The organism is Micromonospora sp. H61 (assembly GCF_018070325.1).
Taxonomy (GTDB): domain Bacteria; phylum Actinomycetota; class Actinomycetes; order Mycobacteriales; family Micromonosporaceae; genus Micromonospora; species Micromonospora salmantinae.
On the sequence record NZ_JAGPXY010000048.1, the window covers coordinates 1 to 48,857 of the forward strand.

Consider the following 48,857-nt stretch of genomic DNA (forward strand, 5'->3'; position numbering starts at 1 on the left):
AGGGGAAACGCCCGGTTACATTCCGAACCCGGAAGCTAAGCCCTCCAGCGCCGATGGTACTGCACTCGTGAGGGTGTGGGAGAGTAGGACGCCGCCGGACAATCTTCCAGATTAGGCCACCCCCACCCGGGGGTGGCCTAATCTGCGTCTGCCCCCCTTTTTTTGGGTGGTCTTTCCCTGATAGGGGGCATCCGATGACTTTGAGACGCCGGGAACGGGGTTCAGGGCGCCGAACCCGGTCTGCGGTCTGGGCGGGTCAGTTTCGGGTCTGCATGCCGTCGCGCAGGTTGCGCAGCAGGCCGCCGGCGTCGCTGACCGCCCGGCCCGGGAACATCGCCATGACCACGCTGCCGTGGTCGGCCCAGCCGCACACCGCGAAGTCCCCGCCCTCGCCGCTGGTGCTGCCACACTTCAGCACCCCGCCGAGATCGCCCGCGGGCAGCTCCCGCAGACCGTTCACCGCACCGGTCTCGTCCGACATCAGGCGGAAGAGGCTGTCCAGGTCCCGTTCCGGCTGCCAGAGCAGAGTGGTGCCCCCGAAGATGAGCACGGAGCGCTTGTCGTCGGCCGGATCGCGGTAGACAGTGCCGAAACTGCGGTCCAGTTCGATGTTCGCCGCCAGACCGCTACGCAGATAGTCGGCAGTGCTCTTCGCCCGCTCGCTGTCGTCGCGGGTCAGACCCGCCACCCGATCGGGTGAGGCCAGTTGGGTGTCCTTCTGCTGCGCCACCCGCCACCCACCGACACCGAGCACGCCGGCACCGGCGAGACCGACCACCAGTGCGACGGTCCAACCGATCTTGCGGCGGCGTGACCAGCCGCTGGGCCGCTCGTCGGGGTCGCCTCCGGAGTCCCGGGTGCTCAGCTGGATCGGCTCTTCGGTCAGCTCGACCGGCTCGCGGCCGCCGTCGCGCGACCGCTCGGTGAGATGTGCGTCGGACATAGCCGACACCGTACGCGAACGGCAGGTGGCGCACGTCAGGTCTGCGGAAGCCCTCCGTAGACTTGTCCGGTGACCGAGAGACTGGATGCCCGACGCCCCGACGCCCCGACCCTTGCCGGCCAGTACCAGCCCGGTGAGGTAGAGCAGCGACGGTACGAGCAGTGGGTAGCCGGCGGGCACTTCCGGGCCTCCGCCGACAGCGACAAGCCCCCCTTCACCATCGTCATCCCGCCGCCGAACGTCACCGGCTCACTGCACATGGGCCACGCGTTCGAGCACACGCTGATGGACGCGTTGACCCGGCGTAAGCGGATGCAGGGCTTCGAGGCGCTGTGGCTGCCGGGCATGGACCACGCCGGCATCGCCACCCAGAACCTGGTCGAGCGTCAGCTCGCCGCAGAGGGTCTGTCCCGGCACGATCTCGGCCGGGAGAAGTTCGTCGAGCGGGTCTGGCAGTGGAAGGCCGAGTCCGGTGGCGCCATCCTCGGCCAAATGCGCCGCCTCGGCGACTCCGTCGACTGGGACCGCGAGCGCTTCACCATGGACGCGGGGCTGACCCGCGCCGTCCAGACGATCTTCAAGAAGCTCTTCGACGACGGCCTGATCTACCGGGCCAACCGGATCATCAACTGGTGTCCGCGCTGCCTCACGGCGCTCTCCGACATCGAGGTCGAGCACACCGACGACGACGGCGAGCTGATCTCGATCCGCTACAGCGACGAGGTCGTGGTGGCCACCACCCGGGCCGAGACGATGCTCGGCGACACCGCCGTGGCCGTGCACCCCGACGACGAGCGCTACCAGCACCTGATCGGCACCGAGGTCGAGCTGCCATTGACCGGCCGCCGGATCCCGATCGTCGCCGACGCGCACGTCGACCCGTCCTTCGGCACCGGCATGGTCAAGGTGACGCCGGCCCACGACCCGAACGACTTCGAGATCGGCCAGCGGCACGACCTGCCCGCGCTGACCGTGATGGACGAGCGCGGTGTGATCACCGTGCCCGGCCCGTTCGAGGGGTTGGACCGGTTCGAGGCGCGACCCGCGATCGTGGCGGCGTTGCGGGAGCAGGGCCTGATCGTCGCCGAGAAGCGCCCGTACGTGCACGCGGTCGGGCACTGCTCGCGGTGCAAGACGACCGTCGAGCCGCGGCTGTCGCTGCAGTGGTTCGTCAACACCGCCCCGCTGGCCCAGGCCGCGGGTGACGCGGTGCGCGACGGCCGGGTGCGCATCGAGCCGGCCGAGCTGGCCAAGCGTTACTTCGCCTGGGTCGACAACATGCACGACTGGTGCATCTCCCGGCAACTGTGGTGGGGGCACCGCATCCCGGTCTGGTACGGCCCGGCGGGGGAGATCGTCTGCGTCGGCCCCGACGAGGCGCCGCCGACCGGCGAGGGCTGGCACCAGGACGAGGACGTCCTGGACACCTGGTTCTCCAGCGGCCTGTGGCCGTTCTCCACACTGGGCTGGCCCGAGCAGACCCCGGACCTGGCGAAGTTCTACCCGACCAGCGTGCTGGTCACCGGGTACGACATCCTGTTCTTCTGGGTCGCCCGGATGATGATGTTCGGCCTCTACGCGATGGACGGCCGGCCGCCCTTCGACGTGGTCGCGCTGCACGGCATGGTCCGCGACCAGTTCGGCAAGAAGATGTCGAAGTCGTTCGGCAACGTGGTCGACCCGCTGGACTGGATCGACCGGTACGGCGCCGACGCCACCCGGTTCACCCTGGCGCGGGGCGCGAACCCCGGCCAGGACGTCCCGGTCAGCGAGGAGTGGTGCCAGGGCTCCCGCAACTTCTGCAACAAGCTCTGGAACGCCACCCGGTTCGCCCTGATGAACGGCGCGCACACCAGTGGCGACCTGCCCCCCACCGAGCAGCTCTCCACCGTCGACCGGTGGATCCTGTCCCGGTTGGCGCACGTCACCGCCGAGGTCGACGAGCAGTTCGAGGCGTACGAGTTCGCCAAGGTGTGCGACCTGCTGTACCACTTCGCCTGGGACGACGTCTGTGACTGGTACGTCGAGCTGAGCAAGCCGGTGCTCGCCGAGGGCGGTGAGCGCGCGGAGGCCAGCCGTCGGGTGCTCGGGCACGTGCTCGACCAGCTACTGAGGCTGTTGCACCCGGTCATCCCGTTCGTCACCGAGGAGCTGTGGCTCGCGCTGACCGGCGGCGAGACGGTGCAGGCCGCCGCCTGGCCGGTGGCCGACCGGTCGCTGGTCGACGACGCCGCCGAGGCCGAGCTGGTCGGCGTGCAGCGGGTGGTCACCGAGATCCGTCGGTTCCGTTCCGACCAGGGGCTGCGCCCCACGCAGCGGGTGGCTGCCCGCCTGGACGGGCTGTCCGGCGCGGGTATCGCTGCCCACGAGCCGCTGATCCGTTCGCTGGTCCGGTTGGATCCGGCCGGTGACGACTTCCAGGCCAGCGCCACGTTGGCCATGCCCGGCGCGGTCGGTGTCGCGTTGGACACCCGGGGGTCGATCGACGTGGGTGCCGAGCGGGCCCGGCTGACGAAGGACCGCGCGGCAGCCGAGAAGGAGGTCGCGCAGGCCCGGGCGAAGCTCGACAACCCTGCCTTCATCGGCAAGGCCCCCGAGCCGGTGGTCGCGAAGATCCGCGACCGGCTCGCCACCGCCGAGGCCGACCTGGTCCGGATCAACGCTGCTCTGGAGACACTGCCCTCGTGACCGACCGTACCGAATTCGCCGCCGTCGAGGCCGAGCTGAACGCCCGTGGCTTCACCCGCATGGTCTTCGAGCTGGACCGGATCGAGTCGCTGCTCGACCTGCTCGGCAGCCCGCAGCGGGCGTACCCGGCGATCCACCTGACCGGCACCAACGGCAAGACCTCCACCGCCCGGATGATCGATTCGCTGTTGCGGGCGCACGGGCTGCACACCGGGCGGTACACCAGCCCGCACCTGGAGACCGTCCGGGAGCGGATCAGTCTGGACGGGGAGCCGGTCAGCGAGGAACGGTTCGCGTCGGTGTACCGGGAGATCAAACCGCTGGCCGAGCTGGTCGACGCGCGGTCGGACGAGCCCCTGACGTACTTCGACATGACCACCGCGCTGGCGTTCGCCACCTTCGCCGACGCGCCGGTCGACATCGCTGTGGTCGAGGTGGGCCTCGGCGGTGCCGAGGACGCCACGAACGTCCTCCAGGCCGGGGTCTGTGTGATCACCCCGATCGGGCTGGACCACACCGAGTGGCTCGGTGACACGCTTCAGGACATCGCGCTGGCCAAGGCCGGCATCATCCACCCGGGAGCCACAGTGATCTCGGCGGCCCAGGAGGAGGAGGCCGCTGGCCCCCTCCTCGAACGCTGCGCCGAGGTCGGGGCCACCATCGCCCGGGAGGGCGGCGAGTTCGGCGTGCTGGGTCGGGCGGTCGCGGTCGGCGGTCAGGTGCTCACCCTGCAGGGGCTGGGTGGCGTGTACGACGACGTGTTCATTCCGCTGCACGGTGCCCACCAGGCGCAGAACGCGGCAATGGCGCTCGCCGCCGTGGAGGCGTTCCTGGGCGCGGGGGCTCGACGTCAGCTGGACATCGAGGCAGTCCGGGAGGGCTTCGCCTCGACCAGCTCCCCGGGTCGGCTGGAGCGGGTCCGCAACGCCCCGACCATCCTGCTGGACGGTGCGCACAACCCGCACGGCATGAAGGCCACAGTCACCGCGCTCCAGGAGGAGTTCGCGTTCAGCAAGCTGGTGGCCGTGATCGGCGTACTGGCCGACAAGGACGCGGAAGCGCTGCTGGAGCTGCTGGAACCGGTGGTCGACCAGGTGGTGGTCACCCGCAACAGCTCGCCACGGGCGATGCCGACGGAGGAACTCGCCGCGCTGGCCGGCGAGATCTTCGGCGACGAGCGGGTGGCCTCGGCCGAGGAGATGCCGGACGCGATCGAGCTGGCGGTGGCGATGGCCGAGGAGGACGTCCCCGGTGAGTTGAGCGGGGTCGGGGTGCTGGTCACGGGGTCCGTGGTGACTGTCGCCGACGCGCGCCGGCTGTTGAAGCGATGACCAGCCCGGAGCGGGACCCGCACCCCACCGAGGACCCGACCGGCCCGCCGGTCGAGCAGCCGGTGGGGGAGGAGCCCACGGCCGGGCAGCCGCGACGCTCCGGGTTGCGCAACCCGGAGCGGGCGGTACGCGGTCTCGGTGCTGGCACGCTCAGCCTGGAGGCGCTGGTGCTGTTGCTGGCGATCCAGCCGATCCGGGTGGTCGGCGGTGACCTCGGCGGCGCCGCGATCGGTGCGGTGGTGGCACTGGCGGTGGCCGCCGTGGTGCTCGCCGGCATGATGCGTCGCCAGTGGGCCTGGAACGCCGGCACCGTGCTCCAGGGCCTGCTGTTGCTGGGCGGTCTGCTGCACTGGTCGCTGCTCGGGCTGGGCATCATCTTCGCCCTGGTCTGGGCGTACGCGTTGCACGTTCGCCGCGTCATTCTCGGCTGACGCCGGACCCGGTCGCGCCGTCCGAAGGCGGGCCGGGTCAGGCGTCGGCGCGTTCGCGCCACTGGGTGAGGGCGACGCCGTGGCCATCCGGGTCGCGGAAGGCCGCCGCCCACCCCTCCAGCTTGGTGCCCCGGTTGACCACCCGGGGCGCGTACGTGAAGCGGACGCCCGACTCGCGCAACCGCTCGTACGCCGCCTCGATGTCGCTCACCTCAAGGTTGACGTGCACGAGTCGGCGGCTGATGGGTGCCGCCCCGGTCACCTCGCGCAGGACGATCCGGGTCGACCCGGAGGCCAGGACGGCGTTGTGGGCACCCTGGTCGACCTCGCTGAAGCCGAGCACGTCGCGGTAGAAATTGAGCGACCGGGGCAGGTCGGTGACCAGCAGGGTGAGGCCCACCCCGCTGATCGGCGCGGCCGGGTCCGCGGCCGAGTCGGCGTCGAACCCGAAGACCGCCTGGTCCAGTTCCTCGTCGATCGCGGTCGTGCGTGCGGCCCCGGTCGGGGAGGGATCGTCCAGCGGAAGGTCGAGTGGGTCCAGCGGGTCGGCCGCTCCCGGGCCGGACCGCTGCACGGGCGGTGGGTCGAAGCGCTGCGCGGGCGGCGGGTCGAAGCGCTGTGCGCTGGGCTGCTCGACGGGGTCCTCGGCGGGTGGGGCGGTCGTGCCGCTCTGCTCCGAAGCGTCGAACCGGTCGGCGGCGGGCTCGTCGAAGCGCTCCTCGGCGGGCGGGCGCGGTGCCGGGGTGGTTGCCCGTCGAGGCAGCCCACCGGCCTGCGGCTCGACGACGACGCCCTCCAACACCACCGGACCACCGGGGCTCTGGTGCATCACCACGGGTTCGCGCTCCTCGGGCACGACGCCCGGGTCGTCGCGCCTGAGATCGTCGCGCCGGAGGTCGGCGCGCGAAGGGTCGGTGCGCAGCGGGTCACCGAGCGGGTCGCGGAACGGGTCACCGACCGGATCCCGGAACGGGTCACCGACCGGGTCACCGACCGGGTCACGGAAGTCGTCGCGGAAGTCCTCGTCGGGTGCGCGGTCGGCCCACGGCGGCGCGTCCTGCTGGATCAACAGCTCGTCCATCGCCTCCGCGTCGGCGAACTCCGGTGGGAGATCGGCGACGGCAGCGGCGGTCTCGGCATGGGTAGACACCTCGTCCCAGAGGACCTTGACGTGCCGCTGGTCGTCCAACGCGACCCGGATCGGCAGGGTCTGGCCCAGCGACGGCCACTTGGAGACCGGCACTCTCGGCTCGATGATCTTCTTGGACCGCGGCGGCAGACCAGGGGCGTCAATCACCAGTTGCAGTTCGCAGCGGCCGAACGCGTACTGGGTGGGTGGTTCGGAGGCGCTGTGCACGTGCCCGACGCCGACGACCCACGTGCGACCGCCGCCGCGTACGGTCGCCAGCGCGATCGCCAGCACCAGCAGGGCGACCCCGAGGGCCACGATGGCCCAACTCGTCATGCCGAGCCCGAACAGGACGACGAACGTGGCCACGGTGCCCAGCACCGCGCCGATCAGCTTGCGTACCGGCGCGATGGGTCGGTTCCCGCCATTCGCCACAGTGGACCTCCCGGGGTCAGGACCAGGCTAGGCCGGATCGGCCACCGGGGGAAAGACCGGCCGCCGCGCCGGCGCCGGGACCGGGTCGCTAGGCTGACCGTACCGATCCGCAGCGTTCAGCGCGTACAGGAGGAACCCAGCGTGTCCAGCAACAGCCCGGATGAGCGCAGCCTCGTTCTGATCAAGCCCGACGCGGTCCGCCGCGGCCTGGTCGGCGAGGTCCTCTCCCGCTTCGAGCGCAAGGGGCTGCGGATCGACGCGATGGCGCACCGGACGATGGATGCCGCGCTCGCCGACGAGCACTACGCCGAGCACGTCGACAAGGCGTTCTACCCGCCGCTGAAGGACTTCATGACCGGCGGCCCGCTGGTCGCCCTGGTGCTCTCCGGCGACCAGGTCATCGACGTGGTCCGCGGGCTGGTCGGCGCCACTGACGGACGCAAGGCCGCCGCCGGCACCATCCGGGGTGACCTCTCGCTGTCCAACCGGGAGAACCTGGTGCACGCCTCCGACTCGACGGACAGCGCCAAGCGCGAGATCGCGCTCTGGTTCCCCGAGCTGGGCTGACGCCCACCGGCCCGGTGCCGACCGACGACGCCCGGGTTCAGCCGACCGCCGGCACCTTCGCCGGGTTGCCGACCACGTAGATCCCGGTGATCCGTCCGTCGGCCGCCGCGATGGTCAGCGTGTACCGACTGCCGTCCGCGCGGGTGATCAACATCGCCGGTTCCCCGTTGAGCTCGACCGGATCCATCGCCACTCGGTGACGCGGGCCGTACACCCCGGCGTAGAACCGGGCGATCCGGTCGGCGCCGGTGACCGGGTTGAGGGCGGCCCGCGCCCGGCCGCCGCCGTCGTTCCACGCGGTGGCGTCGGCGGCCACCAGGTCGGTGAGCCTCGCCAGGTCACCGTCGCGGGCGGCGGCGAGAAACGCGTCCAGCAGCCGCTCCCGCTCTGGGCGGCTCGCCGTGAACCGACGCTGCTCCTGCCGTACCCGCGCGGTCGCCCGGTGGTACAGCTGCCGACAGTCGGCGACGGACCGGTCCAGGATCTCGGCGATCTCCGCGTACGGCAGATCGAAGGCCGTGTGCAGGACGTACACCGCCCGCTCCGGCGGGGTGAGCCGCTCCAGGACGTGCAGCAACGCGGTGGAGAGCGAGTCGCGTAGCTCCACCCGGTCCAACGGCCCGAACGGCGAGGGCGCGGTCGGCACCGGCTCGGGCAGCCACGTCCCGACGTACGTCTCGCGGGCCGCCTGCCGGGCGCGCAGCCGGTCCAGGGCCAGCCGGGTGACCACCCGGGACAAGTACCGGCGCGGCTCCTCGACGCGGGCCCGGTCCACACCCAGCCAGCGCAGGTACGCCTCCTGGAGCACGTCCTCCGCGTCGTGCCGGCTGCCGAGCAGGCGGTACGCGAGCCCAAGCAGCATCGGCCGGTGCGCCTCGAGCGCACCGGCCGCGTCCGCTGCCGCCTCGGTGGTCACGCCTGGGCCGGAGGCTCCAGCCGCATCGTCACCCCGATCCGATTCCACACGTTGATTGTGGCAATCGCGATGACGAGGTCGGCCAGTTCCTTCTCCGACCAGACCTTCGCGGCGTCATCCCACACCTCGTCCGGCACCCCGTGCTCGCCGAGCCGGGTGACCGCGTCGGTGAGGGCCAGCGCGGCCCGCTCCCGCTCGTCGAAGAAGGGCGCCTCCCGCCAGGTGGCGACCGCGAACAGCCGCCGGCTCGACTCGCCGTCGGCGAGCGCGTCCCGGCTGTGCATGTCCACGCAGTACGCGCACCCGTTGATCATCGACGCCCGCAGCTTCACCAGCTCCAGCACTGTGCGATCGACGTTCGTCTGGACGTACTTCTCCAACCCCATGACGGCCTTGTACGCCTGCGGTACGACCTCGGTCGGGTTCATCCGTTGCACGACTACCTCCTGATCGGTTCGACGCCGATACGACGGTTGGGCAGGGGTGGGTCGTGACAACCGGGGCTGTGACCCCGCTCATGCCGGCGAGGTGGTCGGGGTGGGCGGCTCGACGGCGTGGCGGTGGGCGCGTCGAGTATCGTTGGACCTCGTAAGGCGATGACCCGGCCATCACCGGTGAGCCTCCGGAAGAACAGCCGGGCAACCGGCCCAGTAGAACCGGACGGGTGCGGCCCGTCACAGCCGGCAATGAGCGGGCGGTCGATCCTGACCGCCAAGCGGGGTGGTACCGCGGGCCACGGGAGCGCCGTTCCAGGCGTACCCCGGAAGGTTCGTCCTCGCAGTCCCACGTTGAGTGACTGCACGAGGAGAGCGACCCCCGATGGCCTATCCGTTGCACGACCCGACCGCCGCCGGTGTGCCGGCGAGCCCGGACCTGCCCGCGGTCGAGCGCCGGGTGCTGGAGCACTGGACGGCCGACAAGACCTTCGAGGCCAGCATCGAGGCCCGCCCCGCCGGCACGGACGGCAAGAACGAGTACGTCTTCTACGACGGTCCGCCGTTCGCCAACGGCCTGCCGCACTACGGTCACCTCTTCACCGGCTACGTCAAGGACGTGGTGCCGCGCTACCAGACCATGCGCGGCCGGCACGTCGAGCGGCGCTTCGGCTGGGACTGCCACGGTCTGCCCGCCGAGGTGGTGGCCGAGAAGCAACTCGGCATCACCAGCAAGGCGGAGATCATCGACCTGGGCGTGGACCGGTTCAACGAGGCCTGCCGTACCTCGGTGCTGGAGTTCACCCAGGACTGGGAGCGGTACATCAACCGGCAGGCCCGCTGGGTCGACTTCACCAACGACTACAAGACCCTCGACCTGGACTACATGGAAAGCGTCATGTGGGCCTTCAAGACCCTGCACGACAAGGGTCTGATCTACGAGGGCTTCCGGGTGCTGGCGTACTGCTGGCGCTGTGAGACGCCGCTGTCGAACACCGAGACCCGGATGGACGACGTCTACCGGGACCGGCACGACCCCACCCTGTCGGTGTGGTTCGAGCTGACCGCCGACGAGTCCGCGCCGGAGCTGGTGCGCGGGCCGGTCAAGCTGGGCGTCTGGACCACCACGCCGTGGACCCTGCCGTCGAACCTGGCGCTCGCCGTCGGACCCGACATCGAGTACGCGGTGCTCGAACGCGACGGCGACCGCTACCTGGTGGGGGCGGCGCGGCTGGCCGCGTACGCCAAGGAGCTGGAGTCCTACGAGCAGGTCGGCACGGTGTACGGCCGGGACCTGGTCGGGCGCCGCTACACGCCGCTGTTCGACTTCCTCGTCGAGCAGGCCGGGGAGAACGCCTACCAGGTGCTCGGCGCGGAGTTCGTCACCACCGAGGACGGCACCGGGATCGTGCACCTGGCCCCGGCCTTCGGTGAGGACGACCAGAACGTCTGCAACGCCGCCGGCATCCCCACCATCGTCACCGTGGACGACCACACCCGGTTCACCGCGCTGGTCCCGCCGTACCAGGGTGAGCAGGTCTTCGACGTCAACAAGCCGGTGATCCGGGAGCTGAAGGACCGGGGGGTGGTGCTCAAGCAGGACACCTACACCCACTCGTACCCGCACTGCTGGCGTTGCGACACCCCGCTGGTCTACAAGGCGGTGTCGTCGTGGTTCGTCGCGGTGACACAGTTCCGGGACCGGATGGTCGAGCTGAACCAGGAGATCAACTGGACGCCCGGCCACATCAAGGACGGCTCGTTCGGCAAGTGGCTGGCCAACGCCCGGGACTGGTCGATCAGCCGGAACCGGTTCTGGGGCTCGCCGATCCCGGCGTGGAAGTCCGACGACCCGAGCTACCCGCGCCTGGACGTCTACGGTTCGCTGGCCGACATCGAGCGGGACTTCGGCGTACGCCTGACCGACCTGCACCGGCCGGCGGTGGACGACCTGGTCCGCCCCAACCCGGACGACCCGACCGGTCAGTCGATGATGCGCCGGGTGCCGGAGGTGCTGGACTGCTGGTTCGAGTCCGGGTCGATGCCGTTCGCCCAGGTGCACTACCCGTTCGAGAACGCCGACTGGTTCGAGCACCACTACCCGGGTGACTTCATCGTCGAGTACATCGGGCAGACCCGCGGCTGGTTCTACACCATGCACGTGCTGGCCACCGCGCTGTTCGACCGGCCGGCGTTCCGCAACTGCCTGAGCCACGGCATCCTGCTCGGCTCGGACGGGCGCAAGATGTCCAAGAGCCTGCGCAACTACCCGGACGTCTACCACGTCTTCGACGCGTACGGCTCGGACGCGATGCGCTGGATGCTGATGTCCTCGCCGGTGCTGCGCGGTGGGGACATGGCGGTCACCGAGGCGGGCATCCGCGACGCCGTCCGGCAGGTGCTGCTGCCGCTGTGGAACGTGTGGTATTTCTTCACGCTCTACGCCAACGCCGACGGGTACCAGGCACGGCGGCGCACCGACTCCACCCACCTGCTCGACCGGTACGTGCTGGCGAAGACGAACGAGCTGGTGTCCACTGTCGGCGCGCAGATGGACGCGTACGACATCTCCGGTGCCTGCGCCACCGTCCGGTCCTACCTGGACGCGCTGACCAACTGGTACGTGCGCCGGTCCCGGGACCAGTTCTGGTCCGGTGACGCCAACGCCTTCGACACCCTGTCGACGGTGCTGGAGACCCTCTGCCGGGTGGTGGCGCCGCTCGCGCCGCTGACCGCCGAGGAGATCTGGCGTGGCCTGACCGGGGAGCGTTCGGTGCACCTGACCGACTGGCCGGAGGCGAGCGAGTTCCCGGCCGACCACGACCTGGTCGCCGCGATGGACAACGTGCGGGCGGTCGCCTCGGCGGCGCTTTCGCTGCGCAAGGCCAAGGGGCTGCGGGTGCGACTGCCGCTGTCGAAGCTGACGGTGGCCTCGCCGGCCGCGGAGCAGCTGCGGCCGTTCGCCGACCTGGTCGCCGACGAGGTCAACGTGAAGACAGTGGAGTTCAGCGCGGAGCTGTCCGCGTACTGCGAGCAGGTGTTGACGGTGGTGCCCCGGGCGCTCGGCCCGCGGGTCGGCAAGCAGGTGCAGCAGGTGATCAAGGCGGTCAAGGCGGGCGAGTGGGAGCTGGTCGACGGCGCCCCGGTGGCCGCCGGCGTCACCCTCGCCGAGGGTGAGTACGAGTTGCGCCTGGTCGCCGCCGACGCCGAGCACTCCGCGCCGTTGCCCGGCGGCGAGGGCGTGGTGGTGCTGGACACCGACGTCACCCCGGAGTTGGCAGCCGAAGGGCTGGCCCGCGACGTGGTGCGGGTGGTGCAGCAGGCCCGTCGGGACGCCGACCTGGACGTCTCGGACCGGATCGTGGTGTCGGTGTCGGCGTCCGACGAGGTACGCGCGGCGGTGTCCGCGTACGTCGACTTCGTCGCCGCGGAGGTGCTGGCCGACTCGGTGGACTTCGCCGAGGGCCTGGAGGGCTTCGCCGGCGAGGTCGGCGATGGTGAGCGGGTAACTGTGGTCGTCCGCCGGGTATAACGGACCATCGCCAGGGTGCGGGCGCCTCACCACCTCCGTCCGGGAGGTGTGGAGGCGTCCGCTACCGTGACACCGCCTGTTCGCACCTGATCTGCCGGAGGACCAGTGCCCCTGCTCTACACCATCGGCAAGCTCACCGTGGCGCCCACGCTGCGGTTGGCGTTCCGCCCGACCGTGGAGGGGCTGGAACACGTGCCGGAGATCGGTGGCGCTGTCTTCGCCGGCAACCACCTCTCGGTGGCCGACGAGTTGTTCCTCGGCACGGTAGTGCCCCGGCACCTGGCGTTCTGGGCCAAGTCGGAATATTTCAAGGGCGCCGGCGTGAAGGGTGCGATCTCCAAGTTCGTCCTCACCGGCCTGGGTGCGATCCCGGTCGAGCGGGCCGGTGGCCGGGCGGCGCTGTCCGCGTTCGACGCGGCGATCCCGGCGCTCAAGGGCGGTGACCTGGTGGTGGTCTACCCGGAGGGCACCCGCTCGCCGGACGGCAAGCTCTACCGGGGGCGGACCGGCGCGGCCCGGCTGGCCATCTCGGCCGGCGTGCCGATCATCCCGGTCGGCATGATCGGCACGGACAAGGCGCAGCCGATCGGTGCCCGGGTGCCCCGGCCGGGCACTGCCAAGATCATGGTTCGATTCGGCAAGCCGCTGGACTTCAGCGGCCGACCGGACGACCGCACCTCGCTGCGGCAGATGACCGACGAGCTGATGAGTGAGATCCAGAAGCTCACCGGCCAGGAGTACGTGCCCCGCTACGCCCCGCCGCGCGCCCATCCGGACCCGACCCGCGACGCCTGACCCCGCCGGGCGCACCCTGCCCCGGCCCTTGGCCTCCTGGCCCTTGGCCTCCCGGCCGCGAGGCACCCGGTCTCGAAGGCGGTATACCTCTGAGTCATAAATATGACTCAGAGGTATACCGCCTTCCGCCTTGTGGCCTCGGTGCGCCGTGACGCTACGTCACGACTGCCGCCGCCCGTGCGCGGGCCGGGCGGCCGGGGTGCGGACCACCGCACCCCGGCCGGCCGGGGTGCGGCTCAGCCCCGCTCGGGCTGGACGATCTGGGCGCGCAGGGTGCCCAGCAGGTCGGCGCTGTCGGCGACGGAGAGTCGGGTGAACACGCCGGTGGCGATGCTGCCGTGGTCGACCGACGTGCAGACCACCACGGCACTGCCGTCGGCGCTACCCACCGCGCACCGTTCGTGCCTGCCCCGCACACCGGTGTCCACGCTCTCCGGGGCATCCAACGCGTACTGCTTGGTGAGCCGGCTGATCTCGGCCTCCGCGTCCGACTCCGGGCTCAGCCGGAAGCCGGTGCCGCCGAAGACCGTCACCCGCTTGCCGCTCGTCGTGGCGTAGACGCCGGCGAACGTGTCCTCGGCCAGCCAGTGCTCCTTGCGTACCTCGTTCTCCAACTTCTTGGCGGTCTCCGTGCTGCGGCTGTCCTGTCGCAGGCTGAGGTCGTCCACCTGGACGGGCAGGGCCGCGCGCGCCGGGTACTGGGCCGAGATCGGGAACCCGTAGTAGGCGGGGCAGCCACAACAGCAGGCCAGGGTGAGCAGCAGCAGCCACGGCCAGCGGCGTCGTCGGCGGACCGGCACCGGCACGTACCCCTTGGGGGCCTGCCAACCGGGCGGCGGCGATGGCGGTGGCGCGGTGGATCGCCGACCCCGGCGCTGCTCCGGCACCTTCGGCGGCGCGGGTGGCGCGGGTGGCGACATCGGTCGGGCCGGCACCAGGGGTCCGATGGCCCGGGGTGCGCTCGGGGCGGCCGGCGGCGGCACCGGATACGGCTCGGCCGGGGGAGCGGGCGGCCCGGACCACTGCCGGGTGTCCCGCGATGGGGCCGGAGGAGCGGGCGGCCCGGACCACTGTCTGGTGTCGGGCGGCGTCGGATACGACATCGTGGGCGGCAGCGGGGGCAGTTCGGCGGAGGGCAGGTCCCAGCCGCCGGTGTCCACGCCGGCCCACGGGTCGACCGGGGTCTGGTGCTCCGGCGGCCCGACGGCCACCGGCGGGGGCGGGGTCGGCTCGGCCGACTCGCCCCAGGCGGGTCGGCGGGGCAGCGGCGGTGGCACCGGGGCCGAACCGCTCCACCTGGGCGCCGGGACCTCCGCGGTCGCGGCAGGCTCCGGCTGACCCGAGGGTTCCGGCTGGTCCGAGGGTTCCGGCCGGTCCGGGTGGTCCGGGGGTTCCGGCTGGTCCGAGGGTTCCGGCCGGTCCGGGTGGTCCGGGGGTTCCGGGTGGTCCGGGGGTTCTGGCTGGTCCGAGGGTTCCGGCTGGTCCGGGGGTACGGGTGGGGAGGTCGGCTCGTCGGCGACCGCCCGGTCCCGCTCCGGCTCCGCGCCCGGGGTGCTCCCCTCGGCCGGCCGTGCTCCCGGCTGGGGCTCCGGCATCGCGGCAATCTCCTCTCGCGCCGAACCGAGGTTAATACCGCGCCGCCACCACCGGCGATCGGGCGTGCGCGCGACCGCCGCCGGAGGAACGCGTACCCTTGGGCATCATGAGTGCCCCGTCCACGACGCCGCGCGCGGCCGCGACCAACTCCATATGGTCCCAGCTCGAGCCGCTGCTGCCCCAGATCTCCAAGCCCATCCAGTACGTCGGGGGCGAGTTGGGTGCGGTGACGAAGGACTGGGACGCGGCGACCGTGCGTTGGGCGCTGATGTATCCCGACGCCTACGAGGTGGGCCTGCCCAACCAGGGCGTGCAGATCCTCTACGAGGTGCTCAACGAGCTGCCCGACACCCTCGCCGAGCGGACGTACGCGGTCTGGCCGGACCTGGAGACGCTGATGCGCACGCACGGCGTGCCGCAGTTCACCGTCGACGCGCACCGGGCGGTGCGCGGGTTCGACGTGTTCGGCATCTCCTTCTCCACCGAGCTGGGTTACACCAACATGCTCACCGCGATCGACCTGGCCGGCATCCCGATGCTGGCCGCCGACCGCACCGACGCCGACCCGGTGATCGTGGCCGGCGGGCACGCCGCGTTCAACCCGGAGCCGATCGCCGACTTCATCGACGCCGCGGTGCTCGGCGACGGCGAGGAGGCGGTCCTGGAGATCACCGCGATCGTCCGGGAGTGGAAGGCCGAGGGCTCCCCGGGCGGCCGCGACGAGCTGCTGCTGCGGCTGGCCCGCACCGAGAGCGTCTACGTGCCGCGCTTCTACGACGTCGACTACCTGCCGGACGGTCGGATCCAGCGGGTCGTGCCGAACCGCGCGGACGTGCCGTTCCGGGTGCACAAGCGCACGACGATGGACCTGGACGCCTGGCCGTACCCGAAGAAGCCCCTCGTTCCGCTGGCCGAGACGGTGCACGAGCGGTACGCGGTGGAGATCTTCCGGGGGTGCACCCGGGGGTGCCGGTTCTGCCAGGCCGGCATGATCACCCGGCCGGTGCGGGAGCGGTCGATCACCACCGTCGCGCAGATGGTCCGCGAGGGCCTTGAGTTCTCCGGCTTCAACGAGGTCGGCCTGCTGTCGCTCTCCTCGGCGGACCACTCCGAGATCGGCGACATGTGCTCGGGCCTCGCCGAGCAGTACGCGGGCACCAACGTCTCGCTGTCGCTGCCCTCGACCCGGGTGGACGCCTTCAACATCGACCTCGCGCAGGAGCTGTCCCGCAACGGGCGGCGCACCGGCCTGACCTTCGCCCCGGAGGGCGGGTCGGAGCGGATCCGCAAGGTCATCAACAAGATGGTGTCGAAGGAAGACCTGATCCGTACGGTCGTCACCGCGTACACCAACGGGTGGCGGCAGGTGAAGCTCTACTTCATGTGCGGCCTGCCCACCGAGACCGACGAGGACGTCCTCGAGATCGCCGAGATGGCCCACGAGGTGATCAGGGCCGGCCGGGCCGCGACCGGCTCCAAGGACATCCGCTGCACGGTCTCCATCGGCGGGTTCGTGCCGAAGCCGCACACCCCGTTCCAGTGGGCCGCTATGGACCGTCCGGAGGTCATCGACCACCGGCTCAAGATCCTCAAGCAGGCCATCAACGCGGACCGCTCGCTGGGCCGGGCCATCGGCTACCGCTACCACGACGGCGAGCCGTCGCTCATCGAAGGGCTGCTCTCCAGGGGTGACCGCCGGGTCGGCTCGGTCATCCGCAAGGTCTGGGAGAACGGCGGCCGGTTCGACGGGTGGAGCGAGCACTTCTCGTACCAGCGCTGGGTGGACGCGGCGGCCGAGACGCTGCCCGCGTACGGGGTGGACCTCGACTGGTACACCACCCGTCAGCGCGACGAGCTGGAGGTCCTGCCCTGGGACCACCTCGACTCGGGCCTGGACAAGGACTGGCTCTGGCAGGACTGGCAGGACTCGTTCAGCGAGTTCGAACAGGACGACTGCCGGTGGACGCCCTGCTTCGACTGCGGCGTCTGCCCATCGATGGACACCGAGATCCAGATCGGCCCCACCGGCAAGAAACTGCTGCCGCTCACCCCGCTGGGCGGCAACGGCATGAAGGTCCCGTCGGGCCACTCGCACTCGCACCCCTGACCGTGCTGCCTTCGGGCAGCGCCGGCTGGCGGTGACCCACCACCCTCCACATCCGACATGTCGCCCAACGGGTCCGCGTCTCGCGGGCCCGTTGGCGTTGTTCGGGCTCGGCCCGCACGGCGGCCCGCACCGGATCTTCCGCGAGATCGGTCGCCATCTTTACCACGTGCTGGTGGCTGGGGCTGCCTCGACTAGGTCCGACTCGATACGCTGCGTCTGACATGGACCGACCCGGCGGGTCGGGGACGGGGGAGGAATCGCATGGGCAGCATCCCGCCGCCGAGCATCGGCGATCTGCAAGTCAGCGTCGAGGACCTGGACGCCGCCGCCACGTACGTCGAGCGGCTCAGGCAGTACATCGACGACACCATCAAGTACGAGATGGAACGCATCAAGGAGCGGATGAAGGGCGACAGCAACAACGCCCAGACCGTCCCGAACGGCACTCCCTTCGGCGCGTACGAGGACGCCCGCATGCAGTGGCGGGCCCTGGAGGTGTCCACGGCGAACATGGAAGCGCACCTCACGACGCTCTCCCAGAAGCTCGCCGCGCTCAAGGAGGGCACCGAGGAGATCGCCAAGGCGTTCCGCGACACCGAGGCGCGCAACGGCGCCAACGGCAAGGAGATCGAGCGGCTGCTGGAGTCGGCGGCGCCGCCGCCCACTGCCAGCGGCGCACCCACCTACCCGTACACGGCCTGAGGGGGACGTCATGGCTGGAGGAACCTGGGAGCGGTGCGTTCGCGAGGTGACGCTCTCCGCGGACCCGGAAACGGTCGGATCGGTCGGAGCGGGCTGGAGCAACCTCTCCAGCGGCCTGCAACAACTGCGGGACGCGCTCGTCGGTCGATCGTTCGTCGGTCCGATCGCGACGGGCCAGGAGCGCCCGCACGTCGGCGGGCTGCCCGGGATGCTCGCCGGTTGGAAGGGCAGCGGTGGTGACGCGTACCGCGAGCACCTGGGCAAGATCGGTAAGCAGATCGAGGATCTGATCACCGACGCGACGAACGTCAGTGGCGCGTTGACGCGGATCGAGGGCGACATCCGCAAGTCGGTCTCCACGATCCCGATCCCGCTGATGGACGACTTCGGCTTCAACGAGTGGAGCCTGCCCAACGGCACCGAGCTCGACGATGCCCGCGACGGCGAGAGCTCGTCGGGGTTCCTCGCCGCGCTGCGCAAGGACTACCAGAACAACCCCGGCTCGTACGCCGACGGCGCGTTCCGTGACAAGGCCGACGACCTGGAAGCGACGATGAAGGTCGACGGCCAGGCCGGTGACCAGAAGCGGGGCGGCTGGTGGGACACCGGAGCCCACCTCGACAACTGGTACCGCGACAATCAGAACGCGGCGAACACCGCGATGGCGCCGCTGCCCCAGGCCGTCTACACGGAGCGCCCCAAGCTCACCATCAACAGCCCGGATAGATCGGGCGTAGAGGACGATATCCGTCGGGACCCCCGGGTCCCGCCCTCGGGGCGGCCCGACATCAGTGGTGGCGAATTCGGCGGGAAGCCCGACATCGGCGGTGGCGGCCCCACGATCGGCAGCAGGCCGCCGGGCATCGGTGACACGGGCGGTCCGACGTCCGCCGTCGACCCGTTCTCCCCGACCAGGCCCGGTGGCCTCGGCGATGGCTCGCCCACCGGCGGCACGGGTCAGCTCACACCCCCGTCGACGGGCTCCAGCTTGCCGGGCTACGCGGACGGCGACGCCGGCTACAGCAGCGGTCTGGCGGGCGCCACCCCGGGCGGGGTCGGCGGCCTGGGCGGCGGCATCGGCGGCGGCGGCATCGGCGGCGGCGGGGTCGGCGGCGGCGGGGTCGGCAGCGCCGGTCTCGGTGGCGCCGGCGGTGGTTTCGGCGGCGGTCCCCGCGTCCGCTCGGCCGGCGGGATCGCCGGCGGGGCCGGGATCGGCGTGGGTGGCATCCCCGGCATGGTGGGTGGCGGCAACGGAAAGCTGCCGCCGATGACGAGCGCGGCGAACGCGTTGCGCACCGCCCAGGCCGCCGGTGGCGCCGGGATGGCGGGCGGCGCGCGTGGGGCCGGCGTCGGCGGTGCCGGAATGATGGGCGGCGGCATGATGGGCGGCGCGGGTGGTGCCGGGCAGGGTGGCGGCACCGGCTCCGAGCACTCGTCGTGGTTGACTGAGGATGACGATCCGTGGGGCCCTGGTGACGGGGCGTCCCCGGGTGTCCTTCGATGAGGATGGACGGATGAGGGTGAACCTCGGAGGCCTCCGGCCGGTAGTCGCCTGTCTCCTGGCGGGGTTCCTGGTGGTGGGGGTCGCTCAACCGGCGGCCGCCGCGCCCCGTCGGGCCGAGCAGTGGTATCTGGACGAGCTCCGGATCGACCAGGCGCACAAGATCTCGACCGGGCGGGGCGTGGTCGTGGCCGTGGTCGACACTGGCGTCGAGGCCAGCCACCCGGACCTGCGAGGTCAGGTGCTTCCCGGTGGACGCAGCTACGGCGCCTCCGGAGACGGCCGGGCCGACGAGGTCGGGCACGGCACGCACATGGCCGGCATCATCGCGGCGAAACCCAGCCGCGACGGGGTGGACGGCATCGCCCCCGGCGCGAAGATCCTGCCCATCAAGATGCGCAAGGAGGACGGCGTCTACACCGACGCCGGGATTGCCCGGGGCATCCGGATGGCCGTCGACGGCGGGGCCAAAGTGATCAACATATCCATTGGTGGCCCCGGCTTCGCCAATCCCGTGCAGAAGAGCGCAATCCAGTACGCGTTGGACCGTGACGTCGTCCTGGTCGCCTCCGCGGGTAACACCGCCCAGGGCCGCACCACAGTGGGCAAGCCCGCCAACACCCCCGGTGTGATCGCGGTGACCGGGACGACCAAGGGCGGCGCGTTCTGGTCCGGCTCCGTCCAGGGGCCGGAGGCGGTGGTCGCCGCTCCCGGCGACAGCGTGTACAACGTCACCAACGAGGGGGGCTACGGCTGGGGTGACGGCACCTCCGACTCCAGTGCGATCGTCTCCGCTCTGGCCGCGTTGATCCGAGCCAAGTACCCGGACCTCAGTGCTCCGAGCGTGATCAACCGGATCATCCGGACCGCGCGGGACGCGGGCCCGTCCGGGCGAGATCCGCAGTACGGCTTCGGGGTGATCGACCCGATGAAGGCGCTGACCGCGAACGTGCCACCGGTCACCGTCAACCCGCTGCTCGACCCGGCCGCGGCGGCGACCGACCCGGGCCCGGCCCGTGCCGGGGGCCCGGACGAGGAGTTCGACGTCACCCAGCACGGCGATCGCGGTGGCCCCACCGACCAGCAGGTCATGGTGGTCGGCATCGGCATCGCCGTGGTGCTGGTGTTGCTGCTGGGTCTCGTGGTCTACCTCAACTGGAACCGCCGCCGGTACCGGCGGGAGGCGGCCCGGGCCGCCGACATCCCGGACGAGCTGCTCGACCGGGCGGCCCAGGGCGCGTACCCGCCGCCTGACGCGGGTTACGCGCCACCGCCGGGCTACCCGCCTCCACCCGGGTATGCCCCGCCTTCCGGCTACGCCCCGCCCTCGGGCTACACCCCTCCCTCCGGTTACGGCCCGCCGCCGGGCGGGTCACCGCCCGCGCCGCCGAGGGAGCGGTAACCGGTCCGCCTCGCGGTGGCCGGCCGGTGACCTCCGCGTCACCGGCCGGCCATCGGCTTTCGTGCCGGGTGGTCGCGACCCTGGCGACCGGTTTGTGACCGTCTGTCTGGTGATTCGGCCGCCCCGGCTGCGTACCGCCACGAGCCCTGCGCCAGGATGGGCGGACACGCAGGTACACCCGAGGAGCCCACGATCGCCAAGAAGCCTCAACCCGAGGGCGGCCAGGCACCGGTCGTCCAGCGCGTCCGCATCCGGTACGCCAAGCGCGGACCGCTGCGATTCACCTCGCACCGGGACTTCGCCCGGGCGTTCGAGCGCGCGCTACGCCGGGCCGCCGTGCCGGTCGCCTTCTCCCAGGGGTTTCACCCGCACCCGAAGATCTCCTACGCCAGCGCCGCGCCGACCGGGGTGGCGAGCGAGGCGGAATACCTGGAAATCGCCCTTCAGGCGGCCGTCGACCCGGAGGCGTTGCGCGCCGCGTTGGACGCCGCGCTCTCGCCGGGGCTGGATGTTCTGGACGCCGTGATCGCCGAAGGGGGCAACCTGCCGGACCGGATCGAGGCGTCGCACTGGCACATCGAGTTGCCTGAGGTCGACACGGCGGTGCTGCGCGCCGCGGTGGACGCCTTCGTCGCGGCCGAGGAAGTGCTGGTCGAGCGGATGACGAAGCAGGGTCGACGCACTTTCGACGCCCGAGCCGCGGTGATATCGATCGATGTCCAGCTGCCTACGCCGACGCCTTCCGGGGCGCCGGCCGTACCGTGTGCGATACTCGAACTGGTCGTGCGGCAGGTCACCCCGTCCGTACGGCCCGATGACGTCCTTTCCGGCCTCCGCGTGGTGGCCGACCTGGAGCCGCCGGTTTCGCCGAGGGTGACACGGCTGGCTCAGGGCACGTTGACCGCGCAGGGTGCGATCGTGGATCCGTTGGATGCGGACCGCGACGGGGCAGCCATCGTTGGGCACTGACCGACGGTCGGTGTTCTGGCAGGCAGACTTCGGCGGTCGCGCACCACGCGCGCCCGGCGGAAACACTTTTGCGGCGACCCTGCGTGGCAGCGCTCACCCGCGCCCGGGCTAGCCAGAACTGGAGAACGTCCATGCTCGAGAACGAGCCCGAGGGCGGCGAACGGACCGGTTCACAGCCGGCCGGTGACACCGCCGACCAGAGCACCACGGCCGACGGCGCCGCCGTCGAGACCTCCACCACCGCTGTCGGGTCGGCCTCGATGGAACCGGCCGGCGCGGAGAGCGCTCCCGCTGAGGCCGCCGAACCGGCCGCGCCGGTGCGGCGCACCCGGGCGACCCGTCGTCGGGCCGCCCCGCTCAACCAGCCGGAGCAGACCGACGCCCCGATCGAGGCGCCCAGCGGTGGCGCCGGCAACGTCGAGTCGCCGCAGGCGGAGGTCTTCGCCCCGGTCTCCGGCGACCTGGACGTCGCACCGAAGACCCCCCGGCGCCGCCGCAAGGCCACCCCCGTCGAGACGACCGCCGAGGAGCCGCTGGTCGCCGCCTCTGCGGAGGCGGCCTCGGCCGAGGTGGTGCCGCCGGTCAAGGTGACCCGTACCCGGCGGAAGAAGGCCACGCCGGCGGCCGTCGAGGAGCCGCCCGCCACCGAGCAGCCGCTCGCGGTCGAGGAGCCGGTCGTCGAGGAGCCGGACGTCGCCGAGGAGCCGGCGGAGTCCGACCTGCGCGAGGCCGAGGCCGAGTTGAACGACTCCCCGGCCCTCCCGAGCACGTCCGCCGCCGAGCTGGCCTGGAGCAGTGGTGCGCAGAACCGCTCCGGCGAGGTGCCACCGGGTGTGGCCGTCTCCGGTGTGACGGATGAGCCGAACGAGCCGGCCGAGATCGAGCCGGAGCAGCCGCGTACCCGTCGCCGGCGCGCCGCCCTCTCCGCGCCCACAGTGCTGTTCATGGCACCCCAGCCGGACGCCGTGCCGGTGACCCGACCGGTGGAGCCCGCCGCGACGACCGAGGAGCCGGCCGTCGAGGAGGCCGCCGAGCCGTCCCGCCGCCGTCGGCGCGGTCGCCGCGAGGTCGAGCCGGTGGAGCCGATCGAGGCCATCGAGGCCGAAGAGGAGCCGACCGAGGAGGCCGACGAGGCCGCCGAGGCGGATGAGGACGACGAGGACAGCGCCGCCGCGCGCCGCCGCCGCCGGCGTGGTCGCCGGGGCCGGGGCCGGGGCAAGGGCGGGGCCGACGACGCCGAGGACGAGGAGTCCGACGAGGCGGCGCAGGCCGACGAGGAAGAGACCGCCGAGGCAGAGGCCGAGGCCGACGAGGACGAGGAGTCCGAGGGCGGGGACGGTCTGACCCGTCGTCGTCGTCGTCGCCGCCGTCGTGGCGCCGGCGACACCGAGGGCGCGGCGGACGACGGCGTGCCGACCGTGGTGAAGATCCGCGAGCCGCGCCGGACCGTCGACGAGGTGCAGGGTGTGTCCGGCTCGACCCGGCTGGAGGCCAAGCGCCAGCGCCGCCGGGACGGTCGGGAGCAGCGCCGTACCCGCCCGCCGATCCTCAGCGAGTCGGAGTTCCTGGCGCGCCGGGAGGCCGTCGACCGGGTGATGGCGGTCCGCCAGCGCGGTGACCGCACCCAGATCGCCGTCCTGGAGGACGGCGTGCTGGTCGAGCACTACGTCACCCGCAACTCCTCCGGGACGATGGCCGGCAACGTGTACCTCGGCAAGGTGCAGAACGTGCTGCCGAGCATGGAGGCCGCGTTCGTCGACGTCGGTCGGGGCCGCAACGCCGTGCTGTACGCCGGTGAGGTCAACTGGGACACCTCCGGGCTGGAGGGGCGGGCCCGCTCGATCGAGCAGGCGCTGCGCTCCGGGGACTCGGTGCTGGTCCAGGTCACCAAGGACCCGATCGGGCACAAGGGCGCACGGCTGACCAGCCACATCGCGCTCTCGGGCCGGCACCTGGTCTACGTCCCCAACGGCAACGCCTCCGGGATCAGCCGCAAGCTGCCGGACAACGAGCGCAAGCGGCTGCGGGACGTGCTCAAGAAGCTGGTCCCGGACGGCGCGGGCGTGATCGTCCGGACGGCCGCCGAGGGCGCCACCGAGGACGAGCTGGCCCGTGACGTCAAGCGGCTCCAGGCGCAGTGGGAGGACATCCAGGCCAAGGCCGCCGAGGGTGGCGCCCCGGCACTGCTCTACGGGGAGCCCGACCTGGTCATCCGGGTGGTCCGGGACCTGTTCAACGAGGACTTCCGCGAGCTGGTGATCGAGGGCGAGCAGTCGTACGACATCGTCGAGTCGTACCTGTCGCACGTCTCTCCGGACCTGGTCGACCGGGTGCGCCGGCACGTCGGCACGAGCGACGTGTTCGCCGAGTACCGGATCGACGAGCAGATCATCAAGGGTCTGGACCGCAAGGTCTTCCTGCCCTCCGGCGGCTCCCTGGTGATCGACCGCACCGAGGCGATGACTGTCGTCGACGTCAACACCGGCAAGTACACCGGCTCCGGGGGCAACCTGGAGGAGACGGTCACCCGCAACAACCTGGAGGCGGCGGAGGAGATCGTCCGTCAGCTCCGGTTGCGGGACATCGGCGGCATCGTGGTGATCGACTTCATCGACATGGTGCTGGAGTCGAACCGTGAGTTGGTGCTGCGCCGGCTCACCGAGTGCCTGGGCCGGGACCGCACCAAGCACCAGGTCACCGAGATCACGTCGCTCGGCCTGGTGCAGATGACCCGTAAGCGGATCGGCGCGGGCCTGCTGGAGGCGTTCAGCGAGACCTGCGAGTGCTGCAAGGGCCGGGGCGTCATCATCCACACCGAGCCGGTGCCGGAGAAGCCGCGTCCCGCCGGTGCGGGGGAGAAGGTCAAGGCGGTCGCCTCGGCGGTGGCTCCCGCTCCGGCTGCCGAGCAGGGTGCCACCTCGTCCCGCCGCCGGGCGCGCAAGAACGCCCCGGCCGCGGCCGAGCGGACCGCGGTCGAGGTCGTCGACACCGACACCACGGCCGAGCCGGGCACCGACTACCAGGACACCATGGGCTACGACCTGTCCCGCTACGAGTCGGACACCGCCGCCGCACCGGCGATCTCCGACGCTCAGCAGGGTGAGTCGGCTCGGCTGGCCGCGGCTGACGACCCGGACGCGCTCGCTGACGGTGAGGGCGACGAGGAGACCACCGAGGGCGGTGGCGGCCGTCGCCGGTCGCGCCGCGGTGGAGCCCGTCGGCGGACCCGCCCCTGAGCGCCTGACCGGCCACGTGTTTGACGAGGTCCCTCTCCCGGCAAAGTGACGGGGGAGGGACCTCGTCGTTGTGGCCACCCGGTCCTCGATCGGCCGTCCCAGGTCAGGAGAAGAAGATGCGCCGTCTGCTCGCGGTCACCGCGCTGCTCACCATGCTCTCCGGCGCGGCCGGCTGCTCCACCGGTGGGACCGCCGACGGCGCTGGCCCGGCGGCCGCTGGCACCCCTCCCGGCCCGACCGGCATGCCGGCCAGCGGTGGTGTGGCGGGCGGCAACGCCACCCAGGTCTGCGCCGCCGCGCAGGAGGCCAGCACCACTGCCGTCCGGACGTACGTCGCGGAGCTGGGTCGGATGCTCGCCGCGGTGGGCGCCGGGGACAGCCGTACGGCCGAGGCTGCCCGGGGACGGGCCGAGGCGGCGCTGGCGGGCTGGCGGACCGTACTGCGGGAGCAGTCGGAGCGGACCGACGATCCGCAGCTCAAGACGTTGCTCACCGACCTCGGCACCGAGGTTTCCGCGCTCGGTGCCGACGTCGAGGCGATCGACGAGACCGAACTCGACCGGCTCCAGCAGCGCCTCGACCAGCTCTGCGCGCGCTGACCAGGGCGGGCCGGTTTGGGGTACGGGCCAGCGATGGCGTACTCTTGCCTGCGGCCCACCTTTGGTGTGCCGAGTTCCCGTGTGCCCGCGCCGCCGTGCACTGCTACCCGGCGAGCCGCTGCGGGAACGACCGCCAGCAGCCTCAACGACAGGGAGTCCGCCTCCGATGTACGCGATCGTCAAGACCGGCGGCAAGCAGTACAAGGTCGCCGAGGGCGACGTGATCGAGGTCGAGAAGCTCACCGGTGCCCCCGGTGACGCGGTGAAGCTCACCGCGGTGCTCCTCGTCGACGGTGACGACCTGGTGACCGACGCGGCGAAGCTTGCCGAGGTCGCGGTGTCCGGCGAAATCGCCGCGCACACCAAGGGCCCGAAGATCCGGATCCACAAGTTCAAGAACAAGACTGGCTACCACAAGCGCCAGGGTCACCGCCAGCCGTTGACCCAGGTCAAGGTGACCGGCATCTCCAGCGGGAAGTAGGTCGTCCTCCAATGGCTCACAAAAAGGGTGCGTCCAGCTCGCGTAACGGTCGTGACTCCGCGGCCCAGCGACTCGGCGTGAAGCGCTTCGGTGGTCAGGTCGTCAGCGCCGGTGAGATCATCATCCGGCAGCGTGGCACCAAGTTCCACCCCGGTGACCTGGTCGGCCGTGGCGGCGACGACACGCTGTTCGCGCTGTCCGCCGGTGCGGTCCTGTTCGGCACCAAGCGCGGTCGCAAGACCGTCAGCATCGTTCCGCAGCAGTAGTTCTCGGGCTAAGCGGGCCGCGGACCTCCGGGTCCCGGCCCGCTTAGCCTTTTTAAGCGAAGTGCGAGGTCGAGCCTCGCTGGAAGGATTGACGCCGTGGCAACGTTCGTTGACCGGGTCGTTCTGCATCTGCAGGCCGGCGATGGCGGGCACGGTTGTGCCTCGATCCACCGCGAGAAGTTCAAGCCCTTCGGTGGGCCGGACGGCGGCAACGGTGGGCACGGGGGCAGCGTGTCCCTGGTGGTCGACCCGCAGGTGACCACGCTGCTCGACTTCCACTTCCACCCGCACGTCAAGGCCGACAACGGCAAGGGCGGCGCCGGCTCGAACCGGGACGGGGCCAACGGCCACAACCTGGTGCTGAAGGTGCCCAACGGCACCGTGGTGCAGACCTCCGACGGCACCGTGCTGGCCGACATGGTCGGTGCCGGCACCACGTTCGAGGTCGCCCGCGGCGGGCGCGGCGGGCGGGGCAACGCCTCGCTGGCCAACGCCAAGCGCAAGGCGCCCGGCTTCGCCGAGCTGGGGGAGCCCGGCGACCAACTGGACATCGTGCTGGAGCTGAAGAGCGTCGCCGATGTGGGCCTGGTGGGCTTCCCGTCCGCCGGCAAGTCGTCGCTGATCTCGGTGATCTCCGCCGCGAAGCCGAAGATCGCCGACTACCCGTTCACGACCCTGGTGCCCAACCTCGGCGTGGTCCGGATGGACAACCACACCTTCACCGTCGCGGACGTGCCGGGCCTGATCCCCGGCGCGGCCACCGGCAAGGGTCTGGGCCTGGAGTTTCTGCGGCACATCGAGCGCTGCGCCGTGCTGGTGCACGTCATCGACTCGGCGACCCTGGAGCCCGGCCGTGACCCGGTGGCCGACATCGACGCCATCGAGGCGGAGCTGAGCCAGTACGGCGGCCTCACCGACCGGCCACGGCTGGTCGCCATCAACAAGATCGACGTGCCGGACGGCCGCGACCTCGCCGAGATCGTGCGCCCCGACCTGGAGGAACGCGGTTACCAGGTGTTCGAGGTCTCCGCAGCCACCCGGGAGGGGCTCAAGGAGCTGACCTACGCGATGGCCGATCTGGTCGACGCAGAGCGTAAGGCCGCTCCGCCCGCCGAGCCGACCCGTATCGTCATCCGCCCGATCGCTGTGGACGACGACGGATTCACCATCACGGCCGAGGCGGACGGCTCATTCACAGTGCGTGGTGTCCGGCCGGAGCGCTGGGTCAAGCAGACCAACTTCGACAACGACGAGGCGGTCGGCTACCTGGCTGACCGACTGGCCCGGCTCGGGGTGGAGGACAAGCTGGCCAAGGCCGGCGCGCAGCCCGGCGATCTGGTCCGGATCGGCGTGCGCGAGTTCGACTGGCAGCCGACCCTCTTCGCCGGTGTGGACTTCGTACCCGGCAACCGGGGCACCGACGTCCGCCTGGAGGAGAAGTCGAACCGGGCCTCCGCCGCGGACCGGCTCGCCGCCCGGAAGGCTCGCCGGGTCCGCTCGGCCGACGATTTGGGCGCGGACGCGTCCGACGACGACATCGACGACGAGGACGACGCCGAGTAGTTCGTTGCGCTCCGTGGTGGGGTTGATTTCCGGAAACCTCCCCGAAATCCACGCCTCCTAGCGTGGGGTGATGCTGATCGAGTCCCGGCCTGCCACCGATCCGGAGATCGCCGCCATGGTCATCGCGCAGCAGCGTGAGCTGCGCGAGGCCGACGGCGGGTTGGACGGGCAGGTCTTCGTCCCCCATGACGACGTCCGCTACCTGGCGGTGGTGGTGAACGGTCGGGCGGTCGCCTGCGGCGGGCTCCAGGCGCTCGATGCCGAGACCGGCGAGGTCAAGCGGATGTACGTGCGGCCCGCGTACCGGGGGCGGGGGATCGGTCGTCAGCTGCTCGCCGCGCTGGAGGAGTGCGCGTTCCGGCAGGGGCACTCGGTGGTCTGCCTGGAGACGGGCAGCTACCTGCCGGCCGCCATCGCCTTGTACACCGCGTGTGGCTACCAGCAGATCCCGGTCTACGGCGAGTACGTGGGCAACTCGTACAGCGTCTGTTTCGCCAAGCGGTTGCCGGTCGCGGCCTGACGGCCGCGTCGCCGCTGCCGCGTCGCCGGTTCAGGCGCCGGTGCTGGCGTGTTCGACGGTCACCGGCTTCGACTCCGGCGAGGCGTGCTGGCGCAGCACGATGCTCAGCAGGATCAGCGCGCCGACCGCCAGAAACTCGCTCTGCCAGTTCTGCATGGACTGGAACCAGAAGTCGCTGGTGCCGAGGAAGTCCCACACCCCGATCGGTGGTGCCCCGCTCTGGAGCGCCTGCTCCTGGTTGTACGCGGCGGTGCCACCGAGCAGGTGACCGACGAACGAACCGGCGAAGATCAGCAGCAGCGCGAGGGAGAGGCTGTTCCGGTAGATCACCAGCGGCAGGCCCCCGACGCGTACCGGCCAGGGTGACTGCGGGGTCGCCCGGCGCTCGTCGTCCTCCGGTCGGTCGGTCTGGTCCATCGGCTTCGACTCGGCCGAGCCCCGCTGCACCAGGTACGCGGTGAGCAGCACGTACCCGCCCATCTGGAGGAACTCGGACTCCCAGTTCTCAAAGACCGCCTCGGCGAAGTGCCCAGTGGTCAGGTACGACGGCCAGCTCAACGGCGCGGCCCCGAACTCGGTCAGCTCCTCGTTGTGGGTCTGCCAGCCGAAGACGCTCTGCAACACCAGGAAGACCAGGAACGCCCCCAGCATGGCGACGGCCAGGGCGTTGTCACGCAGCCAACGAGGCATGATCGCACCTCCTTCGCCGGTCGACTTACCCCTGCGGGCGTGACCTCGAAACCACAAAGGTCCAGTTCAGTGCCGTTCGGCGGGGCTGTCCAGGCGTCCGCCGGTGCCGGCCTGGTTCGACAGGAGCAGCCCGAGCGCGAGCATCCCGAAGCCGAGAGCGAGGTGCAGCCAGTTGTCGGCGTCGTTGACCGGCAGGATGTTCGCCCCGCCCTCCGGGTTGACCGCCTCGATCGCCAGGCCGTACAGCCAGAGAGCGAGGTAGATCGCGCCACCGGCGGCCAGGAAGACGCGGGCACCTGCGACGCTGCGGGCCAAGACCAGGCCGGCCAGCCCGAAGAGCAGGTGCACCACGTTGTGCAGGATCGACACCTGGAACAGCCCGAGCAGGTGGGCGTCCGAGTGGTGCCCGGCGAACCGCAGCTCGCCGTAGTCGGTGGTGATGCCGGGGATGAAGCCGAGGACGCCGATCAGCAGGAAGACCCCGGCCACGACCAGCGCGGCCAGCTGGACCCGGGGTCGAGGGCCGGCCGCTCGGCCGCCTCGTGCGTCTCGTGCCATCGCTGCCCCCTCCGTGGATCTGCCAACCTTCGCGAACCTCACTGTCCGCAGCGGCGACGTGACGCAGCCCGACGATCCTCCATTTTGAAGACCAACCGGTGGGCCGCGCAGATAAATGCACGAAGAGGTATGGAAGCCGAAACGCAGGGTAGGTGAATGGTCAGCGGCGGCGGCAACGCGCCGCATCCCCCCAGCACAACCGCTACGACTTTCTGAGCGGAAGGGAAATCATGACTTACGATCTTTCACCTACGTCTTCCACGTACGGGCAGCAGTCGACCAACGGCGGTGGCGTCCGCGACCAGGCGCGCCAGGTCGGGTCGGAGGCCGCGCAGGCTGGTGGCGCGGTCGCCCAGACCGCCAAGGAGCAGGGCACCGAGGTCGGCCGTGAGGCGGCCCGGCAGGCCCGCAACCTGTACGGCGAGGCCCGCAGCCAACTCGCCAGCCAGACCGGTGAGCAGCAGCGCCGAGCCGCCGGTGGGCTGCGTTCGCTGGCCGACGAGATGCGCTCGATGGCCGAGCAGGGTGGCCAGGCCGGCCCGGTGACCGAGCTGGCCCGCCAGGCCGCCGACCGGGTGCAGGGCGCCGCCGGTTGGCTTGAGCAGCGCGAGCCCGGCGACCTGATCACCGAGGTACGTGACTACGCGCGGCGTAACCCGGGCACCTTCCTGGTCGGCGCAGCGGTGCTCGGTGTGCTGGCCGGTCGGCTGACCCGTGGCATCTCGGCCGCCGGCGACGACTCCGGCAACGGCTCCTCGACCTTCCGGGGCGCCGGGGCGTACGACCCGGAGCAGACCGCAGTGATCCCGACGCAGCCGCCGGCGCCCCGCGCGGTGCCGGACGCCGTTCCGCCGGGCGGTTACCTCGACCCGACCCCCGGTACGCACACCCCGCCGACGTCCGGTGGCTACACCGACCAGACGCCCGGTACCTACGCCGACCCGGCGCCCGGCGGCTCCGCCGAGCCGGGTCGAGGCGACTACCCGGAGCACTCCGGCACCGGCCAGCCGCTGCCGCCGGTGACCCAGATCGATCCGCTGCCGGGCGTGCCGTCCAGCGGCAGCCCTCGCCCGTGAGCCGCCGAGTCATCCGAAGGGAGGCGACGGCATGAGCATGCCGACGCAGGGGTCCGGGCTGGACTCCGGTTACCACCCTGACGCGGGTGCCCCGCACACCGCGTCGGAGGTGAAGGGCAGCTCGCTGGGTGACCTGATGCGTCAGGTCACCGCCGACCTGTCGACGCTGATGCGCCAGGAGGTCGAGCTGGCCAAGGCCGAGATCCGGCAGGAGGGCAAGAAGGCCGGCAAGGCCGCGGGCCTCTTCGGTGGTGCCGGCTTCGGCGGCTACATGGTGGCCCTCTTCGTGTCCATCGCCATCTGGCAGTTCCTGGACAACGTCATGGACTCCGGCCTGGCCGCGCTGATCGTGGCCGTGATCTGGGCCGTGGTCGCCGCGGTCCTCTACTCGATGGCCAAGAAGAACGCCCAGCACGTACGCGGGCTCAAACAGACCAACGACAGCGTGCAGCGGATCCCCGACGCGCTCAAGCCGCACCCGGAGGGAGTCACCCGATGAGCACCGATCCCGATCAGATCCGCCGGGAGATCGAAGCCACCCGTAACAGCCTCAGCTCCGATGTGGATGCGCTGGCGTACAAGGTCAGCCCCAGCCGCATCGTCGACGACCGCAAGCAGCGGGCCCGTTCCGCTCTGCAGAATGTGAGGGACAAGGTCATGGGAACCGCGTCTGACCTCGGCCACGGCACCGGCCAGGCCGCCCACTCGGTGGGCGACCGCGCCTCGTCGGCGGCCTCCAGCGTCGGCGACGCCGCGCAGTCGGCGGCGACCACTGTCAGCGACGCCGCGCACAGCGCCCCGCGGGTGATCCGGCAGAAGTCCCAGGGCAACCCTCTCGCCGCCGGCCTGATCGCGTTCGGGGTCGGCTGGCTGGCCTCGTCGCTGATCCCGGCCTCCCGGCGCGAGCAGCAGGCCGCCACCCAGGTGAAGGCCAAGGTCAGCGAGCACAGTGGGGCCGTGAAGGAGAAGCTGGGCGAGGTGGCCGGCGAGCTGCGCGAGCCGGCCCAGCAGGCCGCCGAGTCGGTGAAGTCCACCGCTCAGGACGCCGTGCACGCGGTCAGGGACGACACGAAGTCCGCCGCCCACCAGGTCAAGGACCACGCCACCCCCTGACCCACCCTCAACCCAGCACGACAGCTCGCGGTCACCCTCCGGTGCCCGCGAGCTGTCGCGTCGAAGCCAGCGCCGATCTTGCGGTTTCGGCTGGTGTTCTGTGGGTCTAACGGCGGTTTTGTCCCGACCGAAAGTGCAAGATCGCGGGGAGACGTGGGTTGCGCGGGGCGGGGTTGGCGGCTCGGCGGATTCGGGTGTCGCCGTAGCGGACTCCGCCCAGCAGGAGGCGTTGGCCGACCGCCAGCCAGCCGCACAGACCGCGTTCCAGCAGCCAGAGTGGGGCCGCCAGCGCCGTGGCCGGCGGGAACACCCGGGTGCCGCCGGCGCGGCGGCGACCCGTCTCGGCCAGGGCGACGACACCGGCCGCCGCGCCGAGCAGCAGCCTGGGGCGGCGCGACGCGACCGCCGCCGCCAGCGCCGGCAGCACCGCGAGCGCGGTCAGCAGGCGAGCCGGCTGCGCCAGATCGTCGTACGCCTGACGGACCCGTTGACCACGGAAATGCGCGGCGTCCGGAGGCAGTCGGCGGACGTACAGCCAGGCCGGGGCGGCCTCGGTGCCGCCGTACCCGCGCACAGTGCGGATCAGCTCCAGGTTCTCGAAGAGCACGTCCGGGTCGTACCCGCCCATGGCCAGGAAGGTGCTGCGCCGCACGGCAAGGGTGCCCGGGTAGTCCGTCCCGAGCGCCCGGTTGAGCAGCGTGCGGCCGGTGTCCCACCAGGCGTGCCAGGGCAGCGGGTCGAAGTAGTTCTGCGGTCGTACCAGGTCCGCCCGGCCCAGCAGCCGATGCACCGCGGCCAGCGCGGACTCGTCGTACCGGACGTCGTCGTCGGCGATCACCACGTGCTCGTGGCCGGCCGCGCGGACGCCGGTGTGTACGCCCAGCACCTTGCCGTTGAGCCCACGCTCGCTCGGATCCGGTGGAAGGTGCCGGGCCAGGCCCCGCCACGCCTCGGCGTGCCGGGCGAAGAGGGGCGGAGGTGAGCCGTCGACCACGAGCACCTCGACCCGGTCACCGAGCCAGCGCAGGTAGTCGGTCAGCTCGGCCAGGCCGGTGTCGCTGTCCCAGCGCAGCGGCAGCACGTACGTCATCGGTAGGCGGACCGGCGACGTGCCGGCGCCCTCGTGCGCGACCGCCGACCGGCGGGTGGCGGGCCGGGCGTCTCCAGTAGGGCTGAACGAGGACATGGCAACTCCGTGGCGGCCAGGGTCGCGGTCGGTGTTGAGCAGCATCTGCCCGCATTTCCGTCGATCAAACAATGGGTCGTTTCGACTGCCGGAGCCCGGGTAGCGCTGCGCTCAAGAGCTGTCCATGCCCGGTTGTGCGGGTGGAGGAGAGAGACGTGATGACCAACAACGGAACCAGGTGGGCGCTGCTCGGCGTCACCGCGGCGACGGCCGTCGGCGTGGGGCGTGCGGTGGCCCGCCGTCGGCACCGGCATCAGCCGGAGCGGCAGGACGGTTGGTACGTGGTGCGTCGTGGGGTGACAGTGGACCGGTCCCGGGACGAGGTGATCGGCTTCTGGACCGACCGCGAACGGCTGGACCGCGCGCTGGCCGGGTGGGCCACGTTGCAGCAGCTCGACGAGCGGCGTTGGCGGTGCGTGGCCCGCGACCGGGCCGGCGGTGAGACGCAGTGGCAGGCCGAGATCACCGTCGAGGGGACGGGCACCCTGCGGTGGCGGGTCGAGGACGGGCCGACACCGCAGCTGGGTCGGATCGAGCTGACCGAAGCACCTCAGGGCCGGGGCACCGAGATCCGCGCCGAGCTGCGCTACCGCTCCGGTCCGGTGCGTCGGTTGGCCGGCCTGGTCAGCGGCGACGAGCCGGACCTGGCGCTGCGGGACGCGCTGCGTCGGGTGAAGGCGCTGATCGAGTGTGGCCAGGTGGTCGACACCCGGGACGACCCGTCCGGCCGGAGCCCCGCCCAGGAGAAGGCGACCGACCAGGTACGGGAGACGTTGATGACGGGAGGACGGGCATGAGGGCGCTCTGCTGGGAAGGCGTCGGCAAGCTGGCCGTCCGGGACGTGCCGGAGCCCCAGATCCGCGCCGAGGGGGACATCGTCGTCCGGGTCCGGGCCAGCAGCGTCTGCGGCTCCGACCTGCACCTGATCAACGGGTACCTGCCGGCGATGCGGGAGGGGGACATCCTCGGCCACGAGTTCATGGGCGAGGTGGTGGAGACCGGGCCCGGCGTACGGCGGCACCGGGTCGGCGACCGGGTGGTGGTGGGGTCGGTGGTCGCCTGCGGTGGCTGTTGGTACTGCCGGACCGAGCAGTACTCGCTCTGCGACAACTCCAATCCGCAGCCGGTGTTCACCGAGAAGCTGTGGGGGCACTCACCGGCCGGCATCCTGGGCTACTCGCACGCCGCCGGCGGCTACTCGGGATCACACGCCGAGTACATCCGGGTGCCGTTCGGCGACATCGGCGCCTTCGCCGTACCCGACGGGGTACCGGACGACTCGGTGGTGTTCGCCTCCGACGCGATGCCCACCGGGTGGATGGCGGCGGACTTCTGCGGGTTCACCGGCGGCGAGGTGGTGGCCGTCTGGGGTGCTGGTGGAGTCGGTCAGATGGCGGCCCGTTCGGCGCAACTCCTGGGCGCCGAGCGGGTCATCATGATCGACCGATTTTCGGATCGGCTCAAGACCGCGACCGAACGGATCGGGGTCGAGACGATCAACTACGCGGAGACGGACGTGCTGGAGGCGCTGCGTGAGCTGACCGCCGGGCGCGGGCCGGACGCCTGCATTGAGGCCGTCGGGATGGAGTCGCACGACGTCGGACCGACCTACGCGTACGACCGGGTGAAGCAGGCGGCGCGGTTGCAGACCGACCGCCCGACCTCGGTCCGCCAGGCGATCATGGCGTGCCGCAAGGGCGGCACGGTGAGCATCGTCGGTGTGTACGCCGGTCTGGTCGACAAGTTTCCGCTCGGCGCTGCCATGAACAAGGCCCTGGTGCTGCGGATGGGGCAGATGCACGCGCAGCGCTACATCCCGATGTTGCTCGACCGGCTCGCCGCCGGCGAGATCGACCCCGGATATCTGGCCACCCACCCGCTCTCCCTGGAGCAGGGGGCCCAGGGGTACGAGCTGTTCGAGAAGAAGGAGGACGGCTGTCTGCGCAGCGTCCTGCATCCCTGACGGCTGGGCGTACCCGCCTCGCCGGTCGCTGCGATCGGCGGGGCGGGGTCAGCCGGCGCGGCGCACGTTGGTGATGGTCAGCCCGAGGGGTGGCAGCGCTGGCATCCGGTGCAGATCCAGGGCCAGGTTCTGGACGGGAACGTCGTAACGCATGGTGGTGACGAGGTTGGTGACCGCCCGCTTCATCAGGTCGATGGTGATCCACTCACCGGCGCAGCGGTGCCCGCCCCAGTGGTCGCCGCCACCCTGCGGGATCAGCTCGAACGGGTCCACCCGGCGGCCGGCGAACCGCTCCGGGCGAAACAGCTCCGGTTGCGGCCAGAGGGTCGGGTGGTGATTGGTGCCGTAGAGGTCGAGCAGCACCCGCCGGCCGCGCGGAAAGTGGTGGCCCTGCCAGTCGAAGGACCGCCGGACCCGGGCCGCCGCCATCGGGAAGAACGGGTAGTAGCGGCGTACCTCCTGGACGAACTGCTCGGTGGCTTCGCCGTCACGGACCCGTTCCCGCCAGGCCGGATGGTCGTGCAGGGCGAGCGCGGCGAAGGTCAGGTACTGGTCGACGGCGACCACCGGGCGCAGCACGTTGAGCAGCTCCACCGCCGCGATCCGCCGGGGGAGGAGGTTGCCGCGCCCGTCCCGGTGTTCGGCGATCACGGCCAGGGCGCTACCGGCCGGTGCCGGAGCGAAACCGACCCGGGTCCGTTCGATGAGATCGGTGAGCGAGCGTTCGGCGCGGTACCGGGCCAGCTGTCCCCTCCAGTGCCGGGGTCCCAGCACGGCCGGAGCCTCGATCATGGCGTGCAGTTCGACGGCGCGGCGCTCGACCTGCGACGCGGGCAGCGGCACGCCAGCCCAGGCGCAGACCACCCGGGTCAGCATTCGGCCCAGCTCGTCGTAGAGCGACACCGGGCCGGCGCCCTCCCAGGCGGCGACCCGGGTCCGCCACTCGTCGTCGAAGAGCTGACCGAGCCGTTGGATCGCCGCCGGTGTCATGATCGACATGAACATGGCCTTGCGGTCGGAGTGCTCCGGCCCGTCCAGCCCCTGCACCCCGCCCCGCCCGGTCAGGGTCCGCTGCACGCGCAGCGGCATAGCTGTGGCGCGTTGGAAGCGGTCGTTGTCGTAGAACAGCTCCGCCGCCGGCCGGCCGCGCAGGCAGATGGTCGGGGCGAGCAGGATCCGGGTCTTGAAGACGTCGCTGCCGTACCGCTCACAGCGTTCGCCGATGAACCGGTAACCGGCGCGGAGCAACGCGAGGGTGCTGTCCGGGCTGCGGTCGGCCGGCATGGTCGCCATCGGGTTCTCCTCACGCGCAGGTGCGGCTGGTCGCCGTTTGCCGATGCGCTTACCCCCGTCCACGCCGCTGAACCCCGCTCGGCTGGCCCCTCCCAGGGGCGGCGGAACCTGGTTTGCTGCTGGTGGGACGAGCACGGGGAGGGCGGATGCGCGACAACAGATCGCCGCACTGGCGGCAGCGGCGAGCGGCCGGGGCACTCGGCGGAGGCCGCGACGGGCGGTCACTGATCGGGCCGCCGCGGCGGCCCACCCGTCCGCACCGGTTCTTCACAGTGCACCTGGGCTTCACCGCGCCCGGCCCGGCCGAGGCCCGCGAGCTGGCCGTGGCGTACGCGGAGGCGCTGAGCCTGCTCCGCTCGGAGGTGGCACTCGGTGCGGCGGCCCTGTCACCGGCGGACGCCTGGCAGCGGGCCGAGCGGCTGTTCTGCGGCGCGGTCGGCCCGGACGGCGAACGCTGCGTCGACGTGGCCGACCACCCGGGCTTCCACCACGCCCCGGGCCCGGGTGGTCTCGGCTGGGGCGACGGCGACGTCCCCGGCGATGGTTGACCACCGGCCCCGGACGGCCGATCCGGGAGTGCGCCGGCCAACGTGCCAGCGTGGCCGTGCCGGGGTCCCGACCACGGGCACCGGCACGGCGATCCCCCACCGACGGGTCGGCGGGCACTGTCAGTCCAGGTCGAACTCGCCGTCCTGGGCGCCGGCCACGAAGGCGTCCCACTCGGCCTGGGTGAAGACCAGCACCGGGCCGTTCGGCTCGGCCGAGTTGCGCATCCCGATCAGGTCGTCGACGAAGGCGACCTCGACGGCGCTGTCGGAGGTGTCCCCCTCGGCCCGCTGCCAGACCGCCCGAGAGAGGTCGAAGTCGCCCTTGGGGTGCTGCGCCATGGTTCTTTCCTCCAGTGCCGAGGGTCGTGTGGTGACCGGTTGCCGATCCCCATCGGGCAGGATAAGCGGATGCCGAGCCTGACCCGTGTAGAGGCGACCGCGCGTGGCGCGGCGATTACCGTCGAGTCCTACCAGGTGGACCTCGACCTCACCGGTGAGGGTGACCTGTTCCGCTCCCGCGTCGAGATCCGGTTCCGGGCCACCGTCGGCGCCGCGACCTTCGTCGAGGCCAAGCCCGCCAAACTGCGGTGTGTACGCCTCAACGACCGCGACCTGGACCCCGCCCTGCTCACCGACAACCGGCTGCCGCTCGACGACCTGGCCGAGGAGAACACGCTCGTCGTCGAGGCCGAGATGGCGTACTCCAAGACGGGGGAGGGGATGCACCGCTTCGTCGACCCGGCCGACGGCGAGACCTACCTCTACGCCGAGTCCTTCCTCGACAACGCGCCGCGCATCTTCGCCGCCTTCGACCAGCCCGACCTCAAGGCCCCGGTCACGCTCTCGGTCACCGCGCCGGCGCAGTGGATCGTCGCCGGCAACGCCGAGCTGGCCGCCAACCCGGCCCCCGGGCGCTGGGAGTTCGCCCCGAGCGAGCCCCTGGCCACGTACTTCTTCTCGCTGATCGCCGGGCCGTACCACGTCCGGCGGGCCGAGCACGACGGCATACCGCTGGGCATCTACTGCCGCCGGTCGCTCGCCGAGCACCTGGACGCCGACGCCGAGGAGATCTTCACCATCACCCGGCAGTGCCTGGACCGGTTCCACCAGCTCTTCACCGAACGCTACCCGTTCGGCAAGTACGACCAGGCGTTCGTGCCCGAGTTCAACGGCGGCGCGATGGAGAACCCGGGGCTGGTCACCTTCCGCGACGACTACGTGTTCCGTTCGGCGGTCACCGACACCCAGCGCGAGCAGCGCGCCGGCACCATCGCCCACGAGATGGCCCACATGTGGTTCGGTGACCTGGTCACCATGCGCTGGTGGGACGACCTGTGGTTGAACGAGTCCTTCGCCGAGTACCTCGGCACCCGGGTCACCGCCGAGGCGACCCGCTTCGATCAGGCCTGGACCACCTTCGCCATGCGGCGCAAGGCCTGGGGCTACGCCGCCGACCAGCGGCCCTCCACCCACCCGATCGCCCCGCAGGAGGTCGTCGACGCCGAGGCGGGCCTGCTCAACTTCGACGGCATCTCGTACGCCAAGGGCGCCAGCGTGCTGCGTCAGCTGGTGGCGTGGCTCGGCGACGAGGCATTCCTCGCCGGCCTGAACGCGCACTTCGCCGCACACCGCTTCGGCAACGCCACGCTCGCCGACCTGCTGGCCAGCCTCTCCGCCAGCAGCGGGCGGGACCTGTCCGACTGGGCCGAGCTGTGGTTGCGCCGCCCGCAGGTCAACACGCTGCGTGCCGAGGTCGCCGTCGACGCCGACGGTCGCTACACCGAGGTGGCAGTGGTGCAGACCGCGCCCGAGTCGTACCCGGTGCTGCGCCCGCACCGGATCGGCGTGGGCCGCTACTCGATGGACGGCACCGGGCGGCGTGACGAGGTGGACATCGACCCGAACGCCGACGGAGGCCGCACCGTGCTCGGTGCGTTGACAGGCGAGCCGGCGGCCCGGTTGTTGCTGCTCAACGACGGTGATCTCACCTTCGCGAAGGTACGCCTCGACCCGGCGTCGGCGGACGCCGTCCCGCAGGTGCTGCCCGGTCTGGCCGACCCGCTGGCGCGAGCGGTGCTCTGGCGCGAGGCACTGGACGCGGTGACCGACGGCGAGCGGCCGGTCACCGGCCTGGTCGACCTGATGGCCGCCGCGCTGCCCACCGAGACCGAGGTGATCATCGCGGAGGACGTGCTGACACTCAGCCGGTCCCTGGTCGACCGCTACCTCGACCCGCTGACCCGCTCCACGGCGCTGGCCAGGGTCGCTGGGACGTGCCGGCGGCTGCTCGACGGCGCGCCGGCCGGGGAGTCGTTGCAGCTCGCCGCCGCACGGGGTTGGATCGCCGCGACCACCGACGCGGATCTGCTCGTCGGTTGGCTCGCCGGCCGGGACGTGCCGGCCGGTCTGAAGATCGACGCGGAGTTGCGGTGGGCGGTGCTGCGTCGCCTGGTGGTGCTGGGCGCCGCCGGCGAGGCGGAGATCGCCATCGAGGCCGCCGCCGACAACAGCTCCACGGGCGCGGAACGGGCCGCCCACTGCCGGGCGGCACTGCCCGACCCGGTGACGAAGCAGGCGACCTGGGAGATCATCCTGCGGGACACCGCGCTGTCCAGTCGACTGCTGGAGGCGATCACCGAGGGGTTCTGGCAACCCGAACAGGCCGACCTGACCGCCGCGTACGTCGATCGGTACTTCGCGGAGATGCCGGCCGCCGCGCACCGGCGTACCCCCTGGACGGCCGACCGGGTGGCCGCCCTGGCGTTCCCCCGCTACGCCGTGGCGCAACCCACCCGGGAGGCGGCCGCGGCGCTGCTGACCCGCGACGACCTGACCCCTGGCCTGCGCCGGGTGGTGACCGACGCCGACGACGACCTGCGTCGCGCGCTGGTCGCCCGGACGGCGGTGGCCGCCGCCTCGGCCTGACCGCTGCCCGCGCGCCCTGACGCCGTGGGGTGGCCGGCGCGACTGGCCCGGCGCGGGCTGGGCGCTGCCGGCGGGCTGCTGCGGGGTGGCTGGCCGGCCACCCCGCAGCCACCGCTCAGCGCAGGGCGGGCTCCGCGGTGACCGGCGCGTCCCAGTCGATGACGTAGCGCTGCTCGTCGGCGACGGTCTTCTCCGGGTCCAGCACCGTGCGCACCATCAGCGGCATCAGCAACGGCATCAACGTCCGCGCGACCGCACCGGGGGCCTTCGCGTGGTTGATCCGGGCCGCGCGGGCCGCGACCTTCTCCACCCGGCTACGACGCAGCCGCACGTACGCGGCGAACGCCGCCTGGACGTCCGGCAGGTCGCGCAGGCAGCGGGCGAGTTGTACCGCGCTCTCGATGGCCAGCGACGCGCCCTGCCCCGAACTGTTCGACGGTGCGTGCGCCGCGTCGCCGACCAGCACCATCCGGCCCCGATGCCAGTGCGGCACGGGCGGCATGATCTGCAACGATCCGACCACCTGGAGGTCGTCGGCGTTGCTGGTGCCGACCAACTCCCGGCCCGGGTCGTCGTCGCCGTAGGTGGCGCGCAGCGTGTCCAGCCACTGCTCCGCCGGTACCGCCCGGGCCTCGACGAGGCTCATCGGCCGCTGCTGCGGCAGGTTGGCCCCCCACCGGGTGCCGCCGCCGGGCTCGGGCCAGTACAGGTAGTAGCCGCGTCGGCCGAACGCGAACGTCATGGTGCCCGACTCGGCGTCCACCTCGTGCCGGGCGACGGCTTCGAAGCCGAGCAGCCCGGTGAACCGGGGTCCGGGCGCGGCCGGGTCGATCAGATCCCGGACCGTGGAACGGATCCCGTCCGCGCCGACGAGGATGTCGGCGGTCGCGGTACTGCCGTCCTCGAAGCGTGCGGTCACGCCGTCGCCGGTCTGCTCGGCGTCGACCAGCCGCTTGCCGTACGCGAACGGCACGCCCTCGGCGAATGCCTGGTCGTGCAGCACCTGGTACAGCTCGGCCCGGTGCACCACGTGCAGCGGCGGCACCCCGGTCAGCGTGGGCATGTCGAGGCGGCGGCGGCCGACGGCCAGAGCGCTGCGGTCGATCGGTGTGGCGATCGCCGTCACCGCCTCGTGCGCGCCGACCGTACGCAGAGCCGCCACGCCGTTGGGCGCGAGGGCGAGGGTGCCGCCGATGCCGCTGGCCGTGGTCGGGTACGCCTCGTAGACGGTTGCGGTGATGCCGGCGCGGCGCAGCGCGAGCGCTGTCACCGGCCCGGCGATGCCACCGCCGACGACGATCGCGGTTCGTACCGTGGTCATGCTCTCTCCCTGGTGTGGTCGGTGGTGCGCGGCGCGCGGACCTGTCGTGGTCGGTGCGCGGGCGCGCGGACCTGGGAGGGAGCCCGGTTATCCTCGTGATTGCCGCTTCGGGCCGGGTGCCTTCCCAGGCGTCGGTTCGGGGTCAGGGCCCCGGTGAGGTGTTGGCGCACCTCGCCGGGGCCGCTCTTCAGCCGGTGCTGTCGGCTCTCCGGCTGCTGCTGTCGGGGCGTTCGGTGCTGTCGGGGCTGGCCTCCGGGGTGTGGGTGGTTGGGGTGTCGGGGTTGAACCTCGGGGTGTGCGTTCCCTCGGCCAACTCGGTCAGTTCGGCCGGCATCTCGCCGGTCTCGTGGAAGGCCCGCCAGGTGCTCAACCCGGGGTAGCTCCCCGAGGTCAACTCCGCGAGCAGTGCCCGCAGCCAGTCCGCCTCCGCGTCCCGCATGGCGAGGTCGTACTCCGACTCCACCAGGAACAGCCGCGGGATCTCCCGCAGGTGCGCGTCGAGGGTTTCGCGGTCCTGGCGGATCGCGGCCTCCAGCAGGTCGAGTCGTTGCCGCAGCAGGCCGGTGGCCTCGTCGGGATGCAGCGCGGCGAGCACTGACAACCCGGCCCGGAAACGGGGATGCTCCGCCATCGGGGTGGAGACCAGCTCGCGGGCCCAGTCGACCAGCTCCGCCCGCCCCGCGTCGGTGATCCGGTAGACGGTGCGTTCCGGGCGTCGGCCCTCGCGCACGCTCTCCACCGCCTCGATCAGGTGGTGTTTGTCCAGGTTGCCGATCACCGTGTAGAAGGAGCCCCACTTGAACTCCATGTCCTGGTCCTTGCCCCAGGCCCGCAGTGCGGTGGCGATCTCGTACGGGTGCATCGGCCGCTGGACGAGTGCGGACAGCACGGCCAGCGCCAGCAGGTTGCCGACCTTGCGCCGCTTCGGCACGATGACCCCCTCGCTCGTCGACGGTTACTCGTCGACGAATATACGCCGACGGCGAGAATGCGACGACCCCGCGCGCTGGACCGTGGGCCGGAGTGGGGTGACGTACGGCGGTGCCGGGCCGGGACGGTCGGCCACGGCGCTCGGCCTACGATCATCGGGTGGAGGAAGATATCCGGCGGATCGGGATCATGGGTGGCACCTTCGACCCGATCCACCACGGGCACCTCGTCGCGGCCAGCGAGGTGGCGGACCGGTTCGGCCTGGACGAGGTGGTCTTCGTGCCCACCGGCCAGCCGTGGCAGAAGGCCGACGAGCCGGTCAGCCCGGCCGAGGACCGGTACCTGATGACAGTGATCGCCACCGCCTCCAACCCTCGCTTCCAGGTCAGCCGGGTGGACATCGACCGTAGTGGGCCGACCTACACGGTCGACACGCTGCGTGACCTGCAGGCCGAGTACGGCCCGAAGGTGCAGTTGTTCTTCATCACCGGTGCGGACGCCCTGCAACGCATCCTTTCCTGGAAGGACCTGGACGAGATCTTCGAGTTGGCGCATTTCATCGGCGTGACCCGCCCCGGTTTCCCGCTGAGTGACAAGCACCTCCCGGCGGACACCGTCAGCCTGATCCAGGTGCCCGCGATGTCCATCTCGTCGACCGACTGTCGCGCTCGGGTCGCCCGAGGCGAGCCGGTCTGGTACCTGGTGCCCGACGGTGTGGTGCAGTACATCGCCAAGCGGAGCCTCTATCAGCGCTGAGCGCACCCGTTATGCCCAGGTTCGTGGCGCTAACCGACCAGAACTGGACGATCGGGGTGCCGGCGGGTATGAGACGCTTGGAGGATCGCACGCTTGATCGAAGGAGAACGGTGACGATTTCCGAACGCGCTCACGAGCTGGCTATCGCGGCCGCCCAGGCCGCCGCCGACAAGAAGGCGCAGGACATCACGATCATCGACGTCGGCGACCAGCTCGCCATCACCGACGCGTTCGTGCTCGCCGCTGCCCCCAACGAGCGTCAGGTGCTGGCCATCGTCGACGCCATCGAGGAGAGCCTGCTGGAGCTGCCGGACAAGGCGAAGCCGGTGCGGCGCGAGGGCGAGCGTGGTGGCCGCTGGGTGCTGCTCGACTACGTCGACATCGTGGTGCACGTCCAGCACACCGAGGAGCGCGAGTTCTACGGGCTCGACCGTCTCTGGAAGGACTGCCCCACCATCCCGTTCGTCGATCGCGACCTGGTCGAGGCCGACGCCAGCGGGTCCGCCGCCGCCGAATGACCCGGCTGATCGTCTGGCGGCACGGCAACACCGACTGGAACGCCGCCAACCGCGTCCAGGGGCAGACCGACGTACCCCTCAACGAGCTTGGCCGCGACCAGGCCCGCGCCGCCGCCCCGCTGCTCGCGGGGCTGCGGCCCGACGCCATCGTGGCCAGCGACCTGAGCCGCGCCGCCGACACCGCCGCCGCGCTCGCCGCGCTGACGGGTCTGCCGGTACGCACCGACGCCCGGCTGCGCGAGCGGCACTTCGGCCAGTGGCAGGGTCTGCACCTCACCGAGGTCGCCGAGCGCTTCCCCGAGGAGTACGCGCGCTGGCGGGCCGGCGACCCCGACCCGGGCGCGGATCTGGAACCCCTGCACGACCTCGGCGAGCGGGTCGGCGCCGCACTGCGGGAGGCTGCCGAGGCGGCAGCCGGCGGCACGGTGGTGGTCGCCACCCACGGTGGCGGGTCCCGGCAGGGCATGGGTCATCTGCTCGGCTGGGACACCCGGGTGCTGCGCTCCGTCGGCTCGTTGGCCAACTGCCACTGGAGTGAGCTACGGCACGACGACCGTGCGCCGGCCATCGGGCGTCCGCAGGACGTCAGCGGCTGGCAGTTGCGGGCGCACAACGTCGGCCTGATCACCGCCCCGGTCGCCGTCGACGCGGTCTGAGCACTCGCGCCTCGGCGTTCGCGGCCTCGATCGGCTAGCGTGCCGGGCATGCCCGTCGCGGTTGTCATCGACTCCACCGCCTACCTTCCGCCCGAGCTGGTGCAGGCGCACCGGCTGACCGTCGTGCCGTTGACCGTCGTGCTCAACGGCGCGGAAGGGCTGGAGGGGGTGGAGACCCAGCCGGCCGACGCCACACTGGCGCTGAGCGCCCGCCGGGTCACCGCGACCACCTCCCGCCCGGCACCCGAGCAGTTCGCCCGGACGTACCGCCGACTGCTCGACGCCGGCGCCGACGGGATCGTCTCGGTGCACATCTCCGCCGCGCTGTCCGGCACGGTGGAGGCCGCCCGGCTCGCCGCCGCCGACCTCGACGGCCGGGTCGAGGTCGTGGACAGCCGCTCGGCGGGCATGGGGCTGGGCTTTCCGGCCATCGCCGCCGCCACCGCCGCCGAGGCCGGCGCCGACCTTGCCGCTGTACGCGACGCGGCGCTGGCCGCCACCGCCCGCACCACAGTCTGGTTCTACGTCGACACGCTGGAGTTCCTTCGCCGGGGCGGCCGGATCAACGCGGCCGAGGCGTTGGTCGGCACCGCGCTGTCCGTCAAGCCGATCATGCACATGCCGGACGGGGCGATAGTGCTGCGGGAGAAGGTGCGCACCGCCAGCCGGGGAGTGGCCCGTCTCGTGGACCTGGCCGTCGAGGCGGCCGACGGCGACGACGTGGATCTCGGAGTGCACCACCTGGCCGCGCCGCAACGGGCCGAGGCGTTGCGGGCTGCGCTCACCGAGCGGTTCGGTGACCGGCTGCACGACACGTACGTCTCCGAGGCGGGCGCCGTCGTCGCCGCGCACGCCGGGCCTGGCCTGGCCTGCGTGGTCGTCCACCGCCGACCGGAGGGCTGAGCCGTGCCCACGTCGTGCGTGGTGACCGGAGGCGGTCGCGGTGTCGGCCGGGCCGTGGTGGAACGGCTGCTGGCGACCGGCGCCACCATCGTCGTACTGGAACGCGACGCCGACGCGGTCGACTGGTTGGCCGACCATCCGGCAGCCGATCGGCTCGTCGCGGTGATCGGCGACGCCGCCGACGAGCAGGTGGCCGAGCGCGCCGCCGAGCTGGCGGACCGCGCCGCGCCGCTGACCGGCTGGGTGAACAACGCAGCGGTCTTCCGCGATGCCACGCTGCACACCGCGTCGGCCGACACGGTGCTGGACCTGATCGGGTTGAACCTGCGCCCGGCCGTGGTGGGCGCCGCGGTCGCCGTCCGCCGCTTTCTGGCCCGCGCCGCCGGCGGCGCGATCGTCAACGTCTCGTCGCACCAGGCCCGCCGGCCGGTGTCCGGTGCCCTGCCGTACGCGACGGCTAAGGCCGCCGTGGAGGGGCTGACCCGGGCGCTGGCTGTCGAGTACGGGCGGCACGGCATCCGCGCCAACGCGGTAGCGCTCGGCTCGATCGCCACCGAGCGGCACACCGAATTCCTCGCCACGCAGGAGCCCACCCAGGCCCAGTGGATCGACGCCGAGCTGACCCGGCTGCACCCGGTGGGTCGCATCGGGCGGGCCGAGGAGGTGGCCGAGGCGGTCGCGTACCTGCTGTCGCCCGCAGCGAGCTTCGTCAACGGGGTGACGCTGCCGGTGGACGGCGGACGGGCCGTACTCGGCCTCGACCCAGAGACCCGCTGACCGCCTAGATCGCTCGGCTTCTAGCTGTCGGCGACGAACACGCCCTGCCCCTGCTGACCGTAGATCAGGTTTCGCTCGTGCAGCTCCTTGACGGCTCGATAGGCCGTGGAGCGTGCCACGTTGTACAGCTCGCCGATCTCGGACACCGATGGCAGTTGTTGGCCAGGCGAGTATTCACCTGAGCGAATCTTTTGCTCAATGTCATCCGCCACGCGGCGGTAGTGCGGTGGTCTCGTCGGCATGAGCGGCTCTCCCGGACTTCAGCGGAGATCATGTTTCCAGCCCGGGCGTGATCGAGACAAGGCGGCAACGCAGCAAAGTGGAGATAGTGAGAACTTGACTACACTGAGACAGTGGATACAGTGAGACAGTGGCCGGGTGCTCCTGGACTTCAGCACTCCTGAGGTATCCGGTCTGCCCGCCCTGAGGGAGTTCATCGCAAGGTTTCGGCCCCCAGGGCGGGCTACTTCCGATCGCGCGGAGGCGTCGAACATGCCAATCGATGAACCGGTGTCCACGGCGACCGAACTGTTCATGGCCAAGCGGGTGCTGGATGCCCACTGGACCCGGGCGCTCGACCGGCCGTGGCAGGCGGGCGGTTGCCTGGAGTGCCGAGGGCACAGCGACTGCCGACAACTCGACTGGGCGCTGGCGCTCATGGCAGAAGTCGCCTCGGTCATGCTCCAGAAACGGTGACTGATCTGCTCCGCGCCGCTGTGTTAGCCTCCGTGCGCGCCCCAGATGGGCCTACCCCCGGAGGTTCTGGCTACTTCAGCCACCACGCCGAGATCGATGCGATGTACGCGTCTCTCGTGCGGGATCCGGGGCGTCGGTGCCCTCGGGGCTTCGTCATCTGTGTGGCTGGGTGAACGCTGTGGGCCTCCGGTCGGGTCTTCGGATCGACCGGGAAGAAGACGGTACGGATGACAGTCACGTTCAACCACACCATCATCGCCAGCAAGGACAAGAGCGCCTCGGCCGCGTTCTACCGGGAGCTGTTCGAGCTGCCAGAGGCGCCATCGTGGGGGCCGTTCGCCAACGTCCAACTGGACGAGGGTGTGCTGCTCCAGTTCGCCGAGCCGCCGGTGGACATCCAGATGCAGCACTACGCGTTCCTCGTCGACGACGAGTTGTTCGTGCGCTGCCTGGCGTTCGTCGAGGGACGTGGCATCACGTACTGGGCCGACCCGCAGTTGAAGCGGGAGGGGGAGACCAACACCGAGCACGGTGGCCAGGGCTTCTACTTCTTCGACCCGTCCGGCCACGCGATCGAAATCATCACCCGGCCGTACCTGTAGCAGGCGGCGTCCGTCGTTCGTCGAGAACGGTGTCGGCCCCGGCGGGCATCGGGCCGGCACCACCCGCCCAACGGCCGGACCCTTAGAACGCCTCGTCGGCCACCCCGCTGTAGCCGCGTAGACCGTGCTGCCGAGCCAGCGCGTAGATGGCATCGAGCTGGCCGAGCATCCCTACCGGGAGGGTGAGCAGCACGTACTTCGCCGCATCGTCGGGCGCGTCGACAAGGTCGTATTCGGTCGGTTCGAGGACGTCCACCAGATCGGGCCAGCGTGACAACAGCTCGCCCCGGAAGCGGGTGACGTCGGGGTGCGGTTCGAGAGGGTCTGTCGCCCCGTCGGCCAAGCCGTCATAGATCTCGCCGGGGTCGCCCACGCCAGCCTTCCAGAACACGAAATCACTGCTCACGGCGATGCTCCTGGACTGCTCGAACGGTGACCGGTCGCTCCGGCCGCCTGCGATCGTGGCGCGGTGAGTGAATATTCTCAGGCGATCTGGTGCCGGTTGCCGAGTGCCCATCGAACGTCGGTCAAGATCAGCACGAGATCGACCCTCCGCTTCTGGGCCGGGCGGCGAGTCACGCAGCGGCGATGTCTGACTGAAACGGCGTAGCCGCCGTCTGCGGCCATAGCAGGTCGGGGCATGATCAGGGCGTTGTCCACAGTGGCGTTGGTTGTCCACAGGACGGCGTCGTCCCGCTCCGCCGTTCCGGCCACCGCCATAGCGTCGCGGTGTGTCGCACGACGAGGAGACAGAGGTACGCCAGCGCCTGCGCCGGCTGACCGAGGCGGCTGTCGCACCGCTGCCCCGGCCGGAGGTGCCGCTCGCGGGCGTACCCCAGTCGTCCCTGGTCGGCGCGCTGCCGGCGGACGTGCTGTCCTCCCAGCCCGCCGCGGAACCGTCGTCGGCGGGCCTTGCGGTCCCGCCCGAGTCGCGGTTGCCCGGCCCGTCGGCGTTCGACCCTGGGCGGCGGGGCGTGCGGGCGTTGGCGGTGGTCGCCGTGGTGGTGGTCGTGGGCGCGGCAGGTTGGGCCTGGCAGGCCCGGCCGCAGTCGGAGCCGGTCGTCCCACTGGCCAGCGAGGCCGCGTCGGCCGCGCCGGCCGGTGACCCGAGTGTGTCCAGCTCCGGCGAGTTGGTGGTGGCGGTCGCGGGCAAGGTCCGAAAACCCGGTTTGGTACGCCTGCCGGCCGGGTCCCGTCTCGCCGACGCGGTGCAGGCGGCCGGCGGCGCCCTCCCGGGGGTCGACGTGGCGCTGCTCAACCCCGCCCGCCAGGGCCTCGACGGCGAGCTGATCGTGGTCGGGGTGACGCCACCGCCGGTGCCGGGCGGTGCGGCCGGGCCTGCGGCAGGTGGTGCGGCTCCCGTCGCCGGGCCGCTGAACCTCAACACCGCGACGCTGGCGCAGCTCGACGCGCTGCCCGGGGTGGGGCCGGTGCTCGCCCAACGGATCCTCGCCCACCGGGATCAGCACGGCGGGTTCAAATCCGTTGGCGACCTACGCCAGGTCGACGGGATCGGCGATGCCCGCTACGAGCAGCTCAAGGACCTGGTGACGGTGTGAGCGGGTTCTCCGTACCCGCTGACCCACCGGCCGGCGGGGCTCAGCTCGGGCCGCCGGATCTGCGACTGGCCGGGCTCGCCGTGGCGGCCTGGCTCACGGCGCTCGCCGGCCTGCACCTCGGCAGCCGCGCCACGCTGCTGGTGGCCGGCACGGCGGCCGGGCTGACGGCGATTGGTGCCGTACACCTGCTCGGCCGCCTCGGCCGTCCCCGAGCCGTGCTGCGACGCTACGGGTGGGTCGCCGTGGCGGTCGGCCTCGGTGTGGTCTGCGGTGGTGCGGGCACCGCCGCCCAGCTCGCCGTTCGCGACGCGCCGCCGATCCGTGTCCTCGCCGAGCAACGCGCTCCGGTCACCGCCGACCTGGTCGTCCGGGACGATCCGCGCCCGATCCGCAGTGCCGGGCGGCCAGGCATGTTGCTGGTCTCGACCGAGCTGGTCCGGCTCACCGGCCCGGATGGTCGGCGGATCCACGCGTCGGTGCGGCTACTGGTCCTGGCGACCGACCCGGCGTGGCGGGGCCTGTTGCCCGGGCAGCGCCTCACCGCCGACGGCCGGCTCGGCGTACCGCGCGGTGGCGACCTCACCGCGGCGGTGCTCAGCACCAACGGCCCACCGGATCGGCACGGTGCGCCGTCCTGGGCGCAG

47 protein-coding genes, 1 rRNA gene and 1 pseudogene are annotated in these 48,857 nt (G+C 71.6%); 34 read left to right on the forward strand and 15 right to left on the reverse strand.

Features of this window, described 5'->3' with window-relative positions:
* Positions 1–100 (forward strand): 5S ribosomal RNA (rrf, locus tag KBX08_RS22020); the annotation flags it as partial.
* Between the two features lie 156 nt (positions 101–256).
* On the opposite strand, the gene KBX08_RS22025 is transcribed toward rrf, so the two are convergent.
* Positions 257–943 carry a hypothetical protein gene (locus KBX08_RS22025; RefSeq protein ID WP_210785315.1) on the reverse strand — a complete coding sequence of 229 codons (687 nt, stop codon included), beginning with the start codon at positions 941–943 and terminating at the stop codon, positions 257–259.
* A gap of 69 nt (positions 944–1,012) precedes the next feature.
* Here KBX08_RS22025 and KBX08_RS22030 point away from each other — a divergent pair, with 69 nt between their 5' ends.
* From KBX08_RS22030 to KBX08_RS22040, 3 genes are read left to right on the forward strand one after another with little or no spacing between them, the layout of a single operon-like run.
* Entirely contained in the window at positions 1,013–3,631 is a 2,619-nt protein-coding gene (locus tag KBX08_RS22030) for a valine--tRNA ligase (protein WP_210785316.1), read from the forward strand.
* Positions 3,628–4,962 carry a folylpolyglutamate synthase/dihydrofolate synthase family protein gene (locus tag KBX08_RS22035; protein WP_210785317.1) on the forward strand — a complete coding sequence of 445 codons (1,335 nt, stop codon included), beginning with the start codon at positions 3,628–3,630 and terminating at the stop codon, positions 4,960–4,962. The genes KBX08_RS22030 and KBX08_RS22035 overlap by 4 nt, the downstream gene beginning before the upstream one ends.
* Positions 4,959–5,393, forward strand: a complete 435-nt coding sequence (locus KBX08_RS22040; RefSeq protein WP_112586022.1) for a DUF4233 domain-containing protein — start codon at positions 4,959–4,961, stop codon at positions 5,391–5,393. Before KBX08_RS22035 ends, KBX08_RS22040 begins: the two co-directional genes overlap by 4 nt.
* A gap of 37 nt (positions 5,394–5,430) precedes the next feature.
* On the opposite strand, the gene KBX08_RS22045 is transcribed toward KBX08_RS22040, so the two are convergent.
* Positions 5,431–6,957 carry a VOC family protein gene (locus KBX08_RS22045; protein WP_210785318.1) on the reverse strand — a complete coding sequence of 509 codons (1,527 nt, stop codon included), beginning with the start codon at positions 6,955–6,957 and terminating at the stop codon, positions 5,431–5,433.
* Positions 6,958–7,098: 141 nt separating this feature from the next.
* Between KBX08_RS22045 and ndk the strand changes: the two genes are divergently transcribed.
* Positions 7,099–7,524 carry a nucleoside-diphosphate kinase gene (gene ndk / locus KBX08_RS22050; RefSeq protein ID WP_088949743.1) on the forward strand — a complete coding sequence of 142 codons (426 nt, stop codon included), beginning with the start codon at positions 7,099–7,101 and terminating at the stop codon, positions 7,522–7,524.
* A gap of 37 nt (positions 7,525–7,561) precedes the next feature.
* Here ndk and sigJ read toward each other — a convergent pair whose 3' ends face one another.
* Positions 7,562–8,440, reverse strand: coding sequence for an RNA polymerase sigma factor SigJ (gene sigJ / locus KBX08_RS22055; protein ID WP_210785319.1), 879 nt, complete (start codon positions 8,438–8,440; stop codon positions 7,562–7,564).
* The gene (locus KBX08_RS22060; RefSeq protein WP_247669840.1) at positions 8,437–8,868 is read right to left on the reverse strand and encodes a carboxymuconolactone decarboxylase family protein; all 432 of its coding nucleotides are present in this window, start codon (positions 8,866–8,868) and stop codon (positions 8,437–8,439) included. Before KBX08_RS22060 ends, sigJ begins: the two co-directional genes overlap by 4 nt.
* A gap of 391 nt (positions 8,869–9,259) precedes the next feature.
* Here KBX08_RS22060 and ileS point away from each other — a divergent pair, with 391 nt between their 5' ends.
* Both ileS and KBX08_RS22070 read left to right on the forward strand, forming a co-directional pair.
* Entirely contained in the window at positions 9,260–12,406 is a 3,147-nt protein-coding gene (gene ileS, locus KBX08_RS22065; RefSeq protein ID WP_210785321.1) for an isoleucine--tRNA ligase, read from the forward strand.
* A gap of 105 nt (positions 12,407–12,511) precedes the next feature.
* Positions 12,512–13,201, forward strand: a complete 690-nt coding sequence (locus KBX08_RS22070; RefSeq protein WP_210785322.1) for a 1-acyl-sn-glycerol-3-phosphate acyltransferase — start codon at positions 12,512–12,514, stop codon at positions 13,199–13,201.
* A 236-nt stretch (positions 13,202–13,437) separates the two neighbouring features.
* Here the strand turns inward: KBX08_RS22070 and KBX08_RS33950 are convergent, their stop codons facing one another.
* Complete coding sequence (locus KBX08_RS33950; RefSeq protein WP_247669849.1) at positions 13,438–14,796, reverse strand: hypothetical protein; 1,359 nt, start codon at positions 14,794–14,796, stop codon at positions 13,438–13,440.
* A gap of 107 nt (positions 14,797–14,903) precedes the next feature.
* Between KBX08_RS33950 and KBX08_RS22080 the strand changes: the two genes are divergently transcribed.
* The 11 genes from KBX08_RS22080 (at position 14,904) to KBX08_RS22130 (ending at position 28,143) form a co-directional block, all read left to right on the forward strand.
* Complete coding sequence (locus KBX08_RS22080; protein WP_210785323.1) at positions 14,904–16,904, forward strand: TIGR03960 family B12-binding radical SAM protein; 2,001 nt, start codon at positions 14,904–14,906, stop codon at positions 16,902–16,904.
* A gap of 261 nt (positions 16,905–17,165) precedes the next feature.
* On the forward strand, positions 17,166–17,606 hold the full coding sequence (locus KBX08_RS22085) for a hypothetical protein (RefSeq protein WP_210785324.1): 441 nt from the start codon (positions 17,166–17,168) through the stop codon (positions 17,604–17,606).
* Between the two features lie 10 nt (positions 17,607–17,616).
* Positions 17,617–19,110, forward strand: coding sequence for a WXG100 family type VII secretion target (locus KBX08_RS34475; protein WP_210785325.1), 1,494 nt, complete (start codon positions 17,617–17,619; stop codon positions 19,108–19,110).
* 10 nt (positions 19,111–19,120) lie between these two features.
* The gene (gene mycP, locus KBX08_RS22095; RefSeq protein WP_210785326.1) at positions 19,121–20,509 is read left to right on the forward strand and encodes a type VII secretion-associated serine protease mycosin; all 1,389 of its coding nucleotides are present in this window, start codon (positions 19,121–19,123) and stop codon (positions 20,507–20,509) included.
* A gap of 156 nt (positions 20,510–20,665) precedes the next feature.
* A complete protein-coding gene (locus KBX08_RS22100; RefSeq protein ID WP_210785327.1) occupies positions 20,666–21,478 on the forward strand; it encodes a TIGR03936 family radical SAM-associated protein in 813 nt (270 codons plus the stop codon).
* Between the two features lie 131 nt (positions 21,479–21,609).
* Positions 21,610–24,714, forward strand: a complete 3,105-nt coding sequence (locus tag KBX08_RS22105; protein WP_210785328.1) for an Rne/Rng family ribonuclease — start codon at positions 21,610–21,612, stop codon at positions 24,712–24,714.
* A 116-nt stretch (positions 24,715–24,830) separates the two neighbouring features.
* Entirely contained in the window at positions 24,831–25,313 is a 483-nt protein-coding gene (locus KBX08_RS22110) for a hypothetical protein (protein ID WP_210785329.1), read from the forward strand.
* A 166-nt stretch (positions 25,314–25,479) separates the two neighbouring features.
* Positions 25,480–25,794, forward strand: coding sequence for a 50S ribosomal protein L21 (rplU, locus tag KBX08_RS22115; protein ID WP_007464063.1), 315 nt, complete (start codon positions 25,480–25,482; stop codon positions 25,792–25,794).
* An 11-nt stretch (positions 25,795–25,805) separates the two neighbouring features.
* Positions 25,806–26,060: a 50S ribosomal protein L27 gene (gene rpmA / locus KBX08_RS22120; RefSeq protein ID WP_007464062.1), complete on the forward strand. Its 255-nt coding sequence runs from the start codon at positions 25,806–25,808 to the stop codon at positions 26,058–26,060.
* 96 nt (positions 26,061–26,156) lie between these two features.
* Positions 26,157–27,623: a GTPase ObgE gene (obgE, locus tag KBX08_RS22125; RefSeq protein WP_210785330.1), complete on the forward strand. Its 1,467-nt coding sequence runs from the start codon at positions 26,157–26,159 to the stop codon at positions 27,621–27,623.
* 70 nt (positions 27,624–27,693) lie between these two features.
* A complete protein-coding gene (locus KBX08_RS22130) occupies positions 27,694–28,143 on the forward strand; it encodes a GNAT family N-acetyltransferase (RefSeq protein WP_210785331.1) in 450 nt (149 codons plus the stop codon).
* A 30-nt stretch (positions 28,144–28,173) separates the two neighbouring features.
* Here the strand turns inward: KBX08_RS22130 and KBX08_RS22135 are convergent, their stop codons facing one another.
* Entirely contained in the window at positions 28,174–28,833 is a 660-nt protein-coding gene (locus tag KBX08_RS22135) for a DUF6766 family protein (RefSeq protein WP_210785332.1), read from the reverse strand.
* A 66-nt stretch (positions 28,834–28,899) separates the two neighbouring features.
* Complete coding sequence (locus KBX08_RS22140) at positions 28,900–29,391, reverse strand: DUF4383 domain-containing protein (RefSeq protein WP_210785333.1); 492 nt, start codon at positions 29,389–29,391, stop codon at positions 28,900–28,902.
* Positions 29,392–29,621: 230 nt separating this feature from the next.
* Here KBX08_RS22140 and KBX08_RS22145 point away from each other — a divergent pair, with 230 nt between their 5' ends.
* Genes KBX08_RS22145 through KBX08_RS22155 form a run of 3 tightly spaced genes read left to right on the forward strand, consistent with a single transcriptional unit; the run spans position 29,622 to position 31,580 of the window.
* Entirely contained in the window at positions 29,622–30,467 is an 846-nt protein-coding gene (locus KBX08_RS22145; protein WP_210785334.1) for a hypothetical protein, read from the forward strand.
* A gap of 31 nt (positions 30,468–30,498) precedes the next feature.
* On the forward strand, positions 30,499–30,966 hold the full coding sequence (locus KBX08_RS22150; RefSeq protein WP_210785335.1) for a phage holin family protein: 468 nt from the start codon (positions 30,499–30,501) through the stop codon (positions 30,964–30,966).
* Complete coding sequence (locus tag KBX08_RS22155) at positions 30,963–31,580, forward strand: DUF3618 domain-containing protein (protein ID WP_210785336.1); 618 nt, start codon at positions 30,963–30,965, stop codon at positions 31,578–31,580. The genes KBX08_RS22150 and KBX08_RS22155 overlap by 4 nt, the downstream gene beginning before the upstream one ends.
* A 106-nt stretch (positions 31,581–31,686) precedes the next feature.
* Here KBX08_RS22155 and KBX08_RS22160 read toward each other — a convergent pair whose 3' ends face one another.
* Positions 31,687–32,766, reverse strand: coding sequence for a glycosyltransferase family 2 protein (locus tag KBX08_RS22160; RefSeq protein WP_210785337.1), 1,080 nt, complete (start codon positions 32,764–32,766; stop codon positions 31,687–31,689).
* 158 nt (positions 32,767–32,924) lie between these two features.
* On the opposite strand from KBX08_RS22160, the gene KBX08_RS22165 reads away from it, so the two are divergent.
* The gene (locus tag KBX08_RS22165) at positions 32,925–33,563 is read left to right on the forward strand and encodes a cyclase (protein ID WP_210785338.1); all 639 of its coding nucleotides are present in this window, start codon (positions 32,925–32,927) and stop codon (positions 33,561–33,563) included.
* On the forward strand, positions 33,560–34,729 hold the full coding sequence (locus KBX08_RS22170; protein ID WP_210785339.1) for a zinc-dependent alcohol dehydrogenase: 1,170 nt from the start codon (positions 33,560–33,562) through the stop codon (positions 34,727–34,729). Before KBX08_RS22165 ends, KBX08_RS22170 begins: the two co-directional genes overlap by 4 nt.
* 48 nt (positions 34,730–34,777) lie before the next feature.
* On the opposite strand, the gene KBX08_RS22175 is transcribed toward KBX08_RS22170, so the two are convergent.
* Entirely contained in the window at positions 34,778–36,022 is a 1,245-nt protein-coding gene (locus tag KBX08_RS22175) for a cytochrome P450 (protein WP_210785340.1), read from the reverse strand.
* Between the two features lie 146 nt (positions 36,023–36,168).
* Between KBX08_RS22175 and KBX08_RS22180 the strand changes: the two genes are divergently transcribed.
* Complete coding sequence (locus tag KBX08_RS22180) at positions 36,169–36,570, forward strand: hypothetical protein (RefSeq protein ID WP_210785341.1); 402 nt, start codon at positions 36,169–36,171, stop codon at positions 36,568–36,570.
* Between the two features lie 120 nt (positions 36,571–36,690).
* Here KBX08_RS22180 and KBX08_RS22185 read toward each other — a convergent pair whose 3' ends face one another.
* Positions 36,691–36,909, reverse strand: coding sequence for a DUF397 domain-containing protein (locus tag KBX08_RS22185; RefSeq protein ID WP_124817462.1), 219 nt, complete (start codon positions 36,907–36,909; stop codon positions 36,691–36,693).
* A 69-nt stretch (positions 36,910–36,978) separates the two neighbouring features.
* Between KBX08_RS22185 and pepN the strand changes: the two genes are divergently transcribed.
* Positions 36,979–39,495, forward strand: coding sequence for an aminopeptidase N (gene pepN / locus KBX08_RS22190; protein ID WP_210785342.1), 2,517 nt, complete (start codon positions 36,979–36,981; stop codon positions 39,493–39,495).
* 115 nt (positions 39,496–39,610) lie between these two features.
* Here pepN and KBX08_RS22195 read toward each other — a convergent pair whose 3' ends face one another.
* Entirely contained in the window at positions 39,611–40,816 is a 1,206-nt protein-coding gene (locus tag KBX08_RS22195; protein ID WP_210785343.1) for an NAD(P)/FAD-dependent oxidoreductase, read from the reverse strand.
* Positions 40,817–41,003: 187 nt separating this feature from the next.
* A complete protein-coding gene (locus KBX08_RS22200; protein WP_238690193.1) occupies positions 41,004–41,747 on the reverse strand; it encodes a PadR family transcriptional regulator in 744 nt (247 codons plus the stop codon).
* A gap of 158 nt (positions 41,748–41,905) precedes the next feature.
* Here KBX08_RS22200 and nadD point away from each other — a divergent pair, with 158 nt between their 5' ends.
* The 5 genes from nadD (at position 41,906) to KBX08_RS22225 (ending at position 45,356) form a co-directional block, all read left to right on the forward strand.
* Positions 41,906–42,502, forward strand: a complete 597-nt coding sequence (gene nadD / locus KBX08_RS22205; protein ID WP_030336528.1) for a nicotinate-nucleotide adenylyltransferase — start codon at positions 41,906–41,908, stop codon at positions 42,500–42,502.
* Between the two features lie 110 nt (positions 42,503–42,612).
* The gene (gene rsfS / locus KBX08_RS22210) at positions 42,613–43,020 is read left to right on the forward strand and encodes a ribosome silencing factor (protein WP_210785344.1); all 408 of its coding nucleotides are present in this window, start codon (positions 42,613–42,615) and stop codon (positions 43,018–43,020) included.
* Entirely contained in the window at positions 43,017–43,676 is a 660-nt protein-coding gene (locus KBX08_RS22215; RefSeq protein WP_210785345.1) for a histidine phosphatase family protein, read from the forward strand. Before rsfS ends, KBX08_RS22215 begins: the two co-directional genes overlap by 4 nt.
* Positions 43,677–43,724: 48 nt before the next feature.
* Positions 43,725–44,579, forward strand: coding sequence for a DegV family protein (locus KBX08_RS22220; protein WP_210785346.1), 855 nt, complete (start codon positions 43,725–43,727; stop codon positions 44,577–44,579).
* 3 nt (positions 44,580–44,582) lie between these two features.
* On the forward strand, positions 44,583–45,356 hold the full coding sequence (locus tag KBX08_RS22225; RefSeq protein WP_210785347.1) for an SDR family NAD(P)-dependent oxidoreductase: 774 nt from the start codon (positions 44,583–44,585) through the stop codon (positions 45,354–45,356).
* Between the two features lie 20 nt (positions 45,357–45,376).
* Here KBX08_RS22225 and KBX08_RS22230 read toward each other — a convergent pair whose 3' ends face one another.
* The gene (locus tag KBX08_RS22230; RefSeq protein ID WP_091409860.1) at positions 45,377–45,598 is read right to left on the reverse strand and encodes a GntR family transcriptional regulator; all 222 of its coding nucleotides are present in this window, start codon (positions 45,596–45,598) and stop codon (positions 45,377–45,379) included.
* 250 nt (positions 45,599–45,848) lie between these two features.
* On the opposite strand from KBX08_RS22230, the gene KBX08_RS22235 reads away from it, so the two are divergent.
* On the forward strand, positions 45,849–46,052 hold the full coding sequence (locus tag KBX08_RS22235; protein ID WP_210785348.1) for a hypothetical protein: 204 nt from the start codon (positions 45,849–45,851) through the stop codon (positions 46,050–46,052).
* 227 nt (positions 46,053–46,279) lie between these two features.
* Complete coding sequence (locus tag KBX08_RS22240) at positions 46,280–46,654, forward strand: VOC family protein (protein WP_210785349.1); 375 nt, start codon at positions 46,280–46,282, stop codon at positions 46,652–46,654.
* A gap of 82 nt (positions 46,655–46,736) precedes the next feature.
* Here KBX08_RS22240 and KBX08_RS22245 read toward each other — a convergent pair whose 3' ends face one another.
* Together KBX08_RS22245 and KBX08_RS22250 are read right to left on the reverse strand one after the other, a co-directional pair.
* The gene (locus KBX08_RS22245; RefSeq protein ID WP_238690189.1) at positions 46,737–47,060 is read right to left on the reverse strand and encodes a hypothetical protein; all 324 of its coding nucleotides are present in this window, start codon (positions 47,058–47,060) and stop codon (positions 46,737–46,739) included.
* A gap of 77 nt (positions 47,061–47,137) precedes the next feature.
* Positions 47,138–47,368, reverse strand: a complete 231-nt coding sequence (locus KBX08_RS22250; protein ID WP_210785350.1) for a hypothetical protein — start codon at positions 47,366–47,368, stop codon at positions 47,138–47,140.
* Between the two features lie 17 nt (positions 47,369–47,385).
* Between KBX08_RS22250 and KBX08_RS22255 the strand changes: the two genes are divergently transcribed.
* Positions 47,386–48,213, forward strand: a complete 828-nt coding sequence (locus KBX08_RS22255) for a ComEA family DNA-binding protein (protein ID WP_210785351.1) — start codon at positions 47,386–47,388, stop codon at positions 48,211–48,213.
* Positions 48,210–48,857 (forward strand): annotated as a pseudogene (locus KBX08_RS22260) (competence protein ComEC); the annotation flags it as partial. The gene KBX08_RS22255 and the pseudogene KBX08_RS22260, both read left to right, overlap by 4 nt.

What these genes read in the sequence shown, in the direction of transcription:
- KBX08_RS22180 (WP_210785341.1), top strand. Translation starts at nt 36,169, where the DNA reads ATGCGCGACAACAGATCGCCGCACTGGCGGCAGCGGCGAGCGGCCGGG.
- rplU (WP_007464063.1), top strand. Translation starts at nt 25,480, where the DNA reads ATGTACGCGATCGTCAAGACCGGCGGCAAGCAGTACAAGGTCGCCGAG.
- KBX08_RS22235 (WP_210785348.1), top strand. Translation starts at nt 45,849, where the DNA reads ATGCCAATCGATGAACCGGTGTCCACGGCGACCGAACTGTTCATGGCC.
- KBX08_RS22085 (WP_210785324.1), top strand. Translation starts at nt 17,166, where the DNA reads ATGGGCAGCATCCCGCCGCCGAGCATCGGCGATCTGCAAGTCAGCGTC.
- KBX08_RS22135 (WP_210785332.1), bottom strand. Translation starts at nt 28,833, where the DNA reads ATGCCTCGTTGGCTGCGTGACAACGCCCTGGCCGTCGCCATGCTGGGG.
- KBX08_RS22230 (WP_091409860.1), bottom strand. Translation starts at nt 45,598, where the DNA reads ATGCCGACGAGACCACCGCACTACCGCCGCGTGGCGGATGACATTGAG.
- KBX08_RS22060 (WP_247669840.1), bottom strand. Translation starts at nt 8,868, where the DNA reads ATGAACCCGACCGAGGTCGTACCGCAGGCGTACAAGGCCGTCATGGGG.
- KBX08_RS22150 (WP_210785335.1), top strand. Translation starts at nt 30,499, where the DNA reads ATGAGCATGCCGACGCAGGGGTCCGGGCTGGACTCCGGTTACCACCCT.
- pepN (WP_210785342.1), top strand. Translation starts at nt 36,979, where the DNA reads ATGCCGAGCCTGACCCGTGTAGAGGCGACCGCGCGTGGCGCGGCGATT.
- ileS (WP_210785321.1), top strand. Translation starts at nt 9,260, where the DNA reads ATGGCCTATCCGTTGCACGACCCGACCGCCGCCGGTGTGCCGGCGAGC.
- rpmA (WP_007464062.1), top strand. Translation starts at nt 25,806, where the DNA reads ATGGCTCACAAAAAGGGTGCGTCCAGCTCGCGTAACGGTCGTGACTCC.
- KBX08_RS22110 (WP_210785329.1), top strand. Translation starts at nt 24,831, where the DNA reads ATGCGCCGTCTGCTCGCGGTCACCGCGCTGCTCACCATGCTCTCCGGC.
- KBX08_RS22155 (WP_210785336.1), top strand. Translation starts at nt 30,963, where the DNA reads ATGAGCACCGATCCCGATCAGATCCGCCGGGAGATCGAAGCCACCCGT.
- KBX08_RS22195 (WP_210785343.1), bottom strand. Translation starts at nt 40,816, where the DNA reads ATGACCACGGTACGAACCGCGATCGTCGTCGGCGGTGGCATCGCCGGG.
- KBX08_RS22100 (WP_210785327.1), top strand. Translation starts at nt 20,666, where the DNA reads ATGGGCGGACACGCAGGTACACCCGAGGAGCCCACGATCGCCAAGAAG.
- KBX08_RS22220 (WP_210785346.1), top strand. Translation starts at nt 43,725, where the DNA reads ATGCCCGTCGCGGTTGTCATCGACTCCACCGCCTACCTTCCGCCCGAG.
- KBX08_RS34475 (WP_210785325.1), top strand. Translation starts at nt 17,617, where the DNA reads ATGGCTGGAGGAACCTGGGAGCGGTGCGTTCGCGAGGTGACGCTCTCC.
- KBX08_RS22080 (WP_210785323.1), top strand. Translation starts at nt 14,904, where the DNA reads ATGAGTGCCCCGTCCACGACGCCGCGCGCGGCCGCGACCAACTCCATA.
- KBX08_RS33950 (WP_247669849.1), bottom strand. Translation starts at nt 14,796, where the DNA reads ATGCCGGAGCCCCAGCCGGGAGCACGGCCGGCCGAGGGGAGCACCCCG.
- KBX08_RS22040 (WP_112586022.1), top strand. Translation starts at nt 4,959, where the DNA reads ATGACCAGCCCGGAGCGGGACCCGCACCCCACCGAGGACCCGACCGGC.
- mycP (WP_210785326.1), top strand. Translation starts at nt 19,121, where the DNA reads ATGAGGGTGAACCTCGGAGGCCTCCGGCCGGTAGTCGCCTGTCTCCTG.
- KBX08_RS22240 (WP_210785349.1), top strand. Translation starts at nt 46,280, where the DNA reads ATGACAGTCACGTTCAACCACACCATCATCGCCAGCAAGGACAAGAGC.
- KBX08_RS22170 (WP_210785339.1), top strand. Translation starts at nt 33,560, where the DNA reads ATGAGGGCGCTCTGCTGGGAAGGCGTCGGCAAGCTGGCCGTCCGGGAC.
- KBX08_RS22025 (WP_210785315.1), bottom strand. Translation starts at nt 943, where the DNA reads ATGTCCGACGCACATCTCACCGAGCGGTCGCGCGACGGCGGCCGCGAG.
- KBX08_RS22145 (WP_210785334.1), top strand. Translation starts at nt 29,622, where the DNA reads ATGACTTACGATCTTTCACCTACGTCTTCCACGTACGGGCAGCAGTCG.
- KBX08_RS22215 (WP_210785345.1), top strand. Translation starts at nt 43,017, where the DNA reads ATGACCCGGCTGATCGTCTGGCGGCACGGCAACACCGACTGGAACGCC.
- KBX08_RS22175 (WP_210785340.1), bottom strand. Translation starts at nt 36,022, where the DNA reads ATGGCGACCATGCCGGCCGACCGCAGCCCGGACAGCACCCTCGCGTTG.
- KBX08_RS22140 (WP_210785333.1), bottom strand. Translation starts at nt 29,391, where the DNA reads ATGGCACGAGACGCACGAGGCGGCCGAGCGGCCGGCCCTCGACCCCGG.
- KBX08_RS22130 (WP_210785331.1), top strand. Translation starts at nt 27,694, where the DNA reads ATGCTGATCGAGTCCCGGCCTGCCACCGATCCGGAGATCGCCGCCATG.
- KBX08_RS22185 (WP_124817462.1), bottom strand. Translation starts at nt 36,909, where the DNA reads ATGGCGCAGCACCCCAAGGGCGACTTCGACCTCTCTCGGGCGGTCTGG.
- KBX08_RS22105 (WP_210785328.1), top strand. Translation starts at nt 21,610, where the DNA reads ATGCTCGAGAACGAGCCCGAGGGCGGCGAACGGACCGGTTCACAGCCG.
- KBX08_RS22165 (WP_210785338.1), top strand. Translation starts at nt 32,925, where the DNA reads ATGACCAACAACGGAACCAGGTGGGCGCTGCTCGGCGTCACCGCGGCG.
- KBX08_RS22160 (WP_210785337.1), bottom strand. Translation starts at nt 32,766, where the DNA reads ATGTCCTCGTTCAGCCCTACTGGAGACGCCCGGCCCGCCACCCGCCGG.